Below are 55,117 nucleotides of genomic sequence, written 5' to 3'. Positions count from 1 at the left end.
GCGTCGCGCAGGCACTGGCCGACCTCGGCGCAGTGGGCCGGGCCCTTGGTCTCCAGGTGGACTTCGACCTCCACCTCGCTGAGGCCGAGCCGGGGGTCGGTGCGGACATGGCTGACGTCGAGGACGTTGGCGTCCGCCCCCGACAGCACCCCGAGCAGGGTGGCAAGGGCGCCGGGGCGGTCGGTGAGCCGCACGCGTACGGCCAGATAACGGCCCTGCGCGGACATGCCGTGCCGCAGCACCCGCTGGAGCAGCACCGGATCGACATTGCCACCGGACAGTACGCAGACGACCGGGCCCTCGAAGGTGTCCGGGGACGCGAGCAGGGCCGCGACCGGGCTCGCGCCGGCCGGTTCCACGACCAGCTTGGCGCGCTCCAGGCACAGCAGCAGCGCGGCGGAGAGCTGGTCCTCGGTGACCGTGCGCATCTCGTCCACCAGCTCGCGGACGATCGTGAACGGCACCACGCCCGGCTTGCCCACCTTGATGCCGTCGGCCATCGTGGCCGGGCTCGCCACCGCCACCGGGTGCCCGACGGCCAGCGAGGGCGGGTAGGCCGCGGCGCCCTCGGCCTGGACGCCGATGATCCGCACGTCCGGCCGGATCGCCTTCACCGCGACCGCGATCCCGGCCGCCAGCCCCCCGCCGCCGACCCCGACGAGGATGGTGCGCACCTCCGGGCACTGCTCCAGGATCTCCAGGCCGACCGTGCCCTGGCCGGCGATGATGTCCGGGTGGTCGAAGGGGTGGATGAACACGGCGCCGGTGCGGGCCGCGTAGTCCTGGGCGGCGGCCAGCGTCTCGTCCACCACCTGGCCGGTCAGGCGCACCTCGGCGCCGTACTCCCTGGTCGCGGCGACCTTGGGCAGCGGGGCGCCGTGCGGCATGAACACGGTGGCGTGCACGCCCAGCAGCGCGGAGGCCAGGGCGACGCCCTGCGCGTGGTTGCCGGCGCTGGCGGCCACCACTCCGGCGGCCCGTTCCTCCGGCAGCAGCCCGGCGATGCGCACATAGGCGCCGCGCAGCTTGAAGGAGCCGGTGCGCTGGAGGTTCTCGCACTTCAGCTGCACCGGCGCGCCGACGAGCTGGGACAGGTGCCGGCTGCCCTCCATCGCGGTCGCCCGTGCCACGCCCGAGAGCATCTTCTGGGCTCCGCGTACGTCGTCCAGGGTGACGGAACGCAAGGGGTGGGCGGTGCGGTAGTTCATGACTCCAGCATCGCAGCTCGCGGTGGGGCGCGACGGGGGTGACCAAGCTCCAAGACGGGTTTGCGCAGCGCCGGTACGGCCCGGCGCCGGGCCGCGTACCCTGTCCCCCAACCTTGCAGCCCTTCATGAAGCGAGCCTCCGGCCATGCCCACAACACCTGAAATGTCGATGGACATGACGACCGTCGGTGATCCCGGTCTTCTCGACTCCCTCCAGCACGAGGTGGCGGTGTTCGCCCGTCGCGCCGAACAGACGCGGCTCGGCGGTGTCGGGCAGGCGCGCAACTCCATGGACCGCGCCGCCTATCTGCTGCTCAACCGCCTCGACAAGGAAGGCCCGATGGGCGTCAAGGCGCTCGCCGCGGGCATGGGCATCGATTCCTCCACGGTCACCCGGCAGGTGGCGCCGCTGGTCGACGCCGGCCTGGTCAAGCGCACCTCGCACCCGGAGGACGGCCGTGCGGTGGTGCTCCAGCTGTCCCCGCGCGGCGCGGCCCGGCTCGCGGAGGTGCGCTCCTCGCGGCGCCGGCTGATGGCGGAGCTGACCGAGGACTGGTCCCCGCAGGAGCGCGAGCAGTTCTGTGCCCTGCTGACCCGCTTCAACCACGGCCTGTCGGCCCGCACCCAGGGGAAGAACCCCGAGTCTTGACCCGCGACCCCGGCGGGCCTCATATGAGACCCCAGGGTCCTGCGTCGTACGCGGCTCCCCTGTCCCGTACCGGACAGGGCCCCCGAGGGGAGGCGTCTTGCGTGATCGGCGGGTGTCACGGGTAGCGGACCCGGCCGCGGAGTTCGAGGCGTTCGTCGCGGGCGCGGCCGGGCGGCTGCTGCAGGCCGCCACGCTGCTCACCGCGGAGGCACCGGACGCCAACCCCCGTGCGCGGCGCCTGCTGACGCTGGCCCTCGGGCACACCTACGCCCGCTGGCACCGGCTGCGCGGCGGGGATCCGTACGACTGCGCGCGCCGGTATCTCGCCGTCCGCTTCGCGCACTCGGTCCGGGAGCGGCACCGCCTCCCCGGCCGCGCGCGGCCGGGGCCGTGCGGACCGCTCGGCGGGCTGGGTCCGCAGGAGCGGCTGGTCCTGGTGCTGCGGTTGTACGAGGGGCTCGCGGAGGAGCAGGCGGCGGCGCTGCTCGGGCTGACCGTGGAACGCGTGCACACCGTCTGCGACCGGGCGACGTCCCTGCTGCTGCATCCGGTCAAGGCGGCCGGTGCGCGCGGGCTGGACGCGAAGGCGGCACCGTCGTGAGCGGGTGGGCGTGCGGTGCGGGGCGGCCGGGGTGATCCGGGCCGAGCGGGAGGCAGCTGTACGGCGGCTGATGGGCGAACGGCCGGTGCGGGTGCCGCCGGAGCTGTGCCAGGAGGCGGTGCGGCGCGGTGAGCGGCTGCTGCGGCGCGGGCGGCTGGCGCGCCGGGTGATGTGGGTGCTGGTGTGCGTGGCGGCGGTGGTGTTCGGGGTGTGGGCGGCGTACGCCCACCCGTGGGTGGAGCCGCCCTCGCGGACGACTCCACCGGTAAGCGGCTGGTGATCCGGGCCGTGGCCGGCCCGGATCGGCACTACTGGCCCAGGGCCTGGCGCAGGTCCTCCAGCAGGTCGTCGGCGTTCTCGATGCCGACGGACAGGCGGACGAGGTCGGCGGGGACCTCCAGGGCCGAGCCGGCCGCGGAGGCGTGGGTCATCCGGCCGGGGTGCTCGATCAGGGACTCGACGCCGCCGAGCGACTCGCCGAGGGTGAACACCTTGGCGCGGTTGCACACCTCGACGGCCGCCTCCTCGCCGCCCTCGACGCGGAAGGAGATCATGCCGCCGAAGGCCCGCATCTGCTTGGCGGCGACCTCGTGACCGGGGTGCTCGGGCAGGCCCGGATAGAGCACGCTGGTGACGCGGGCGTGCCGGCTGAGCATGTCGGCGACCTTGGTGGCGTTCTCGCTGTGCCGGTCCATGCGCACCGCGAGGGTCTTGGTGCCGCGCAGCACCAGCCAGGAGTCGAAGGGGCCGGCGACGGCGCCCATCGCGTTCTGGTGGTAGGCCAGTTCCTCGCCGAGCGTCTGGTCGGAGACGATCAGGGCACCGCCGACCACGTCGGAGTGGCCGCCCATGTACTTGGTCAGGGAGTGCACGACGACGTCCGCACCGAGCGACAGCGGCTGCTGGAGGTACGGCGTGGCGAAGGTGTTGTCGACGACGAGGCGCGCGCCCGCGTCGTGGGCGACCTGGGCGACGGCGGCGATGTCGGTGATGCCGAGCAGCGGGTTGGAGGGGGTCTCCACCCACACGGCCTTGGTCCGCGGGGTGATCGCGGCCCGTACGGCGGCCGGGTCGCTGGTGTCGGCGACGGACCACTCCACGCCCCAGCGGGTGGCGACCTTGGAGAAGAGGCGGAAGGTGCCGCCGTAGGCGTCGTTGGGGATCACCACGTGGTCACCTGGGGTGAGCAGCGTGCGCAGCAGGGTGTCCTCGGCGGCCAGGCCGGAGGCGAACGCGAGGCCGCGGCTGCCGCCCTCCAGCGCGGCGAGGTTCTCCTCCAGGGCGGTACGGGTCGGGTTGGCGCTGCGGCTGTACTCGTAGCCGCCGCGCAGCCCGCCGACGCCGTCCTGCTTGTAGGTCGAGACCTGGTAGATCGGCGGGACGACCGCGCCGGTGAGGGGATCCGCGGTGTTGCCCGCGTGGATCGCGAGGGTCTCGAAGTGCTGACTGATGTGCCTGTCGCTCATGGGCACCGAGCGTAGTGTGCCCGGCGGGGTTCCGGCGCTTTCGGTGTCATGCCCTGGACGGAAATTGTCCACAGGCTGGACGGCGAGGTTGTCCACAGGCCCGCGGCGGGGTTGGTCATTTGCCGGTGGGGTCTGGAACCCTTGGGGGCATGGTGATTCTCTGGCTGCTCCTGGCACTGCTCATGGTGAGCTTCGTGCTGCTCCCGCTGGTACGGCGCAGGCGCGGGCTGATCGAGCAGGTGCACCCGGACCACCCGGACGCCGCCGACCCCGCGGCCTACGGCTTCCTGCGCCAGGAGGAGCTGGACATACGGCTGCCCGGCCCGGACCAGGATCTGCTGGACGCGCTGGAGCTGGTGCAGCGCACCCGCGACTACACGGCGGCGGCCCAGCTGCTGGCCGGCACCGAGACGTCGGGCGAGCTGCGCTGGCAGCGGGTGCAGGCCCTCGGTGGCGCGGCCGCGCTGGAGCTGGAGCAGCGTCCCGGCGGGGTGCACGAGACGCCGGGCGGCCAGTGGCTGCGGGTGTGGCGGGCGGAGCGGCCCAAGGACGCGGGCGGTGCCGCGGTGCACGCGGAGTTCCTGGTGCAGCGGGCCTGGCGGGCCTCGGCGGCCGGCACGGAGGACTTCCGGCTGCTGCTGGAGGAGGCCCGCGAGGTGTGCGCGCAGGCGGCCGGGCTCGCCCCCGCCGACCCGGTGCCGCACATCATCGAGCTGGCCATCGCCCGTGGACTGGGCGCCTCCCGCGAGGAGTTCGAGCGGCTGTGGCTGAAGGTCCTCGACCGCGCCCCGCACCACATGGGCGCGCATCTGGCCGCGCTCCCCTACTGGTGTGAGAAGTGGCACGGCTCGCGCGAGCAGGCGTACGCCTTCGCCGAGGCGGCCGCGGCCCGCGCCCCGCGGGGCTCACTGCTGGCCGCGCTGCCGCTGTTCGCGGTGTTCGAACACCTCCCCGAGGTGAACCTGGTGCTGAGCCTGTACCGGAGCGAGATCGTCGCCAAGGCGATCCAGGGCGCACAGCACGCGGCGCACGAGGCCGCCGCCACCGACCCGACGCTGCCGCACGTCCGCCATCTGCTGGTCTTCTTCCTGGTCCGCGCCGAGCGCTGGGCGGAGGCCATGCACGAGCTGATACACGTCGACGGCCATGTCGGCGCACTGCCCTGGTCGCTGACGGCCGACCCGGCGGCCGAGTTCGCCGTCTACCGCGCCCTGGCGGTAGGGGGGTTCGAGGCCAACGGCGGCAGTCCGGCGAGCCTGCCCGGCTGAGCGGGCCACCCCTGCCGACCCGTTGCGGGCCAACGGCCGTGACAGGCAGGGCCGTTCGGCGCTCGCCGCCGAGCAGATGGCCGGGACGGCGGCGCGGGCCGGCTGACCAGGGTCGTCCCGAGCGCCGCCGGGGATGCCACCGAGATGTGCCGCGGGGCCCCCGCGGAGACAATGGGAGACCCCCTGGTCCCGCTGGTGGTGAGGTGGTGCCCCGTGCCCGTATGGCATCTGCGCGACTATCACGACGACGATCTCGATCAGGCCATCCAGATCTGGGACCAGTGCCGGCAGGCCGACGAGGACCCGGTGTTCCCGGTCTCGGAGGTGATGGCCGCGGCGAAGGCGGGACAGACGGCGGTGGTCGCGGTGGTCGGGGACGAGCTGGTGGGGATGGCCGTGGCCCAGGCCACCGGCAAGCGGGGCTGGATCCTGCTGATGGCGCTCGCCGCGCGCTGGCGTGAGCGCGGGATCGGCAGCGCGCTCCTCGCCGAGCTGGAGCGGCGGCTGCGGGCGCTCGGCGTGCGGCACATCAGCGCGCTGCTGCCCGCGGGCGCGGCCGGTTCCAAGGCGCTGGCGAACACCGGTTACCGCTCGCGCGCGGACCTCACCTACCACGAGAAGCTCGAACCGCTCGGCGCCGCCAACGCCGATGTCCTCGCCGCGCTCGGCGGGCGCATGCTGCCCGAGGGGCTGTGGGACGCGATGGCCGGGATGGAGCGGGAGAAGCAGGTCGTGGAGCGGCGGGTGGTGCTGCCGCTGACGGAACCGGCGCTGGCCGACCGCTACGGCGTGGTGCCGCCGAAGTCGGTCATCCTGTTCGGGCCGCCCGGCACCGGCAAGACGAGCTTCGCCAAGGCTGTCGCCTCCCGGCTGGGCTGGCCCTTCGTGGAGCTGTTCCCGTCCCGGCTCGCCGCGGACACCAGCGAGGGGCTGGCCACGGCCCTGCGGGACGCCTTCGCGGACCTCGCGGAGCTGGACTCGGTGGTGCTTTTCATCGACGAGGTGGAGGAGATCGCCGCCGCGCGCTCCGGCAAGGCGGTGGATCCCGGACACGGGGTGACCAACGAACTGCTGAAGCTGATCCCGGTCTTCCGCGAGCACGACGCACGGCTGCTGGTGTGCGCCACCAATTCCGTACGGTCCCTCGACGCGGCCTTCCTGCGGCCGGGCCGGTTCGACTACGTCATCCCCATCGGGCCGCCCGACCCGACCGCCCGCGCCGCGATCTGGGCCCGCTATCTCCGGGGCGCGGGCGAGTCGGTGGACCTCGGCCGGCTGGTCGCCGCGAGCGAGCTGTTCACCCCGGCGGACATCGAGTACGCCGCCAGGAAGGGGGCCCAGGCCGCGTTCGAGCGCGAGGTCGCCCACCGCGCGGGCCGCCCGGCGGACACCGAGGACTACATGGCCGCCATCTCCGACACCCGGCCGACCCTGACCACCAAGGCGATCAAGGAGTTCGGCGAGGACATCGACACGTACAGCAGGCTGTGACCCGAGCGCACCGGCCACCCACCGCTCCCCGGCGGCGGGTGGCCGGACGCCGGACGTCAGATCGTCGCGGTGTCGATCACGAAGCGGTAGCGCACATCGCTGGCGAGCACCCGCTCGTACGCCTCGTTGATCTCCGACGCGGTGATCAGCTCGATCTCCGCGCCCAGGCCGTGCTCCGCGCAGAAGTCCAGCATCTCCTGGGTCTCCGGGATGCCGCCGATGCCGGAGCTGCTGAGGCTGCGGCGGTTGCCGAAGAGGGACTGGAGGACGATCTGCACCGGCTCCTCGGGCAGGCCCACGTTGACCATGGCGCCGTCCGTGCGCAGCAGGGAGAGGTAGGCGCCGAAGTCCAGCGGGGCCGAGACCGTGTTGAGGATGAGGTCGAAGGTGCCCTTGAGGTCCTCGAAGGTCTTCGGGTCGCTGGTGGCGTAGTAGTGGTCGGCGCCGAGCTTGAGGCCGTCGTCCTTCTTGCGCAGCGACTGGGAGAGGACGGTGACCTCCGCGCCCAGCGCGTGCGCGATCTTGACGCCCATGTGGCCGAGGCCGCCGAGGCCGACGACGGCGACCTTCTTGCCGGGGCCGGCGTTCCAGTGCTTCAGCGGGGAGTACGTGGTGATGCCGGCGCACAGCAGCGGCGCGGCCACGTCGAGGGACAGGCCCTCGGGGATGCGGACGACGTAGTTCTCGTCCACGACGACCTTCTGGGAGTAGCCGCCGTACGTCGGCGTGCCGTCCCGGCCGGTGTCGTTGTACGTCCAGGTGGGGCCCTGCTCGCAGTACTGCTGGAGGCCGGCCTTGCAGTTGTCGCACTCCCGGCAGGAGTCGACCATGCAGCCGACGCCCACGCGGTCGCCGACGGCGTACTTCGTCACGCCGGAGCCGACCTCCGTGACGATGCCCGCGATCTCGTGGCCCGGCACCATCGGGAAGGACGCCTTGCCCCACCCCTCGCGGACCTGGTGGATGTCGGAGTGGCAGATACCGGCGAACTTGATGTCGATCAGGACGTCGAACTCGCCCACCGCCCGTCGCTCGATCTCGGTCCGCTCCAGGGGGGCCTTGGCGGCGGGTGCGGCGTACGCGGCAACTGTGGTCATGGCGGGGTTCTCCCTCACAAGGTCTGACGCGTGCCCGGCTGCATGTCCACCGGGCACACCTCAAGGGTGCCCCCTGTACCGCGAAGCACCCAGGCCACGCCTTTGCGTACGACTGCCGTTCCTACCACTGGCGGGGTCAGGCTGGCAGACCTACGACCAGCGGGGGCGGCGGATACTTGCGGTATGGAAGAACAGCAGGACACCGCGGTGACCGGCCCGCCCCTGGACCGGCGGGCCGAGCTGAGCGAGTTTCTGCGCAGCCGGCGGGCCCGGCTCAAGCCCGAGGACGTGGGGCTGCCCGACTTCGGCCGGCACCGCCGGGTGCCGGGACTGCGCCGGGAGGAGCTGGCGCAGCTGGCCGGGGTGTCGGTGGCGTACTACACGCGCCTGGAGCAGGGCAACGGCCGCAATGTGTCGGCGGAGGTCCTGGACTCGATCGCCCGCGCCCTGCGCCTCACGGACGCCGAGCACGCGCATCTGACCCACCTGGCCAGGCCGAAGTCGCACAAGAAGAAGCCGGCCGCCCGGCAGCAGCAGGTGCGCACGGCGCTGCGGCAACTGCTGGACACGCTGGAGGGCGTGCCCGCGTACATCGTGGGCCGCCGCTCGGAGATCCTCGCCTGGAACCGGATGGCGGCGGCGGTCTTCGGCGACTGGGCCGAGCTGCCGGTGGCCGAGCGCAACTGGGCGCGTCTGGTGTTCCTCAAGCCCGAGTACCGGGACCTGTTCGTCGACTGGGAGCAGAAGGCGATCGACATCGTCTGCGCGCTGCGCATGGACGCGGGCTGCTATCCGGACGACCCCCGGCTCTCCGCGCTGGTGGGGGAACTCTCCGTCAAGAGCGAGGAGTTCCGCAGGCTGTGGGCCACGCACGACGTCAAGGAGAAGAGTTACGGCGTCAAGCGGCTGCACCATCCGCTGGTGGGCGATCTCGCCCTGAACTACGAGTCGTTCCGCATGTCGGACGGCACCGACCAGTGCCTGCTCGCCTACTACGCGGAGCCCGGCTCGCCGTCCGCCGAGTCCCTGCGGCTGCTGGCCAGTTGGGGAACCGACGCGACCCGCGCGGGGACCTCCGCGTAGCCCCCGCGCGGCCGGGCGTCAGGTGCCCGCGTTCTCCTTCACCGTGATCGTGCCCTTGCGGATGGTGACGAGGCGCGGTGCCTTCCTGGCGAGCGAGGAGTCGTGGGTGACCATGATGAAGGTCAGCCCGTGCTCCCTCCACAGCCGTTCGAGTACGTCCATGATCTCGTCGCGGGTGCTCTCGTCGAGGTTGCCGGTCGGCTCGTCGGCGAGCAGCACCTTGGGCTTCTTCACCAGTGCGCGGGCGATGGCGACGCGCTGCTGCTGGCCGCCGGACATCTCGCCGGGCAGGTGCCCCAGGCGTTCGCCGAGGCCGACGGACTCCAGCGCCTCGGCGGCGAGTTCGCGCCGCTGCTGCGCCTTGATGCCGAGCGGGACGAGGGCGGTCTCCACGTTCTCCCGCGCGGTGAGTGTGGGGATGAGGTTGAAGGACTGGAAGACGAATCCGATGTTCTCGCTGCGCACCCGCGTCAGCCGGGCCTCGCTCAGCCTGGCCAGGTCGGTGCCGTCCAGGACCACCTCGCCGGAGGTGGGCCGGTCGAGGCCGCCGAGCATCTGGAGCAGGGTGGACTTGCCGCCGCCGGTGGGGCCCTGGATGACGAGGCGGTCGCCGTCGCCGATGGTCAGGTCGACACCGTCGAGGGCGTGGATGCTGTCCTTGCCTCGGGTGTAGCGCTTGGTGACGTTCTTGAGTTCATACATGGTGGCTCCTGGGAGGGGTTTCGGGGAGGGCGGTCGCGCGCGGCACGGCTACTCCACCCGCCGCAGCGCGTCCGCCGGGCGCAGCCGGGAGGCACGCCAGCCGCCGAAGGCTCCCGCGACGAGGCCGCCCGCCACCGCGAGGCCGACCGCCAGCAGGATGGTCGTCAGGCTCACCGGGGCCGTCAGGGCCACCTCCAGGGACTTCGCGGCCTGCCGGCCGGGACCGCCGAACCCGGCGCCGCCACCACCCCCGCCGAAGCCGCCACCGAAGCCGCCGCCACCGGCACGCTCCCCGAAACCGCTTCCGTTTGCGCCCAGTTGGGCCTTGAGGGTCGGGCTGACCGCGGTGACGGCGTAGGCGCCCGCGAGCCCCAGGGCGATACCGAGGACACCGCCCACCAGGCCGTTGACGATGGCCTCGCCGACCACCTGCCGGGTGACCCGGCCCGACTTCCAGCCCAGCGCCTTCAGGGTGCCGAACTCGCGCACCCGGCGGGAGACCGCGGCGGAGGTGAGCAGGCCGGCGACCAGGAACGCGGCCACGAGCACCGCGATCGACAGCCACTTGCCGACGTTGGTGGCGAGCGAGGAGGCGGTGGACAGGGAGCCGGAGACCGTCTTGGCGAGGTCGGAGGAGGTGGTGACCGTCGTACCGGAGACGTTCTTCTGGATGGTGCTCTTGACGGCGTCGATCTTCTGGGAGTCGGTCGCCCGCACGTAGACCGTGGTGACCTTGTCCTTCTCGCCCGCGAGGGTCTGCGCCTGCGCCAGCGGGATGTACAGGTCGGCCGCCGGGTCGCCGCTGTCGGCCGTGGCGATGCCGATCACCGTGTACGTGGTGCCCTTGATGGTGACGGTGGAGCCGACCTTGTACTTCTTCTCCTTGGCGTACGCCGAGTCGGCCACGGCCACCTTGGCGTTCGTCTCGGTGGTCTTGAAGCCGCGCCCGCTGGTGATCTTGGAGGAGGTCAGCGGGCCGAGCCCGGTCCGGGTGACGTCGGTGCCGTAGACCGTGTACTCGTTGATGCCGAAGTCGGCGCCGCCTCCCTTGACCTCGCCCTGCTGCCCGCCGCCGCTGCCGCTGCCGCGCCGGAAGCCGTAGCCGCCACCGCCGCCGCTCTGCTGGTACTGGCCGCGGGTGAAGGTGCCGCTGACCTTGACCACGGAGAGGTTGAGGCCGCCGGCGGCCGCCGCCACGCCCGGCTGGCCGGAGACCTCGGAGACGGTGGAGGAGGGGAGGGTGCTGAAGCCCTGTACCCGGACCCGGTCGCTGCTCTGCGTCGTCTTGTCGCCCTCGCCGTGCGCGCCGAACTGGAAGCGGGGCTGCTGGGCGCCCGCGGCGGCGGGCGTGGCCGCCTTGGTGACCGTCATGTCCGTACCGAGGCCGTAGAGCGACTGCAGGACCTTGTCCTGGGCCTTGCCCATGCCGCCGGCCACGGAGTCGACCACGATGACCAGCGCGATGCCCAGCGCGAGGCCGGAGGCGACGACGAGCGCCGCCTTCCGGCGGCGGCGCAGCTCGCGCCTCAGGTAGGTGAAGAACATGCGCCGCACGTTAGGAACGCCCCGTGACGGCGGGCTGAGTCCACTGTGAGAGCTGGATAAGAAACCCCGGAAACAGCGGTGCCGCCCCCGCAGGGGCGGCACTCGAGGGGCTGTCGGGGGCGGCTCAGACGGCCGAACCGGCCTTCCACTGGGCCCAGTCCATGTTCCAGCCGTTGAGGCCGTTGTCCGGGGCGACGGTCTTGTCGCCGGTGTGCTGGACCACCACGACGTCACCGATCAGCGAATGGTCGTAGAACCAGGCGGCCGGGGTGTTCGGGTCGCCCGCGCCCTTGGCGTCCTGCAGGCCGACGCAGCCGTGGCTGGTGTTGACGCTGCCGAACACCGAGGGGGCGCCCCAGTAGTTGCCGTGGATGAAGGTGCCGGAGGTGGTCAGGCGCATGGCGTGGGGCACGTCCTTGATGTCGTACTCGCCCTTGCCGTCGTCGTCGGTGAAGCCGACGGTCGCGCCGTTCATGCGGGTCTGCTTGAACTTCTCGGAGATCACCATCCGGCCCTCGTACGTGGTGTGGTCGGGGGCGCCGGCGGAGATCGGGATGGTCTTGACGACCTTGCCGTCCTGCGTGACCTTCATCTGGTGGGTCTGCGCGTCGACGTAGGAGACCTGGTTGCGGCCGATGTGGAAGGTGACCGTCTTCTGCTGGACGCCGTAGACGCCGTTCGCGCCCTGCACGCCGTCGAGGGCGAGCTTCAGGGTGACGGTGGAGCCTTCCTTCCAGTAGTCCTGGGGGCGGCAGTCCATGCGGTTGGCGTTGAACCAGTGGCAGGCGACCTCCTGGCCGCTGCTGGAGCTGACCGTGATGCCCTTCTGCACGGCCGCCTTGTTGGTGATCGCCTTGTCGAAGTTGATCGAGACCGGCATGCCCACGCCGACGGTCGAGCCGTTGTCGGGGGTGTACGTGCCGATGAAGCTGTTCGCCGGGGAGACGGTGGTGAAGGACGCGTTCTCGTGGGCTATGCGGCCCTGGGAGTCCTTGGCCGTCGCGGCGATCTTGTAGGTCGTGGAGCGCTCCAGCTGGACGGCGGGCTTCCAGCTCAGCTTGTCCGCGGAGAGCCGGCCGGCGACGGTCTTGCCGTCCTCGGTGGTCATGGTGACGCCGGTGAGCGTGCCCTTGCTGACGGTGACGGTGCCGGAGTTGTTGATCGACGCGTTGTCCGAGCCGTCCTTCGGGGTGACCGCGATCTGCGCCTCGGACGACTTCTTGGCGGCCGCCGCGTCGGCCTGGGCCTGCGATGATTCACCGCCGCCGTGGGCCGCGGCCTTGTCTCCTCCGGAGCAGGCCGAGAGCATCAGCACACCGCCGAGCAGCGCGGACGCGGCCACCAGGCCCTTGCGCCGCTTACCGTCCGTCATCACAAGCTTCTCCATCGTCGCCGAGTCGCAGATAACCCCGAGAGTCCCCCGCAAGAACCTTCAACGCTACGGGCGGTACGGCCCGTTCCGGAACCACTGGATCTGTGGGGCACGCCACGTCTCCGGGCGGGGGTGATGAGCCGTCGTCCGTGCGCCCCCGGCACGAGAAACCCCGGACGGCTCTCGCCGTCCGGGGTTCGACCCGCTCCCGGGCGTTCAGCCGACGGCGTCCTCTTCGTCGTCCTCCTCATCGTCGCCGTCGAGGTCCCATTCGGGCGAGTCCGGGTCGTAGTCGATCCGCTCACTCGACCAGGAAGCCTGCTGGAGCTCCACGCCGGGCACCGCGCTGACCAGGTCGAACGGGTCCACGAGATAGGCGAGGGCCTCCGCGGTGTCCTCCGTCACAGCGCCCTCGGCCTGGTCCCGCTCGGATTCGGGCAGTTCCGGGTCGGCGGCGAGCCGGCGCAGCGCGGCCCCGGTCACCTCGTCGTCGTCCAGGACCTCGACCACCAGCTCCACCCGAAGCCGTACATACCGTGATGTCTCTTCATCGCTCATGGCGGGAGCGTACGGCTGAAACCTCCCGTGACTTTCCCGTGACCCGCGACTTTCACTAACATCGGCTCACCCGGCCAATTCGCCAGCGTCACAAGGGGATCGATATTCCGTGTCATCCGCTCGCCGTCCGCTGCTGACCGCCACCGCCGCGGGCACTCTGCTGTGCGCCCTGTGGTTCGTCCCGTCCGCGCACGCGTCCCAGGAGGAACCGGCGCGGGACGTGGCGGCCGGCTCCGTCACGACCTTCTCCCAGCCCGCCACCGAGCAGGCGAGCGCGGTGACGACGGCGGCCACCAGAACCGTTCCGGCGACGGCGGACGGCGCCCGGCTCGCCGACACCGGGAGCCCGGACACCACGCCGTACATCGTCGGCGGGAGCCTCTTCCTCGCCCTGGGCGCCGGATTCGTGGTGTATTCGGTGCGCCGCGAACGCCTTGGTTTTTAATCTCCCTTGACTGAGCTTTCACAGGGATTACATAGTTCGCCCCATGAAGAGATCATCGGGCGCCCGGCTGTGCGTCACCGTCGCCGTGAGCGCACTGTCGTTCGCCCTTGTCACGGGCTGTTCTGACGGAGGATCGAAGGACACCCCGGATCGGAAGCCGGCGCGGAAGGCGCTGAGCGCCGCCGCGTTGCGGAAGCTGATCGTCACTCAGGACGCGCTGCCCGGCTACCAGGTCGGGGCGGTGCCCGAGAGCCGCGCCAAGCGGATCACCACCGGCAAGGCGCCCTGCGACCCGCTGACGCGGGTGATGAGCGGGCTCCCGCCCACCGCCGCGCCCGCGAGCACCGACCGCATGGTCACCGAGAACGCGAAGAAGCGGCCCTCGCCCAAGCCCACGTCCCTGGACGACCTGGACGAGGGCGAGTTCGAGGAGACGATGCAGGAGTCCCTCGACCGGGACGTCACCACGGTGACGCTCGCGTCGTACGACGGGGACGGCGCCGAGCGGGCCCTGGCGTCGCTGTCCGCCGCCCTGAAGGCGTGCGCGGGCGGCTTCACCGGCCGGCAGGCGGGCACCTCGGTGAAGTTCACCGCGGTGGCCGGGGAGAAGCCCGCGGGCGGCGGGGACGCCTCGGTGGCGTTCGCCGCGACCATGGAAGAGGGCGGCGGGGACGGCGGGGGCACGGCGCCCGTGCACGCCGAGGTGGACCGGCACGGCTCCACCCTGTCCGTCTACTTCACGTCGAACCTGGGCGCGATGATGGCCAGGAAGCCGTACACGGTGACGCCGGCGGTCGTGCGGGCGCAGGACGCCAGGCTGACGTGACGGCGAAGGGGCCCTGAGGGTCGACAGGGCCCCTGTGCATGCCGGTTGCCGGCCGTCTGCCGGAGCGGGCCGGCTACCGAAACGGTCCGGCCTACCGGAGCGGGCCGGTGACCTTCTCCACGGCCTCGACCAGGTGGCCGCCGCGCACGAAGGCGTCGGCCGCGGCCAGGTCGGGAGCCAGGAAGCGGTCCGGGCCGGGGCCCTGGACACCGGCGGCGCGGACGGCCTCGATCACGGCGCGGGAGGCGGGCGCCGGGCTCAGGCCCTCGCGCAGTTCGAGGGCGCGGGTGGCCGTGTACAGCTCGACGGCGATGATGCGGGTGAGGTTGTCCACGGCGGTGCGCAGCTTGCGCGCGGCCGACCAGCCCATGGAGACGTGGTCCTCCTGCATCGCGGAGGACGGGATGGAGTCGGCGGAGGCCGGTACGGCGAGCCGCTTCATCTCGCTGACCAGGGCGGCCTGCGTGTACTGGGCGATCATCAGACCGGAGTCCACGCCGGCGTCGTCGGCGAGGAACGGCGGCAGGCCGTGGCTGCGGTTCTTGTCGAGCAGCCGGTCGGTGCGGCGCTCGGTGATGGAGCCGAGGTCGGCGGCGGCGACGGCGAGGAAGTCCAACACGTAGGCCACGGGTGCGCCGTGGAAATTGCCGTTGGACTCCACGCGCCCTTCCCCAGAGGTGTCGCCGGGCAGCACCACCGGGTTGTCCACGGCGGCGGCCAGCTCGCGCTCGGCGACCAGGCGGGCGTGCGCCATGGTGTCCCGGCCGGCGCCCGCGACCTGCGGGGCGCAGCGCACCGAGTAGGCGTCCTGGACGCGCGGGGCGTCGTCCTGGTGGTGCCCGGTGAGCTGGGAACCCTCCAGCACGGCCAGCATGTTGGCGGCCGCGGCGGCCTGACCGGGGTGCGGGCGGATGGCGTGCAGTTCGGGCGCGAGCACCTTGTCGGTGCCGAGCAGCGCCTCCAGGCTGAGGGCGGCCGTGATGTCGGCGGACTTGTAGAGGGTGTCGAGGTCGGCGAGGGCCATGATCAGCATGCCGAGCATGCCGTCGGTGCCGTTGAGCAGGGCCAGGCCCTCCTTCTCGCGCAGCTCGACGGGCTGGATGCCGTGCTCGGCGAGCAGTTCGCCGGCGGGCCGTACGACGCCGTCGGGACCCTCGGCGTCGCCCTCGCCCATCAGGGTCAGGGCGCAGTGGGACAGCGGGGCGAGGTCGCCGGAGCAGCCGAGGGAACCGTACTCGTGCACGACCGGCGTGATTCCGGCGTTGAGCACGTCGGCCATGGTCTGCGCGACCTCGGGGCGCACGCCGGTGTGTCCCGAGCAGACGGTCTTCAGGCGCAGGAACATCAGGGCCCGTACGACTTCCCGCTCCACCCGCGGACCCATGCCGGCGGCGTGCGAGCGGACGATGTTGCGCTGCAGCTGGGCGCGGAGTTCCGGGCTGATGTGCCGGGTCGCCAGCGCGCCGAAACCGGTGGAGACGCCGTAGACCGGATCCGGCTTGGCCGCCAGCGCGTCGACGATCTCGCGGGCCGCGGCCAGCGCGGCCACGGCCTCCTCCGACAGCTCGATGCGGGCAGCGCCGCGCGCCACGGCGAGAACGTCGGACGCCGAGACACCGGACGTCCCCACCACCACAGTGTGCATATCCATATTCAGGAGCGTACGCATTGAATGCGGCGCTGTCACTAGTGGAGGCGGGGTGCGCCCCTTACCCGGTGATGTGGGCTTCGTCGCAGCCCTCAGGGGTTGCGGCCGCGGAAGCGGCGCCGCTCGGCGCGCGGCGGGGGCGGCGCGTCGGCGAGGCGGACGACGGGGTCGTCGGGGCCCTCGCGCCCGGCGACCACGGGGCGGTCGGCGCGCATCGCCTTGGCACGGTACTGCGCGGCGTCCGCGAGGCGGAACAGCCGCCGGCCGTCGGCCACCGGGCCGATCGGGTCCTCGGTCGAGGCGACCCCGCAGGCCACCCCCTCCCCCAGCTCCAACTCGCCCGCTCGACGGCACAGTTCGTCCGCCGCCTTGACCACGGCGTCGGCGGGCGGCCCGACCGCGAGGAGGCAGAACTCGTCCCCACCCAGCCGCGCGGCCAGCGCGCCCGGCACCATCGCGCCGCACAGGGACAGCACCGAGCCGAAGCGTTCGAGGAGCCGGTCGCCGACGGAGTGACCCTGCGTGTCGTTGACCCGCTTGAGCCCGTTGAGGTCGCAGACCACGAGGCTGACGACGACGCCGTCCGCGCGGTGCCGTTCGAGCGCCTCGTCGAGGTGGACATCGACGGCGCGGCGGTTGGCGAGGCCGGTCAGGGCGTCGGTGTAGGCGAGCCGGCGGGCCTCCTCCAGGCGCTCGGTCTGTGCGAGCCCCGCGGCGACGACGGCGGCGAGCACGGTCGCGAAGTCGGCGTCCGGACGGCCGAACACCGGGGCTCCGACGGCGCGGGCGACGTACACCTCGCCCCACGCCCGGCCGTGCAGCACGACGGGGGCGACGACACAGCAGCCGCGACCGCGGCGGCGCAGGGCGGCGACGCGCCGGTGGAAGTAGCCGGGGACGCCGGCCGCGGTGCCCTCGGCGGTCTCCACCCAGGCGTTGGGGCCGCCGCCACCGGCCCAGCGCTCGTGCAGGAACTCGGTGATCTCCGGGAACTGGTGCACCGGGTACGACTCGGCCTCGGGGAACTCCTCCTCGTCCGGGCACCGGTCCCCCACGTTCACCAGGACCCGCAGCCGGCCCAGCTCGCGCTCCCACACCGACAGCGCGGCGAAGCTGCCGTCCAGCGCGTGGCAGGCGCCGAGCGCGGCGGCGTGCCAGGAGTCCTCGGGTGTGCGCGCCGCGGCCATCCCCTGCGCCAACGCCACCACTGCGGCCAGCCGCTCGTCGTCGCCCATTACTCCAGGCTAGGGAGGATTTTGTCAGATAGGTATACGAGTGCGGCGAATAGGGGGTTTGTTCAGGAGTGGACCAGCAGACCCCGCGAGCTTCCGTGCCCGTCCGGCCTACCCGGCTCGGCCGGGGCTCCCTGCGCAGGTCAGCCGGTCCGGCGCGTGTAGACCGGAATGGACGCCTGCGTCTACTCCCCCGGCCACTGCGGCTTCCGCTTCTCGTTGAAGGCGGCGACACCCTCCGCGCGGTCTCCGGAGAAGGCCACCGACCGCCATGCCGCGTCCTCGACCTCCAGCCCGGCCCGCAGGTCGAGGCCCTGCCCCAGCCGCAGCGCCCGCTTCGCCGCGCGCAGGCCCACCGGGGAGTTCGCGGCGATGCGCGCCGCCAGCTCCAGCGCCTCCTCCCGGTCCCGGCCCTCCTCGACCACGTGGTCCACCAGGCCCATCCCGCCGGCTTCCGCCGCCTCCAGGCGCCGCGCCGAGAAGATCAGCTCGGCCGCCCGCGCGGCGCCGACCCGCCGGGGCAGCAGCTGCGTGCCGCCGCCGCCCGGAATCACGCCCACGGACACCTCGGGCAGCCCCACCACGGCCGTACGGTCGGCCACGATCAGGTCGCAGGACAGCGCCAGCTCGAACCCGCCGCCCAGCGCGAACCCGTGCACCGCCGCGATCGTCGGCATCGGCAGCTCCAGCACGCCGGTGTACGCGCCCCGCGCCACCGGCCGCTGCCGCACCAGGTCCGCGTCGCTGAAGGAGTTGCGCTCCTTGAGGTCCGCGCCGACGCAGAACGCCCGCTCGTGCGACGAGGTGAGGACGACCACCCGTGCGTCCCGGTCCGACCCCAGCGCCGTACAGGCGTCCGCGATCGAACGGGCCATCCCGGTGGAGACGGCGTTCATCGCCTTGGGCCGGTCCAGGACCAGCTCCGCGACGTACCCGTGCCGCCGTACCAGCACGAACTCCCCGAACCGCGCCTCGCTCATCGCTTCCTCCGGTACACGTGTTAACGCGGGTTAACCCCTGTCGGCCCGATCATCGCAGCCGCACCCGATCACAGGAAACCCCGTACCGCTACGCCCGTTCGAGTGACATCCCGGCCGTCTCGCCCCACATCACCCACACGAGCGCATAGCGTGCGCTGCGCGGTGGGGGCGCGAAGGGAGCGCGGGGGGCCGCGCGCACCGGTGGGGAGCTGTGGGGGGAGAACGGGCATGGCGGAGACACGTACGCGGACGGACCGGGCAAGGGCGGTGGAGCCGGGCCGCTGGCTCGCCGGCCTTCGTCGCGGACGGCACCGTAAACCCCGGCCCCGCAGGGCCCTGCTCGCCGCGGGCGGACTCGTCCTCGCGGCCGGGGTGCTCAGCCTGGTCCGCATGACCCCGGAGTCCGGCGTCGGCGCTCCCGGCACCGCGGCGGCCGAACCCCGGCCCGGCCCCGGCGGCGCCGGGGGCGGTGGCGCGGCGACCGGCGTCTTCCGGAGCGGCGGCCCTACGGCTGCGACCGCCACCGGCGCCCTGACCGCCGGCCCTCAGACGCTGCCCCCGGCGGCCACCGGCCCGGACGGACGGACGTCCGCGCCACCCACCGGGGCCGGGGCGAAAGACTCCACGGGCCCCGACGGCTCAGGGGGCTCGGGCGGTCCGGGCGGTTCGGGCGGTTCGGGTCACGGGACGCCACCGGCGCCCGGAACGAGCACCGCGCCGAGGACCCCGCCCCGGCCCACGGCCACCGCACCGGCGCCTCCCGCGCCGACCTCGCACCCGGCCCCGCCGACGACACCGGCGCCCGCGCCGACCCACGTCACCCCCGCGCCCGCTCCGGGCGGCCTGTGCCTGCCGATCATCGCCCTCTGCGTGGACGTGAACGTCCTCGGCGGCCGGGGAGACTGACGGCCTATTGCTGCTGCTCGTCCCTGCGGGTGAGCAGCCACGGCTCGACCACGCCGAGGCCGCGCACCGGACGCTGCCACATCGGCCGGAGCGCGAAGCGGTACGACGGCGGCTCCTCGCCCTCCTTCTCGGCGGCCGCCGCGGCCTCGGCCGCCGCCGCCTCCGAGGCGGGCGCCTCGCCGGTGCGGATCAGTTCCTGCGCGAACGCGCTGTCCATCAGGACGGCGTCGCGCGGGGCTATGGAGGTCAGCCGGGAGGCCAGGTTCACCGTGGTCCCGAACACATCGCCCATCCGGGTGGTCACGGTGCCGAACGCCATGCCGACGCGCAGTTCGGGCATCGTCTCGTCGTTCGCCAGCGTCTCCACCAGGCGCAGCGCGATGTCCGCGGCCGTGCCCGCGTCGTCCGCGGCGAACAGGACCTCGTCGCCGAGGGTCTTGATGAGCCGACCGCCGCGCGCGGCCACCAGATCGGCCGCGGTGGTCTCGAATGCCTCGACGAGTTCGCCGAGTTCCTCCTCCTCCATGCGGCGGGTCAGGCGGGTGAACCCGACGAGGTCGGCGAAGCCGACGGCGAGCCGCCGGTCCACCATCTCCTCGTCGTCCGCGGCCTGGACGACGCGCCCGGTCGCGGCGGCGAGCTGCCGCCGCCAGACGTAGACCAGGAACTCCTCCAGCTCCGGGAGCAGCAGCTCGACCAGGGGGTACGTCACCTCGGTGCGGGTCATACCGGGCTCGGGGGGCTCGGTCAGGCCCTCCAGGAAGGAATCGATCTGCCACTCGGCCAGCCGGGCGGTGGTCTGCCCGGTGGAGCGGGCCACCTGCACGGCCATGGCCTCGCTGAGCAGCCCCGCCTCGACGAGACCGGCGAGGCGGCGCAGGGCGAGGACGTCGGCTTCGGTGAGGGCCTTGGCCTGGCCTATGTCCGCGAAGCCCATCGCCCGCCAGAAGCGGGACGCCAGTTCCATGGAGACGCCGGCGCTGCGGGCGGCCTGGAAAGGGGTGTAGCGGCGCTCGGCGCCCAGGATGAGCTGTTCGAGACGGAGCGCGAGCGGGTCCTCGCCGGAGTCGGCGGCGCTGGGGTCCGTCCGGTCCTGCTCGCCGGGGCCCGTGTCGTCGACGGTCACGCCTGCTGCCCTTCCGATCTGCCGCGGTCAGGTACGACCGGCCCCAACTCTACGGCAGGTGTGCGCCAGCTCACTCCGTCGGGTTCGGCCGAGGTCTGCCGGTCCGGTGCCGGGCCGTGTGCGGGGTCGGTGCCGACGCCCTTGCCGGGGCCTGCGGCCACGGGCCCCCGCCATCAGCTTGGGGGGTGAAGTCGCTGTGCGCACCTGCGGGACCGGCGCGGGCGGTGCGGGCACCCGGAGAACAAGCGGATAGGTAATCCGCTTATGTGCTAGCGTCCGGTGCCGTCAAGCGGATTATCTATCCGCTTTCTGGTCTCGTTTCAGGGTGGAGGCGCTCATGTCGGAGACGGCTGTGGTGACGGGTGGGACGGGAGGGATCGGGCTGGAGACGGCCCTCGGGCTGGCGGCGGCCGGGTTCGCGGTGACCGTGGTCGGGCGCGACCGGGTGCGGGGCGCCAGGGCGGTCGAGCGGATCGGCGCGGTGAACCCGGCGCGGTCCGGGCGGTTCCTGTGCGCCGACCTCTCCTCGCTCGACCAGGTGCGCTCGCTCGCGGCGCAGATCGCCGACGAGCACGCCGCCTCGGGGGAGCCGCTGGCGCTGCTGGTCAACAACGTCGGAGCGATGTTCCCCGAGCGGCGGATCGTGGAGGGCGTCGAGGCGTCGTTCGCCGTCAACCACCTCTCGCCCTACCTGCTGACGGAGCTGCTGCTGCCCACGCTGAGGGCCGGCGCGCCGAGCAGGATCGTGAACGTCACCTCGGGCGCGGTCGGCGTCGCCAAGCGGCACTTCGACGCGGTCGAACCGCCCGGCGGCTATTACGGCTTCCACCACTACGGACGCGCCAAGCTCGCCAACCTCGCGTACACCCTGGAGCTGGCCGCCCGGCTGGATGGCACGGGCGTCTCGGTCTTCGCGGCCGATCCCGGAGGCGCGGCGACCGGCATGACCGACGGCACCCTGACCGATCCCCGGATCGTCTCCCCCGCCCTGCGGCTGCTGTGGCCGCTGGTACGGCGCAGGTTCGCCCGCGCCACCTCCGGCCCGGCGTCCACGGCGGCCAGACCCTCGATCACCGCCGCCACCGACGGCGCCCTCACCGGCAGGACCGGCGTCGTCATCGGGCCCGAGGCGCTCCCGGTCGCCCCGTTCCGCCACGCGGCCGACCCCCGTCTCGCCGAGGCCGTACGACGGCTCAGCGAGGCCCACGCGCCGGTGGGCCCACGTCCATGACCGGCCCCACGACCGATCCCGGCCTCCTGGCCGGCGCGCCCGCCGCCGCACCGACCGACAAGGACATCACCGTGACCGACACCGCCCCGACCGCCTATGCCCGCACCGTCCGCGGCTCCGGGACCGGCCTCCTCCTCGCGCACGGCGCGGGCGGCGGCGTCGAGGCCAACTACGGACCGCTCATGGAAGGACTCGCCGCCCGGCACACCGTCGTCGGCGTCGACTACCCCGGCTCGGGGCACACGCCCGCCGCGCCCACGCCCCTCGGACTCGACGAGCTGGCCGACCAGCTCGTCGCGGCGGCGGACGCGGAGGGGCTCGACACGTTCGCGCTCTGCGGTTACTCGCTCGGCGGGCCGGTCGCGATCAGGGCGGCGGTCCGGCACCCCGGCCGGGTCACCGCGCTCGTGCTGAGCGCGGCCTTCGCCCGGCTGGACACCCGCACCGAACTGGCCGCCGCGATCTGGCAGCAGCTGTACGAGTCCGGGCAGCACGTCCTGCTCGCCCAGTACCTGACCCACCTGGCCCTGAGCACTCCGGTGCTGAACACCCTCACCCCGGCCCAGGTGCGCGAGGCCGCCGCGCGGACCGCGGCGGCGCTGCCGGCCGGTACCGGCGCCCAGGTCGACCTGGTCCGCCGCGCCGACGTCCGGGCCGACCTCGGTTCGCTCGACGTCCCCACGCTGGTCGTGGTCACCACCGCCGACCCCCTGATACCGGCCGCCCTCCAGCACGAGCTGGCCGCGGCCGTCCCCGGCGCGCGCACCGCCGAGCTGGCCACCGGGCACCTGCCCTTCCTGGAGCGGCCCCAGCGGTGGCTGGAGCTGATCACGGGCTTCCTCGGCGCGCAGGGGTGCCGGAGCTGACGGCCTCGGCGGCCCGAACGCTCCGCGTACGATCGAACGCCGAACCGACACCGCGAGACGAGCGATCTGGACTGCCCCCATGACGAGCACGCAGCTGCGCAAGGACGCCGCCCGGAACTGGGACCGGATCGTCGCCATAGCCCGCGAACTGGTGGACGAGGGCGCCGCGCTCCAGCTCAACGATGTCGCGCGGCGGGCGGGGCTCGGGGTCGGTACCGTCTACCGGCACTTCGCCACGCCCGAGGCGCTGCTGGAGACCGTGGCGGCGCCCTGCCTGGAAGGTCTCGCGGAGCACGGTGGCAGGGCGCTGGCCGACACCGATCCGCTGCGCGCGCTGGAGGGGTTCCTGGCGCGTGTCGTGGAGGCGCAGGTCACGGATGCGGCGCTGGCGCCGGTCGCGGCGGCGACGGTGGACGCGTTGCCGCGTACGGCCGAGCTCAAGCGGGCGCTCACGACGGCCGGCACGGAACTCCTCGACCGGGCGCACGCGGCGGGCGCGGTCCGCGCCGACCTCACCGCGGCGGATCTCGTGCCGCTGATGTGCGGTATCGCGCACGCCGTGAACCTCCACGGCGGCGACACGGCGTCCCGCCTCCGCACGGCCCACCGCTACCTGACCACCTTCTTCAACGGCGCCCGCACCACGCCCCGTCCCTAGGACCCGTCCGGCGATTCCCGAACCTCACGCCGGGCGCAAGTGCACGATGTCGCCCGCTCCGACCGGTTCCTGGACGCCCTCCGAGGTCGCGATGACCAGGCGGCCGTCGCCGTCCACGGCCACCGCCTCGCCGACCAGGTCGCGATCGCCCGGCAGCTGCGCCCGCACCGTGCGCCCGAGCGTCGCGCAGCCGGCCGCGTATGCCTCCTGGAGGCCGGACACCGAGGGGTCGCCGCCCGCCGCGCGCCAGCGGCCGTACCAGTCCTCCAGGGAGCGCAGCACCGCCCGCAGCAGCGTGTCGCGGTCCGTGCTCACCGCGCCGGCCAGCAGCAGCGACCCCGCCCGCGCCACCGGCAGTTCCTCGGCGCGCAGCGACACATTGAGGCCGAAGCCGATGACGACACCGTCCTCGCCGGCCCGCTCCAGCAGGATGCCGCCCGCCTTGCGCTCCTCCCCGCCGACCGTCACCAGCAGGTCGTTCGGCCACTTCAGCGCCGTGTCCACGCCCGCCGCCCGCGCCAGCCCGGTCGCCACCGCGACGCCGGTGAGCAACGGCAGCCACCCCCAGCGGTCCACCGGCACCTCCGAGGGCCGCAGCAGCACCGAGACGAAGAGTCCGGAGCGCGGCGGCGCCGTCCAGCGGCGGTCCAGGCGGCCCTTCCCGGCGATCTGCTCCTCCGCGACCAGCACCGTGCCCTCGGCCACCGGGCCGGCCTCGGCGCGGGCCACGAGGTCGTTGTTGGTGGAGCCGGTGCGCTGCACCACCTCCAGGCCGGACCACAGCCCGCCCTCGCGCACCAACGCGCGGCGCAGGGCAGTCTCGTTCAGCGGCGGGCGGTCCAGATCGGACCAGCGGCCGGGGGTGTCGTCTGCTGCATCTCGGGGCGTCATGCAAGCCACCCTAGGTGTGGCAAACGACGCAGTGCTGATCGGTAGCCCCGGCACTACTCTACGAACGAGTAACCGTCCCCCCTTTTGAGCAGGCAGGGAGCCGCATCCCGATGTCCGAGCCGGAAGAGCGTCAAGAGATCCAAGGGATCGACATTCACACGACCGCGGGCAAGCTCGCGGATCTCCAGCGGCGCATCCACGAGGCGACGCACGCCGGCTCGGAGCGCGCCGTCGAGAAGCAGCACGCCAAGGGCAAGCTGACCGCCCGTGAGCGGATCGAACTGCTTCTGGACGAGGGGTCGTTCGTCGAGCTGGACGAGTTCGCCCAGCACCGCTCCACCAACTTCGGCCTGGAGCGGAACCGGCCCTACGGCGACGGTGTCGTCACCGGCTACGGAACGGTCGACGGCCGGCCGGTCGCCGTGTTCTCCCAGGACTTCACCGTCTTCGGCGGCGCCCTCGGCGAGGTGTACGGCCAGAAGATCGTCAAAGTCATGGACTTCGCCCTGAAGACCGGCTGCCCGGTCATCGGGATCAACGACTCGGGCGGCGCCCGCATCCAGGAGGGCGTCGCCTCGCTCGGCGCCTATGGCGAGATCTTCCGCCGAAACACCCACGCCTCCGGTGTGATCCCGCAGATCTCCCTGGTCGTCGGTCCCTGCGCGGGCGGCGCGGTGTACTCCCCGGCCATCACCGACTTCACGGTCATGGTCGACCAGACCTCGCACATGTTCATCACCGGCCCCGACGTGATCAAGACCGTCACCGGCGAGGACGTGGGCTTCGAGGAGCTGGGCGGCGCCCGTACCCACAACGCCGTCTCCGGTGTGGCCCACCACATGGCCGGGGACGAGAAGGACGCCATCGAGTACATCAAGCAGCTGCTGTCGTACCTGCCGTCCAACAACCTCTCCGAGCCCCCGGTCTTCCCGGAGGAGGCGGACCTCGCCGTCAGCGACGAGGACCGCGAGCTGGACACCCTGGTCCCGGACAGCGCCAACCAGCCGTACGACATCCGCACGGTGGTCGAACACGTCGTGGACGACGGCGAGTTCTTCGAGACGCAGGCCCTGTTCGCGCCGAACATCGTCACCGGGTTCGGCCGGGTCGAGGGGCACCCGGTGGGCGTCGTCGCCAACCAGCCGATGCAGTTCGCGGGCTGCCTGGACATCGACGCCTCCGAGAAGGCCGCCCGCTTCGTGCGCACCTGCGACGCGTTCAACCTGCCGGTGCTCACCTTCGTGGACGTGCCCGGCTTCCTGCCGGGCGTCGGCCAGGAGCACGAGGGCATCATCCGGCGCGGCGCCAAGCTGATCTACGCCTACGCCGAGGCCACCGTCCCGCTGATCACCGTGATCACCCGCAAGGCCTTCGGCGGCGCCTACGACGTGATGGGCTCCAAGCACCTGGGCGCCGACCTCAACCTCGCCTGGCCGACCGCCCAGATCGCCGTCATGGGCGCCCAGGGCGCGGTCAACATCCTGCACCGGCGCACCCTCGCCGAGGCGGCCGCGAGCGGCGAGGACGTGGAGGCCGTACGGGCCCGGCTGATCCAGGAGTACGAGGACACCCTCCTCAACCCCTACGTGGCGGCCGAACGCGGCTACGTCGACGCGGTGATCATGCCGTCCGACACCCGCGCCCACATCGTCCGGGGCCTGCGTCAGCTGCGCACCAAGCGGGAATCACTGCCCCCGAAGAAGCACGGCAACATCCCCCTCTAGGCCCGGCCGACCGACAGGAGCCGACATGACGATCAAGGTCGTACGAGGCAACCCGACCCCCGAGGAGCTGGCCGCCGCCCTGGCGGTGGTCCGCGCCCGCGCCGCCGCGGCGGCGACCGCGTCGCCCGGCGCGCAGGGCCCGAAGGACGCGTGGTCCGACCCGGCCCGCATCGCCGCCGCCCGCCTCCCCCGTGCGGGCGCGGCGGCCTGGAGCCGCACCTACTGGCCGGGCTAGAACGCTCAGGGGCGCGGGAAACCGCGCCCGCTGGCGGAGACCGGGCGCCTATCTGAGTACGGCTACTCAGGCGCCCGGCGACCCGTCACCCGCACGCTGGACGAGTGCTGTGGTCAGATCCGGAAGACGAACCGCCGAAGGAACTGCGCGACGCGCAGGACATGCTGCGGCGGCTCGGTGTCCTCATGGCCGTGGCCATGACCGCGGCCATGGTCGTCGCCGCGCTCATGGGCCTGCGCTGAGCCGCCGCCGGCCGAGCCCGTTCACGGGCGACACGCGCTGATCGGCAACCGGGTGACTAACCTGACCGCATGACCGCAACACACCGCAGGCGACTCGTGCTCGCCTCCCAGTCCCCCGCCCGCCTCGGCCTGCTCCGGCAGGCGGGCCTCACGCCCGAGGTCATCGTGAGCGGGGTCGACGAGGACGCCGTCACCGCCCCCACCCCGGCCGAACTGGCGCTCGCCCTCGCCGAGGCCAAGGCGTCCGTCGTGGCGGCGCTGCCGGACGTGCAGGGCGCCCTGGTGATCGGCTGCGACTCGGTGCTGGAGCTGGACGGGCAGGCGCTCGGCAAGCCCGCGGACGCCGACGAGGCCACCGCCCGCTGGAAGTCCATGCGCGGCCGGGCCGGTGTCCTCCAGACGGGGCATTGCGTCTGGGACACGGCGGCCAAGCGCTATGTCTCGGCGACCGCCTCCACCGTCGTACGCTTCGGCGAGCCCAGTGACGAGGAGGTCGCCGCCTACGTGGCCTCCGGCGAGCCCCTCCATGTCGCCGGGGCGTTCACCCTGGACGGCCGTTCCGCGCCGTTCATCGAGGGCATCGACGGCGACCACGGCAATGTGATCGGCATCAGCCTGCCCCTGGTGCGCAAGCTGCTCGCCGAACTGGGCGTCGGCATCACGGACTTGTGGGCACCGGCCGGCTGAGCCGCTCGGGGACGGCGTCCTGCGGCTCGTCGTCCCCGTCCCGCGGTCGCGCCGGGTGCCCGGCGGCCGGCTCGCCCGGCGCGGCGGCGGGCGCGTCCACCGGCTCGTCCGCGGCCCTCGGGTCGCCGCCCGCCCCGCCGTCCCCGCCGGGCGCGGTCCCGGCCGGGCCGCCGTCGCGGTCGTACGACACCAGGAGCAGCACCAGGAGCGCCAGCACCACGACCATCACCAGGAAGGCCGTCGCGTTCACCAGGCCCCAGGCGAAGGCGCCCAGCAGGCCGTGTACGACCGCCGCGCTGATCAGCACGACGCGCCCGAAGCCGGCCGGGGCGCGGTCGCGGACCGCCACCAGCAGGGCGACCAGGGCGCACAGCAGGAAGTAGAGGCCGAAGACGACGCCGCCGATCTTCGAGGACGTGGACATCAGATGCGGGTCCAGACCGGCCATCGACATCTTCTGCCGCTCCACGACGACGCCGAGGAACCAGTTCAGCGCCCCGATGCCGAGCGCCTCCACGAGGAGGACGACGGCCACCACCCACGCCACGATTCTGCGCACCACCCGCCCCACCGACCCCTCGGTTACCCGCAGTACGTCCGGACAGAGCGAACGCTACTAACGGGTAAACCAGGGGACAAGGGTTCGTGCGCCAGCAAAGAATCATTGGGCCATTCGTAGGGACTCGACAAAGAAACAGAGTGGGCCGCAGCACGCCCTTACAGAGACCTTGGCCACATGGCAGGGCTAGGGTTTTCCGGAGGAGTCCTGCGTAGCAAGGTGCCACGGGGACTTTCGCGGGTCGGGCGAGCCCCGCATCACGCTCCGTGTGGGCAAGCTCACCATTGGGGACGGGTCGAAGAGGCGTGTCGGCAGTCCCTAAACTCGGCTTGTTTCAAGGAGGGAGCCTCAATCGTGCGCAAGGTGCTCATCGCCAACCGTGGCGAAATCGCTGTCCGGGTGGCTCGGGCCTGCCGGGACGCGGGGATCGCGAGCGTTGCCGTCTACGCGGACCCGGACCGGGACGCTCTGCATGTCCGCGCTGCGGATGAGGCGTTCGCCCTGGGCGGTGACACACCGGCAACCAGCTACCTGGACATCGAGAAGGTCCTGAACGCGGCCCGTGAGTCCGGCGCGGACGCCATCCATCCGGGCTACGGCTTCCTCTCGGAGAACGCCGAGTTCGCGCAGGCCGTCATCGACGCCGGTCTGAACTGGATCGGCCCGCCGCCGCAGGCCATCCGCGACCTGGGCGACAAGGTGGCCGCCCGGCACATCGCCCAGCGCGCCGGCGCGCCCCTGGTGGCCGGCACGTCCGACCCGGTCTCGGGCGCCGACGAGGTCGTCGCCTTCGCCGAGGAGCATGGTCTGCCGATCGCCATCAAGGCGGCGTTCGGCGGCGGCGGCCGCGGCCTGAAGGTCGCCCGCACCCTCGAAGAGGTGCCGGAGCTGTACGACTCGGCGGTGCGCGAGGCGGTCGCCGCCTTCGGGCGCGGCGAGTGCTTCGTGGAGCGCTACCTGGACCGTCCGCGGCACGTGGAGACCCAGTGCCTGGCGGACAAGCACGGCAATGTGGTCGTCGTGTCCACCCGTGACTGCTCGCTCCAGCGCCGCCACCAGAAGCTCGTGGAGGAGGCACCGGCGCCGTTCCTCTCCGAGGAGCAGGTCGCCGAGCTGTACCGCGCCTCCAAGGCCATCCTCAAGGAGGCCCGCTACGAGGGCGCGGGCACCTGTGAGTTCCTGGTCGGCCAGGACGGCACGATCTCCTTCCTGGAGGTCAACACCCGCCTCCAGGTCGAGCACCCGGTGACCGAGGAGGTCGCCGGCATCGACCTGGTCCGCGAGATGTTCCGCATCGCCGACGGCGAGGAGCTCGGGTACGGCGACCCGGAGCTGCGTGGTCACTCCTTCGAGTTCCGCATCAACGGCGAGGATCCGGGCCGCAACTTCCTGCCCGCGCCCGGTACGGTCACCACGTTCGACCCGCCGTCCGGTCCCGGTGTCCGGCTGGACGCCGGTGTGGAGTCGGGCTCGGTCATCGGCCCGGCGTGGGACTCGCTCCTCGCCAAGCTGGTCGTGACCGGCCGTACCCGCAAGGAGGCCCTGGAGCGGGCCGCGCGGGCGCTGGACGAGTTCCAGGTCGAGGGCATGGCCACGGCGATCCCGTTCCACCGCGTGGTGGTCCGGGACCCCGCCTTCGCCCCCGAACTCACCGGTTCCACGGACCCCTTCAAGGTCCACACCCGCTGGATCGAGACGGAATTCGTCAACGAGATCAAGCCGTTCGCGGCGCCGGCCGACGCCGAGGCGGAGGAGGACGCGGGCCGCGAGACCGTGGTGGTCGAGGTCGGCGGCAAGCGCCTGGAGGTCTCTCTGCCGTCCTCGCTGGGCATGTCGCTGGCCCGTACCGGCCTCGCGGCGGGCGCCAAGCCCAAGCGCCGCGCCGCCAAGAAGTCCGGCCCCGTGGCCTCCGGCGACACCCTCGCCTCCCCGATGCAGGGCACCATCGTCAAGGTGGCCGTCGAGGAGGGCCAGGAGGTCAAGGAGGGCGACCTGGTCGTCGTCCTGGAGGCCATGAAGATGGAGCAGCCCCTGAACGCCCACAAGGCCGGCACGGTCAAGGGCCTGGTCGCGGAGATCGGCGCGTCCATCACTTCGGGCGCCGCGATCTGCGAGATCAAGGACTGACGCCCGCTCGTACGTCCGTGAACCGGCCCCTGGCGCTGTGCGCTGGGGGCCGGTTCGTTGTCGCGAGGGCTGTCGCCGCGGTTCCTCTGTTCAGCTCGCCGGGTCCTCGCCCGTGAGCCCGTCGACGGATTCGCGGATGAGATCGGCGTGACCGGCGTGGCGGGCGTACTCCTCGACGAGGTCGAGGAGGATGCGGCGGAGGTTGGGGCGTTCGCCGCTTCGGGTGGTGTAGGCGCCGAGTTGGTCCAGCCCGCCCGTGCTGAGCGCCTCGTCGACGAGGGCACGGGAGCGGGCGACCGACTCCTGCCAGAGCGCGAGCAGGTGCTCGGGGGTGTCCTGTGCGGCCGAGCGGTAGTCCCAGTCGGGAGTGCTCTCCCAGTCGACGGTGTCCCAGGGCGCACCGACGGGGGAGTCGAGCCACAGCCGGGCGAAGTGGCTGTCCTCCACATGCGCCAGATGCTTGAGGAGGCCGCCCAGAGTGATCGCGGACGTGCCGAGTGTGGCACGAAGGCCGGAGGCGTCCAGGCCGGAGCACTTCCAGGCCAGGGTGGCCCGCTGCCGTTCGAGGGCGCCGAGGATGGCCGCCGCCTCGCTGCCGGCGAGCGGAGGTTCCGGCCAGGTTTCGGTTCTGCTCTCAGTCATGGCCGCAGACCTTAGCGAACGGGACTGACAGCGACGGGTGAGGTTCGAAGCGGTGGGCTGCGGGTGGGCACGTCGGCTCAGGGCGCCCGTTCGACCCACCGCCCCGCCCCCTCGTCCAAGCGAGCACCGCTCACCTGCGGCGCAGGTCGGCGACGCGGGAGCGCTCCGGGGGTGGGGGCTGGTCGGAGAGGACCGAGGTGGAGCGCAGGGGGTTGCCCCGGCGTGGTCCCGGCAGCTGGGGGCGGCGGGCCGGCGGGACCTGGTCACCCCCCGAGCTTCCGTTCGCCCCGGTCACGGCGATCTGCACCCCCTGGTCGGCGAGGGCCTGCAACTCGGTGGCGGCCCGGTCGTCGTGCGCGGGCGGCTCGTCGGTGACGAGACGGGTGATGAGGTCCGTCGGCACGGTCTGGAACATCGTGTCCGTGCCCAGCTTGGTGTGGTCGGCGAGGATCACCACCTCGGCGGCGGCCTGCACGAGCGCTCGGTCCACGGATGCCGAGAGCATGTTGGAGGTGGACAGCCCGCGTTCGGCCGTGAGACCGCTTCCGGACAGGAACGCCTTCGACACCCGCAGCCCCTGGAGGGACTGCTCGGCGCCGGAGCCCACCAGCGCGTAGTTGGAGCCGCGCAGGGTGCCACCGGTCATCACGACCTCCACCCGGTTCGCATGGGCCAACGCCTGGGCGACCAGAAGGGAGTTGGTGACCACCGTGAGACCCGGCACGCGGGCGAGCCGGCGGGCCAGCTCCTGCGTGGTCGTACCCGCGCCGACCACGATCGCCTCGCCCTCTTCGACGAGGCCGGCCGCGAGATCGGCGATCGCCGTCTTCTCGGCGGTCGCCAGATGCGACTTCTGCGGGAAACCGGACTCACGGGTGAACCCGCCCGGCAGTACGGCACCGCCGTGCCGGCGGTCGAGGAGTCCTTCCGCCTCCAGTGCCCGCACGTCCCGCCGTACGGTCACTTCGGAGGTCTGGACGACGCGGGCGAGCTCACGGAGCGACACGGCACCGTTCGCTCGCACCATTTCGAGGATCAATTGGCGACGTTCAGCAGCGAACACGAAACTGACAGTAACCCCAGCGACCGTCTGGTTTCAGCAGTTTGCGCCGATTAACAGAAGTTGTTCGCATGGCAGAACGGGAAGTGGTATAGGACCTTCCCGCGACCTACCCATCCCGACTATGCCGGCCGCATGTCCCGCAACCCCCCGCGGTCGGCGGGGAGTTGCCGCAGGTCATCAGCCCTCGGCGCTCGCCTTGCGGGTGTGCAGCTGCCGCGCGACCTCCGCGATCGACCCCGAAAGAGACGGGTACACCGTGAACGCGTTCGCGATCTGTTCGACTGTCAGATTGTTGTCGACGGCGATCGAGATGGGGTGGATGAGTTCCGAGGCGCGCGGCGCGACGACCACACCGCCGACGACGATGCCCGTGCCCGGCCGGCAGAAGATCTTCACGAAGCCGTCCCGGATGCCCTGCATCTTGGCGCGCGGGTTGCGCAGCAGCGGCAGCTTGACGACCTTCGCGTCGATCTTGCCCGCGTCCACGTCCGCCTGCGTGTAGCCGACGGTGGCGATCTCGGGGTCGGTGAAGACGTTGGAGGAGACCGTCTTCAGGTTCAGCGGGGCCACCGCGTCGCCCAGGAAGTGGTAGACCGCGATCCGGCCCTGCATGGCGGCGACGGACGCGAGCGCGAAGACACCGGTCACGTCACCGGCCGCGTAGACGCCGGGGGCGGTGGTGCGGGAGACCTTGTCGGTCCAGATGTGACCGGAGTCGCGCAGCTTGACGCCGGCCTCCTCCAGGCCGAGGCCCGCACTGTTCGGGATGGCGCCGACGGCCATGAGGCAGTGGGTGCCGGTGATGACGCGGCCGTCGGCGAGCGTGACCTCGACCCGGTCGCCGACGCGCTTGGCGGACTGCGCGCGGGAACGGGCCATGACGTTCATGCCGCGGCGGCGGAAGACGTCCTCCAGGACGGCGGCGGCGTCCGGGTCCTCGCCGGGCAGCACCCGGTCGCGGGAGGACACGAGGGTGACCCTGGATCCGAGGGCCTGGTAGGCGCCGGCGAACTCGGCGCCGGTCACGCCGGAGCCGACCACGATCAGTTCTTCCGGCAGCTCGTCGAGGTCGTAGACCTGGGTCCAGTTGAGGATGCGCTCGCCGTCGGGCTGGGCGTCGGCCAGCTCGCGCGGGTGGCCGCCGGTCGCGATCAGGACGGCGTCCGCGGTGAGGGTCTCCTCGGTCCCGTCGGCGGCGGTGACGACGACCTTCCTCGACCCGTCGAGGGACTGCATGCCCTCCAGGCGTCCGCGCCCGCGCATGACCCGCGCGCCGGCGCGCGTCACCGAGGCGGTGATGTCGTGCGACTGCGCCAGCGCGAGCCGCTTGACCCGCCGGTTGACCTTGCCCAGGTCCACGCCGACGACGCGCGCGGCCCGCTCCAGCGGCGGGGTGTCGTCGGCGACGATGATGCCGAGTTCCTCGTACGACGAGTCGAAGGTCGTCATGACCTCGGCCGTCGCGATGAGGGTCTTGGACGGCACGCAGTCGGTGAGCACCGACGCGCCGCCCAGGCCGTCGCAGTCGACGACGGTCACCTCCGCGCCGAGCTGTGCGGCCACCAGCGCCGCTTCATATCCGCCAGGTCCGCCACCGATGATCACGATCCGAGTCACGTACCCCATTGTCCCGCACGCTTCAAGATGCCACTGCCCAGGGGGGCGCGGGGCCCCGCCCGGCACCGCACCGGCATGCGCCGGCACCCGCCGACGTGCGGCGACGCGCCGTCCCGGCGCGTTTTCCCGAGATGCCGTGCCTCAGGGGCGCCCCAGGGCTCGCTTCCGGGGCGCGCGAGCCGGGCGGGGGCGCTGCCGTACCCTCTCCCCCATGTCGCTCTATGCCGCGTACGCCGGCAACCTCGACGCCCGGCTGATGTCCCGCCGCGCCCCGCACTCCCCGTTGCGCGCCACGGGCTGGCTGAACGACTGGCGGCTGACCTTCGGCGGGGAGCAGCTCGGCTGGGAGGGCGCGCTGGCGACGCTGGTCGAGGAGCCGCTGGCCCAGGTGTTCGTCGGCCTGTACGACATCGCGCCCATGGACGAGGAGTCGCTGGACCGCTGGGAGGGCGTGGACCTCGGCACGTACCGCCGCATGCGCGTCCGCGTGCACACCCTGGACGGCGAGAAACCGGCCTGGACGTACGTCCTCGACGACTACGAGGGCGGCCTCCCCTCGGCCCGCTACCTGGGCGAGATCGCCGACGCCGCGGAGTCCGCCGGCGCGCCCCACGACTACGTGATGGAGCTGCGCAAGCGCCCCTGCTGAGCGGGGTGCGCGCGGCCCCAGCGGCCTGCCCGCGGCAGACCATCGTCGGAAACGACAAGACAACGATCGCAATCCCGTGAGGTCTGTCATCTACGCGCGTAGGCGAGAAGCGGCTACCCTCGTCCCCGTGAACGCATCTCTTCTTCCGGACGACATCCAGGGCGACCCCTACACCGCCGCCGACGCCGCCGCCGCGCGCCTGCGCGAACTGACCGGCGCCGAGACCCACGACGTTGCCCTCGTGATGGGCTCCGGCTGGGCTCCGGCCGTCGACGCCCTCGGTGCCCCCGACGCGGAGTTCCAGGTCACGGAGCTGCCCGGCTTCCCGCCGCCGGCCGTCGAGGGACACGGCGGCAAGGTCCGCTCGTACTCCTTCGGCGACAAGCGCGCGCTCGTCTTCCTGGGCCGCACCCACTACTACGAGGGCCGTGGCGTCGCCGCCGTCTCGCACGGCGTCCGCACGGCCGTCGCCGCCGGCTGCAAGACCATCGTGCTCACCAACGGGTGCGGCGGTCTGCGCGAGGGCATGCGGCCGGGCCAGCCGGTGCTGATCAGCGACCACATCAACCTCACGGCCACCTCGCCGATCGTGGGCGCGAACTTCGTGGACCTGACCGACCTGTACTCGCCGCGGCTGCGCGCCCTGTGCAAGGAGGTCGACCCCACCCTCGAGGAGGGTGTCTACGCGCAGTTCCCCGGCCCGCACTACGAGACCCCGGCCGAGATCCGCATGGCCCGCGTCATCGGCGCGGACCTCGTCGGCATGTCCACGGTCCTGGAGGCCATCGCCGCGCGCGAGGCCGGTGCCGAGGTCCTGGGCATCTCGCTGGTGACCAACCTCGCCGCGGGCATGACCGGCGAGCCCCTCAACCACGAGGAAGTCCTCCAGGCCGGCCGCGACTCGGCCGCCCGCATGGGGACCCTGCTGGCGCAGGTGCTGCGGAAGCTGTAGCCCTTCGCGGCGGCCGGGGCGCCGGGCGACGGCCCGAGCGGCGGCGACCTGGATGCCGGGGGATCCGGTCGAGCACCGGGGGCGCGGGGGGCCTCCGGGGCCGCGACGGGAGGCGGAGCGCGGGTTCCCGACGGTGGAGGCGTGCGTGTCTCCGGCGGTCGGGGAGGTGCGTCCCGGCGGTGCCGGGTCCCGCAGGGGTCCTGGCCGGTGCCGGGTCACGTGTACGCCGCCGCCGATGGGATGCGGGGTGCGGGCGGACGCCGGGTCGCGGTCCGGGCGCCGGACGACGTACGCGTGGACCGGCCGGGTGGCGTGAGCGGTCCGGTCCGGTGCCGGGTGGCGAGGACCGTCCGGCGGGCCGCACCGCGACGACCGACCGGACCACCGGGGCCGGCCCTCGGCTGCCACGCCCCGGCGTGCGACCGGGGCAACCGGCGGCGCCCGACTTCCCGAGCCGGTACGAGCAGGCCGGGCGAGCCGTCCGCCACGCGCGGGGTACGCGGGTACGCCGACCCGCTACCGCGTCCGCGAGGGAACCGGCGGCACCCCTCCCGCCGACGGCCGAGCCTCTACAGCGCCCGTCCCGCACCGCCACGAGAAGCAAGCGCGGCCCGAGCCGCCCCCAGCCGAACAGAGCCACCCCCACCCGCCCCGCCCGTTCCTCTCCCGGCCGACCGAGCCGGGAGGCTGGAGGCAGGGCATCGGCCAATACAGGAGAGGTTGATCCCAAGGTGCACGATCTGATCGCGCGGGCCAGCGCCTGGCTCGCCGAGGACCCCGACCCGGACACCCGTGCCGAACTCGCCGAGCTGATCGAGGCCGGTGACGAGAAGGAGCTGGCGGCACGTTTCGCCGGCACCCTCCAGTTCGGCACCGCCGGCCTGCGCGGCGAACTCGGTGCCGGCCCGATGCGCATGAACCGCAGCGTCGTCATCCGCGCCGCCGCCGGTCTCGCCGCGTACCTGAAGAAGAACGGCACCCCCCACGGGGGTCCCGGCGCCGGCCTCGTCGTCATCGGCTACGACGCCCGCCACAAGTCCGCCGACTTCGCCCGCGACACCGCCGCCGTGATGACCGGCGCCGGGCTGCGTGCCGCCGTACTCCCCCGTCCGCTGCCCACCCCCGTGCTCGCCTTCGCGATCCGGCACCTGGGCGCGGTCGCCGGCGTGGAGGTCACCGCCAGCCACAACCCGCCCCGCGACAACGGCTACAAGGTGTACCTGGGCGACGGCTCCCAGATCGTGCCCCCGGCCGACGCGGGCATCGCCGCCGAGATCGACGCGATCGCCTCGCTGGCCGACGTGCCCCGCCCGGAGTCCGGCTGGGAGACCCTGGACGACGCGGTCCTGGACGCCTATCTGGCCCGTACCGACGCCGTGCTGGCCGCCGGCTCCCCGCGCACCGCCCGCACCGTCTACACCGCCATGCACGGCGTCGGCAAGGACGTCCTCCTCGCCGCCTTCGCCCGCGCCGGCTTCCCGGAACCGGTGCTGGTCGCCGAACAGGCCGAGCCCGACCCGGACTTCCCCACCGTCGCCTTCCCCAACCCGGAGGAGCCGGGCGCGATGGACCTGGCGTTCGGCCGGGCCCGCGCGACCGACCCGGACCTGGTGATCGCCAACGACCCGGACGCCGACCGCTGCGCCGTGGCCGTCAAGGACGGCGCCGACTGGCGGATGCTGCGCGGTGACGAGGTCGGCGCGCTGCTCGCCGCCCACCTGGTACGCCGCGGCGCTCGGGGCACCTTCGCGGAGTCGATCGTCTCCTCCTCCCTGCTCGGCCGGATCGCCGGAAAGGCGGGGCTGCCGTACGAGGAGACGCTGACCGGCTTCAAGTGGATCGCCCGCGTCGACGGCCTGCGCTACGGCTACGAGGAGGCCCTCGGCTACTGCGTGGACCCCGAGGGCGTGCGCGACAAGGACGGCATCACCGCGGCCCTCCTGATCACCGAGCTGGCGTCCGGGCTGAAGGAGGAGGGCCGTACCCTTCTCGACCTGCTGGACGACCTCGCCGTCGAGCACGGTCTGCACGCCACCGACCAGCTGTCCGTGCGCGTCCAGGACCTCTCCCTGATCGCCGACGCGATGCGCCGCCTGCGCGAGCAGCCCCCGACGCGGCTCGCGGGCCTGGCCATCACCCGCGCGGAGGACCTGACGCAGGGCACGGAGACGCTGCCGCCGACGGACGGCCTGCGCTACACCCTCGACGGCGCCCGCGTCATCGTCCGGCCCAGCGGCACCGAGCCGAAGCTGAAGTGCTACCTGGAGGTCGTCGTGCCGGTTGCGGCACGCGACGGCCTGCCGGCCGCCCACGCCCGCGCGAAGGAACTCCTGGCGGCCGTCAAGCGCGACCTCTCCGCGGCCGCCGGCATCTGAAACCGCGGCAGCCGCCGGAGAACACCGGAAAAAAACCAGGGGCACCCCGGATCCCGACCCCGGAGGTGCCCCTCGTCCGTCCCGGCGCGGTGGGGGCCGTACGGCTGCGTGGCGGCGCGGTCCACCGCCGCGTGCCGCGCCTCCGGCGGCCGGGAACCGCCGCGCGCCCCGGCCCGCCGCGGCTCAGCCGCCGGTGGCCAGCAGGATCACCAGGAGGACGGCCCCGGCCAGCGCCGGCGCCACCACCTCGTAGGCCCAGCGGATCGTCGTAGCGCCCTGGGCGGACTCTTCCTTGCCGGACCGGTCGAGGAGGTCGCGCAGGTCGTCCATGGCCTTGTCGCCCTCCGCCCGCGTCGGCCCGGTGTCGGCGCTGCGCGCGGTGACCCCGCCGTAGCCGAGGCCCCTGGCGCCGAGCCCGGAGCCGAGCCCGCCGCCCGCCGCCCGCCGGGCCGCGCTCGCCGTCCGCCGCTCGGCCTTCTTGCGGGCGCGCAGCGACACGGGCATCGCCCACAGCTGGTAGGTGGCGCCCGACGCGGTGCGCACCTCGTTGGTGAGGCTGGAGCGCAGGGCCTCGACCTCGCCCCACGGCACGGTGATCACCCGGAACGGATTGCGGATCCGCAGCCGTTCCTCGTTGGCGAACACCGCCGGGCGCAGCGTGAAGGCGATCACCAGCGGAACGGCCAGGATCATCGTGGCCAGCGCGAGCCACGGGGTGCGGCCGTGGCCGTTGATCAGCGCGTCGAAGCCCAGCCAGGCGACGACCGCGAGCAGCAGCACGCCGCCCACGAGCCCCATGGGCGAGCGGTAGATCCGGTCCTTCACGGCGGGCACCGGAGGCTGCGACGCGGGGGGCTTGTTGTCCGGGGTCGTCATGGCCCGATTGTGCACGACGCCGGATCGGGCGCCGCCAGGTGCCCCGAGACCCGTATCCATCCGTGATCCGCGGCGGCCCGCGCGCGGCGGGAGGACCCGTAATCCGCACCGGGGGTGTACAGCCGCTACGCGCGTAGATATGCTCGTCTGGTGACCATGCCCACCACTGCACCCCCAGCACACGCGCTCGCCGACGTCACCGCGTCCGACAGCACACTGCGCCGATTCCTGCACGGGCTGCCCGGCGTCGACGCGGTCGGCCTGGAGGCGCGCGCCGCGTCGCTCGGCACCCGTTCCATCAAGAACACCGCGAAGGCGTACGCCATCGACCTCGCCATCTCGATGGTCGACCTGACGACGCTGGAAGGCGCGGACACGCCGGGCAAAGTCCGGGCGCTCGGCGCCAAGGCGGTCCACCCGGACCCGACCGACCGCACCGCCCCGACCACGGCCGCGGTCTGCGTGTACCCGGACATGGTGGCCGTCGCCAAGGAGGCCGTCGCCGGTTCCGGCGTCAAGGTCGCCTCGGTCGCCACCGCCTTCCCGGCCGGCCGTGCCGCGCTCGACGTGAAGCTGGCCGATGTGCGCGACGCCGTCGCCGCGGGTGCCGACGAGATCGACATGGTCATCGACCGCGGCGCGTTCCTCGCGGGCAAGTACCTGAAGGTGTACGACGAGATCGTCGCCGTCAGGGAGGCCTGCGGGACGAGCGCCCGGCTGAAGGTCATCTTCGAGACCGGCGAGCTGTCGACGTACGACAACATCCGCCGCGCGTCCTGGCTCGGCATGCTCGCGGGTGCCGACTTCATCAAGACCTCGACGGGCAAGGTCGCCGTCAACGCGACGCCCGCCAACACCCTGCTGATGCTGGAGGCGGTGCGCGACTTCCGCGCCCAGACCGGCGTCCAGGTCGGCGTGAAGCCGGCCGGCGGCATCCGCACCAGCAAGGACGCCGTCAAGTTCCTCGTCCTGGTCAACGAGACGGCGGGCCAGGACTGGCTGGACAACCACTGGTTCCGCTTCGGCGCCTCCTCGCTCCTCAACGACCTGCTGATGCAGCGTCAGAAGCTGGCCACCGGCCGTTACTCCGGCCCCGACTACGTGACGGTGGACTGATCACCATGGCATCCGCATCCGCATTCGAGTACGCACCGGCGCCCGAGTCCCGCTCCGTCGTCGACATCGCGCCGTCCTACGGCCTGTTCATCGACGGCGAGTTCACCGACGCGACCGGCGGCAAGGTCTTCAAGACCGTCTCGCCGTCCACCGAAGAGGTGCTGTCGGAGGTCGCCGAGGCCTCCGAGGAGGACGTCGACCGCGCGGTGAAGGCCGCCCGCAAGGCCTTCGAGAAGTGGTCCGCGCTGCCCGGCGCCGAGCGCGCCAAGTACCTGTTCCGCATCGCCCGGATCATCCAGGAGCGCAGCCGGGAACTGGCCGTCCTGGAGACGCTGGACAACGGCAAGCCGATCAAGGAGACCCGCGACGCGGACCTCCCCCTGGTCGCCGCCCACTTCTTCTACTACGCGGGCTGGGCCGACAAGCTCGACCACGCCGGCTTCGGGGCGAACCCGCGGCCGCTGGGCGTGGCCGGCCAGGTCATCCCGTGGAACTTCCCGCTGCTGATGCTGGCCTGGAAGATCGCCCCGGCGCTCGCGACCGGCAACACGGTCGTCCTCAAGCCCGCCGAGACCACCCCGCTGTCCGCCCTGTTCTTCGCGGACATCTGCCGCCAGGCCGGCCTGCCCAGGGGCGTCGTCAACATCGTGACCGGTGACGGCCGTACCGGTGCCGCGCTGGTCGCGCACCCGGATGTGAACAAGGTCGCGTTCACCGGCTCGACGGCGGTCGGCAAGGCGATCGCGCGGACCGTGGCCGGCACGCGCAAGAAGCTCACCCTCGAACTCGGCGGCAAGGGCGCGAACATCGTCTTCGACGACGCCCCGATCGACCAGGCCGTCGAGGGCATCGTGAACGGCATCTTCTTCAACCAGGGCCAGGTCTGCTGCGCCGGTTCGCGGCTGCTGGTCCAGGAGTCGATCCAGGACGAGCTGCTGGACGCGCTCAAGCGCCGCCTGTCCACGCTGCGCCTGGGCGACCCGCTGGACAAGAACACCGACATCGGCGCGATCAACTCCGCGGAGCAGCTGGCCCGGATCACCGCGCTGGCCGAGGCGGGCGAGGCGGAGGGCGCCGAGCGCTGGTCCCCCGCCTGCGAACTGCCGGGCGCCGGCTACTGGTTCGCGCCAACGCTGTTCACCAACGTCACCCAGGCCCACACCATCGCCCGCGAGGAGATCTTCGGCCCGGTGCTGTCGGTCCTCTCCTTCCGCACCCCGGACGAGGCGGTCGCCAAGGCGAACAACACGCAGTACGGCCTGTCGGCGGGCATCTGGTCCGAGAAGGGCTCCCGCATCCTGGCCGTCGCGGGCAAGCTGCGCGCCGGTGTCGTCTGGTCCAACACGTTCAACAAGTTCGACCCCACCTCGCCGTTCGGCGGTTACAAGGAGTCGGGCTTCGGCCGCGAGGGCGGCCGCCACGGCCTGGAGGCGTACCTCGATGTCTGACGCACGACTTTCCGTCTTCAAGACCTACAAGCTGTACGTGGGCGGCAAGTTCCCGCGTTCCGAGAGCGGCCGGGTGTACGAGGTGACGGACCCGAAGAACAACTGGCTGGCCAACGCTCCGCTGTCCTCCCGCAAGGACGCGCGGGACGCGGTGGTCGCGGCCCGCAAGGCGTTCGGCGGCTGGTCCGGCGCGACCGCCTACAACCGCGGTCAGGTCCTGTACCGGGTCGCGGAGATGCTGGAGGGGCGCCGCGAGCAGTTCGTGCGCGAGGTGGCCGAGGCGGAGGGTCTGTCGAAGTCGAAGGCCGCGGCCGTCGTGGACGCGGCGATCGACCGCTGGGTCTGGTACGCCGGGTGGACCGACAAGATCGCCCAGGTGGTGGGCGGCGCGAACCCGGTCGCGGGTCCGTTCTTCAACCTGTCGTCGCCGGAGCCGACGGGCGTGGTCGCCGTACTGGCCCCTCGGGACTCCTCCTTCCTGGGCCTGGTCTCGGTCCTCGCCCCGGTGATCGCCACCGGCAACACGGCGGTCGTCATCGCCTCCGAGAAGGCCCCGCTCCCGGCGCTGTCCCTCGCCGAGGTGCTGGCCACGTCGGACGTGCCGGGCGGCGTGGTGAACATCCTCTCCGGCTGCGCGGCCGAGATCGCCCCGTCACTGGCCGCGCACCAGGACGTCAACGCGATCGACCTCGCGGGCGCGGACGAGGAGTTGGCGAAGGAGCTGGAGATCGCCGCCGCCGACAACCTGAAGCGCGTCCTGCGCCCCCGGGACGTCGATTTCACGGCGACGCCCGGCACCGAGCGCCTGACGGCCTTCCTGGAGACGAAGACCGTGTGGCACACGACGGGCGCCCTGGGCGCGACGGGTTCGTCCTACTGACCTGCCCGCCCCCACTCCCCGAGAGCAACCGAGAGCCGCGCTCCCCTCCATGGGGGGCGCGGCTCTCTGCATGGAACAGGGTCGCCGACGTAGCTCCGGAACTGGTAGAGGTATTCCGGTATGTGATGTGAGCGGTGGGTGCCTTGGGGGTGATCGCGCAGTTGGAGTCGGTGATCGCAGCGCGGGACAAGCAGGTGAAGAAGGCGATGGCGGACTTCACGGCCGATGGTGTGGCGGATGAGTACCACGGCAAGGAGCAGCGCTGGAACAGTGCGTCGCAGGAGGTTCGGAACATCATCCATCTGCTGAAGACGACGATGGAGAAGAACGACTCGACGGCGCATGCGACCCTGGCGAGGGCGAAGTCGGCGGTCGACAACATCGGTTGACGGTGGGCGGTTCACGGGGGTTGGGCTATGACGGGCTGGGATCTGCGTCCGCAGGGCATCAGTCGTGTGCTGTCGGTGACGGGGAAGACGGCGTCGGATCTGGAGACGCAGGCGAAGGATTTCGGGGCGCATCTGCAGTCGGCGGCGTCGAGTGCGGGCACGGTCTCCGCCGGCGGCTCGGGTGGTTCGGGTGGTGGGGCGCCGGGTGGTCTGGTGGCGCTGGCGTCGTCGCAGTATGCGGAGCATGCGACGAGGGATCTGCAGTTCATCGCGGCGCGGGCGGGTAAGTCGTTGCGGGGTGCGGTGGATGCGACGACGGCTTATCTGGACGGGGACGAGGTGATGGCGGCGCGGGCGCAGCGGGAGGCGTCGGCGCCGGGTGTGCGGATGCCGGGGGTGGGCGGGGCGTGATCAGGCCGGAGGAGATTCCGGAGTTCACCGGTGATCTGGAGCAGTTGGAGAAGGACTACGGCTCCCTGAAGAAGGACGCGGGGCAGATCCGTTCCACGGGCGCGGATGTGCATACGCAGTTCCAGGGCCTGTCGGCGTACTACAAGGCCCCCGAGGCGGATCAGCTGTTCGCCTCGACGAAGCCGGTGTCGGACCGCGCGGATTCGTTCGGGACGGATCTGGAGACGGTGTCCGCGGCGCTGTCGGGGTATGCGGCCGAGGTCCGGCCGCTGGTGGAGAAGCTGAAGCGGCTCAAGCACGACGCGCAGGCGTTCGTCGACTCGGTCGAGGGCGACGACGACTGGCAGTACGACGAGGACAAGGTCAAGAAGAACAACCAGCTCCGCGACGATGTCACGGCGACGGTCGCGGCGTTCTGGGCGGCGGAGCGCACCTGTCACAACAAGATCACGGCGTTGTGGCACGGCACGCAGATGATCGCCGGTGACGGCACCGACAAGAAGAACATGTACGGCTACAGCGCGTCCGACCTGAAGGGCGCGAAGGGGCTGCCGTGGGGCGATCCGGTGGAGCAGAAGCACCACTGGTACGACGTCGGGCACTGGGTGAAGTCGTTCGTCTGGGACGGCATCGTGGTGGACGGCATCTGGGGCACGGTCAAGGGTCTGGGCACCCTGGTCGGTGTCGACGGCTGGGATGCGATGAAGACGGCCTGGAAGGGCCTGGCGCAGCTGGCCACAGGTCTCGCGTTCATGAGCAACCCCGTACTGGCGGTGGCGTTCTGGGCTACACCGGACAAGTACATGCCGTCGTGGCTGCGTGAGTCGCGCAATACGATGAAGCAGACCGGCAAGGCGTTGCTGGCGTGGGACGAGTGGGGCAAGAACCCCGCCCGCGCGGCCGGCGGGGTCACCTTCAACGTTCTCACCGCGGTCTTCACCGACGGCGCGGGCGCCGCGGCCGAGGGCGCGGGCAAGGCGGGCGCGGTCGCGAAGGCGATCTCGTTCGCGGGCAAGGCCGGCCGGGTCATCGACCCGATGACGTATGTCATGAAGGGCGCGGGCGCCGGCCTGTCGAAGATCGGCGATATCGGCAAGGCCCTCAAGGGCGCCGGGAAGATCGACATTCCCAAGCTCCCCGACAACGCGATCACCCTGCCCCGCGGAACCGTCCACCTCCCCGACGGCACGGTCCGCCTCCCCGAGGGAGCCCCGCTCCCCAAAGACGCCGTCCGCCTCCCCGCCGGCAACGTCCGCTTGCCGCACGACGCACCCCTGCACCCGGCGGGCACGGACCCCCTGCACACCCCCGAAGGCACGCCCCCGCTGTTCGCCGACGAACGCGGCAACATCGTGGACCACAAGGGCGACGTCCTGCTCGACACGAGAGGAACCGGCCCGACGGACACCGTCGACTCGGACCACCCCGGCACCCCTGCCCACCCGACCACGGACGCGGACACCCCGCACACCACGTCCCCCACCAGGGAACCCGCCCTGGTCGGCGCAGGCACCCACACCGTCGACACCGCGGCACACGCCGGCGAACACATCAAACTCGACGACAGCACCGGCCACGACCTCGGCGACACCGACCGAGCGGGTGACCATCGCGCGGGCAACCACGCAGGTGACCGTCTGCCGGGTGGCGGCGTCCCCGAACACCGGGCGGATGCCTCTGCAAGCCAAGAGCCGCGGTCCGGACACTCGGCCGACCATCAAGTTATCCGGGCGGACAGCCACGACGGTCATGCGGCAGATCATCTCGAACCGCACGGAGGGGACCATCCTTACGGGCCTGCCCCCGACGGTGGTGCCGACATCCCGACCGCATCCCACGACATCGGACCCGGTGGCCCGGTTTCGGGTATCCCCGACGAACCTCGGGGCAACCTACCGGACGGGTCATGGACAGGAGAGAACGGCCTTCACCTGGACTCCGAGACGAATAGAGCCGTCGACGAGTTCATGGACCGTTCGAGGGCGGTGGAGCCGGGCATCACCGAGTCGGTGAAATCTGTCGTCGGCCGGATCAACGACGGCAAGCTCATAGGGCTCGAGTACCGGCTGAAGGGCGAGGAGTCGCTCAAGCGCAAGATCGCCACAGACCTGCTCGAAAACATCGGGCGACGTCATGGTGATGTGCTGGGCGGCATCAAGGACTCGATCCGCTACACCATGGAAGTGCCGACCGAGCACTACACGGCTGGCGTCCAGCGCGCCATCAGTGAGCTGCAAGCCAAGGGTTTCGAGAACGTCACGTTCAAGAACACCTGGGATTCCGCCGGCTACAAGGGCGTCAACTCGACCTGGCGTGACCCCATCAGCGGCCAGGTCTTCGAGCTGCAGTTTCACACCGCGGACAGTTTCACGGCCAAGATGGACGGCCATGCCCTCTACGAGAAGGAGCGCTTGCCCGGAGTCACCCCCGAGGAACTCGCCGCGATCAAGACCGAGCAGACGGACCTGTTCGGCGGGGTATCCGTGCCCCATGGCGCGGAGGACATCCGGATCGGAGCTCATGAGGTCGCCGATGCGGGGCCGCTCCCGGGCAAGGACGGGAATCCGGCTGTCAGCCATGTCAACCACTCGGCCTACGATCCTCATGGGCCGCCACACGATGCACCGAGGGAGCATGAACTTCCCGCTTCCATGGACGAGTACGAGGCCGCGCAGCACGGCGCGGCCCCGCACGAGCATGGGCACCTGTCCGATGACGGCCCTTACACCGAGGGTTCGCACGGTGGTTGGAGCGGCGCTGGGTGGGTGGAAAAGCCGGATTCCATTCACGATCCGGACTCCGTGGTCGCGGCCGAGATGTACGAGGACATCAGGGCGACGGACAACAAGGCGGAGCTCCCCGCCATCGCGAAGCACACCGGTGTCGACGAATCGGTGCTCCGTCAGGTGAAGAGTCACCTGTTCCGCGCCCAGCATGAGGTCGCTATCGGGCCCGGCTCGTTCAAGAAGGGGTTGTTCACTCCCCGCAGGGATGTCGGCGAACTGTGGTTCGCCGCTCGCGAGGGAAAGCTCAGCGAGGAGGGGGTGCAGCAGTTCAAGCACCTCATGGCGCACGAGTATGTGGAAAGCCGGCTGATGAAGTCGGGTCTCCCCTACATCCGCGAGTACGACCATCTGTGGGAGCTGGACCCGGCCGACGGAAAGTACTATCGGCCGCAGTTCCCTCAGGACATACATGACGCGGGCGCTCATGATCTGGCACCCAATGACAAGATCGGCGGATTCCGGCACTGGCGGTCCTTGGGCATGGAACAGCCCGACGTCGAGCTGGTCGACGATTTGTCCAACCTCGATGAGGTGGTGAAGGCTATCCATCAGCAGCTGCGTTTGAAGGGGTTGTATCTGTGAGTGCCGAATCGCCGCGGGCCGTGTTGGATAGGTTGCGAAGCGTTTCGTGGTACGGCGACTGGGAAGTCTCGACCGCCCACACCCGCTCGCGGGCGCTGTTGATGCGCGAGTACCTGCGCCGGGCCGCCCTCTGGGCGCAGGCCTACGGCGCGCAGGCCGAGTGGCCGTTTTTCGATGTGACGGAGTTCGTCGACCCCGCGTTCTCCCTCGATCCGGACATCGGCGAGGAACTGGAAGAGTTCCTGACGCACTCGGTCCCGACACCGTCGACCGCGCGGACCTGTCGCGGTGCCGTGCGCTGGGCTGCCCTCACGGCGGCGAAGAGGGACGGCTTGGCCGATCTTCCGGATCCGTACGAGCCCTTGCTGCTCATGTACGAACGCGGCGGCGGTTATTCGATCGAGGAGTTCATCGACCTCTACGGAGTCATGATCCCGTACGGAGACTTCGAATCCAACCTCCACGCCGAACCGTTCCTCACCCTGCGGCCCGGCACGCTCGATGCTCTCGACCAGGGAGCGGAAGGGCGCATCACGTACTACGCCAAGATCGACGGCGAATACTCCCGAAACAGCCCGCTCGGAATCGTGCGGCGTCGCGTCGTGGGAAGGGAGGGGGCGACATACGATGAGGCTTTCACGCGGAATCTGCGCTGGGAGCCTACGCAATACCTGCGGCGCTACGAGCTGGGGGACAACGAAGTCGACCACGTGCAGATCTCGGAGCGGGAAGCGGCGGCGTTCATCGAGTCCGTTTCGATTGCGAAGTCCCAGCACTGAACGCACAACGAGCCGGGCCCCCGAGCTGACGGTCGGTCGAGGTATATGACGTCTCGCCCGCGTTGCTCGGGGGCCTCGTCGGCGGACGTGCCGCCCAGGGATGGGGCTCGTCAGTGCGTCAGGGCCGTCAGTACCTGGCCCAGCACCGGGACCGCGCCCAGGGACTGGGCCTCCGCGATCGGGGTGGTCAGCATTTGGGAGCCCACCGGCTTGAAGTCGGCGACCTGGGTGCCCACTCCGTTGTCGAGGGGGTCGACGCCGGTGCCGGCCAGGGGGTTGGGCTTGAGGCCGGCGAGCGGGCCGGTCACGTAGCCGACCGTGCCGGTGAGGACCGTGAGCCCGGCCTGGGGGTCGATCTTGCCCAGGGACGTCGGCCGCCACGGCACGTCCACGAGCGGGGCGTCCGTGTCCGCGTGCGCCGTCGCCGCCCCCGCGCCCAGCGCCGCACCGGCGGTCACGAGGGCGAACAGGGCACGGCGCGCGGTGAGGGGCTGGGGCTTGCTGTGTCGGGCCATCGCTGGTGCCACCTTCTGGTGCGCAGGGTAATGGTGTCGACACACAGGGTAGTTGAGAGGCGGCCCACGCTTCAAAAGCGAACCGCGGGGTCGGCAGGCGCCACGTCATGCGTCAAACTGGTGTTCCGTGAGCATTCATCCCCCGTCCCCCGCCCGAGTCGTGCTGCTGTGCGGCCCCTCGGGTTCGGGCAAGTCCCTGGTCGCCGCCCGTTCCGGGCTGCCCGTCCTGCGCCTGGACGACTTCTACAAGGAGGCCGACGACCCGACTCTGCCCCTGGTGGAGGGGAGTTCGGACATCGACTGGGACCACCCGGACTCCTGGGACGCCCGGATCGCGCTCGACGCCATCACCCGGTTGTGTGCCACGGGTTCGACTCCGGTTCCGGTGTACGACATCGCGCTGAGCGCCCGTACCGGCGAGGAGACGCTGCGGCTGGACCGTACGCCCGTGTTCATCGCGGAGGGCATCTTCGCCGCGGAGATCGTCGAGCGCTGCCGGGAACTCGGTGTCCTCGCCGACGCGCTCTGCCTGAACCGCGGGGCGGTCACCACCTTCCGGCGGCGCTTCGTGCGCGATCTGAAGGAGGGCCGCAAGTCCGTGCCGTTCCTGCTGCGCCGCGGCTGGCGGCTGATGCGCGCGGAGCGCACGATCGTCGCCCGCCAGGTGGCCCTGGGCGCACACCCGTGCGACCGGGACGAAGCCCTGCGCCGGCTCGCGGTGGCGCAGCGAGCCGACAGGTACACCGCGGCGTAGGGGAGAGCGCCGGAGCGGGGGACGGGACAGCGGAGAGGGGCCGGCCGGACCCCCCGATCCGACCGGCCCCTCTCCGGTACCTCCCCCGTGATCCCCCCCGTATCCCCCGTTGCTCCTCCCCCACGGGCCACCACCCCCACAGCGGTTATCCCGTGCCCCCGTCGTCCCCCGTGCTCACCGGACCGCCCCCCAGCGGCCCGGCCCCCGTCCCCCCGTACCTCAGGCGACCAGTTCGCCGAAGGCGTTCTCCTCGTCACGGCCGAAGCTGAGGACCTCGTCCTCGCGCAGCCGGCGCAGCGAGCGCCAGATGCTGGACTTCACCGTGCCGACACTGATGTTGAGTATGTCCGCGATCTCCGGGTCGGTACGGCCCTCGTAGTAGCGCAGGACCAGCATGGTGCGCTGCAGTTCGGGCAGCCTGGCCAGCGCCTGCCACAGGACCGCGCGCAGCTCGGTGCCGCGCATCGCGTCCGTCTCGCCGGGCGTCTCGGGCAGTTCCTCGGTCGGGTACTCGTTGAGCTTGCGGCGCCGCCAGGCGCTGATGTGCAGGTTCGTCATCGTGCGGCGGAGGTAGCCGCCGACGGCCGCCTTGTCGCTGATCCGGTCCCACGCCCGGTAGGTCGAGAACAGCGCGCTCTGGAGCAGGTCCTCGGCCTCGAAGCGGTCGCCGGTCAGGTGGTAGGCGGTGGCGTACAGGGAGGCGCGGCGCTCCTGGACGTACGCGGTGAACTCCGCCTCCGTCAGCGAACGACGCTCCCCCGTGTCCTCCTTGTACGCGCTTCCCCCGTGCGTGTCCCCCGTACGCGCGTCCACCACCGACATGTAGGGCTGCTGCCCGTGCACACCGTGCTGACGCCCGGCACCGCGAGCGCACCCCCGGCCGCCCCCACGCTCGAACACGCTCGCGCGGGACGTGCCCCCGTCGCCGCCGGACTTCTCGGGACCCCGGTGCACGTCGTGCAGACGCGTGACCACTGCGCTGGTGCTGATGCTGTGCAGCGTGTTCATCTCGCGCTCCCCGTCGTGGACTTCCGGTGCTTCCGTCCTGCTCCGGGCCCGGCCCGGTCGAACTCCGGGCGCTTCCGGCCACTTCGGCCGGATCCGGCTGCTCGCCGTGCCCGTGACCAAAAGCCTGCCGGGATCACTTCATCGCCGTGTCCGCCGACTGTCACAGACCTGTCACAGGGCCCCCGGCCACCGGCGCCGTCACAGCGAGTACACGGCCGGTGGCGCTAGCGCGGGGCGGCTCGTGGGGATACTGCGGGGCTCTGCCCGACCGGTCGTACGACACCCCGTCCATGGGCCAGAATGAGCGGGTGCCTTCCCTGTTGCTGATCGAGGACGACGACGCCATCCGTACGGCCCTGGAGCTCTCACTGACGCGCCAGGGGCACCGTGTGGCCACCGCTGCCAGCGGCGAGGACGGTCTGAAGCTGCTGCGCGAGCAGCGGCCGGACCTGATCGTGCTGGACGTGATGCTGCCCGGTATCGACGGGTTCGAGGTGTGCCGGCGCATCCGGCGCACGGACCAGTTGCCGATCATCCTGCTGACCGCGCGCAGCGACGACATCGACGTGGTGGTCGGCCTGGAGTCCGGCGCCGACGACTATGTGGTCAAGCCGGTCCAGGGCCGGGTCCTGGACGCCCGGATCCGGGCCGTGCTGCGCCGCGGCGAGCGCGAGTCCAGCGACTCGGCGACCTTCGGCAGCCTGGTGATCGACCGCTCGGCGATGACCGTGACGAAGAACGGCGAGGACCTCCAGCTCACCCCGACCGAGCTGCGGCTGCTCCTGGAGCTGAGCCGGCGGCCCGGCCAGGCGCTGTCCCGCCAGCAGTTGCTGCGGCTGGTGTGGGAACACGACTACCTGGGCGACTCCCGCCTGGTCGACGCGTGTGTGCAGCGGCTGCGCGCGAAGGTGGAGGACGTCCCCTCGTCCCCGACCCTGATCCGTACCGTCCGCGGTGTCGGCTACCGCCTGGACACTCCTCAGTGAGCGATACGCGAGGGGGGCTGCGCGGCTGGTCCGCGGGCCGCAGGGGAGGTCTGTCCCGGCTCAGGTTCACCAGCCTCAGGCTGCGGCTCGTGGTCGTCTTCGGGCTGGTCGCCCTCACCGCCGCGGTGTCGGCGTCGGGCATCGCCTACTGGCTCAACCGCGAGGCGGTGCTCACCCGCGCCCAGGACGCGGTGCTGCGCGACTTCCGCCAGGAGATGCAGAACCGCGCGGGCGCGCTGCCGGCCCATCCCACCCAGGACGAACTCCAGCGCACCGCCGGGCAGATGGCGGCCAGCAGCGAGAGCTTCAGCGTGCTCCTGGTCGGCCAGGACGCGGGCGGCAAGACGGTGTACGGCAACTCGGGCGGCATCAACGGGTTCTCCCTGGAGGACGTGCCCGCGCCGCTGCGGACGGCGGTGGGCCGGAAGCAGGAGATCAGCGACACCAACAAGCAGCCGTACCACCTGTACTGGCAGCGGGTGGTGGAGCACGGCACGCCGTATCTGGTCGCCGGTACGCGGGTGATCGGCGGCGGTCCGACCGGCTACATGGAGAAGTCCCTCGAGCCGGAGGCGAAGGATCTCGACTCGCTGGCCTGGTCGTTGGGCATCGCCACCGGTCTCGCACTGATCGGCGCCGCGCTGCTGGCGCAGGCCGCCGCCACGACCGTGCTGAAGCCGGTGCACCGCCTCGGCGTCGCCGCCCGGCGGCTCGGCGAGGGCAGGCTGGACACCCGGCTGCGCGTGTCGGGGACGGACGAACTCGCCGATCTCTCCCGGACGTTCAACAACGCGGCGGAGGCGCTGGAGAAGCGCGTCGCGGAGATGGCCGCGCGGGACGACGCCTCCCGGCGCTTCGTCGCGGACATGAGCCATGAGCTGCGTACGCCGCTGACCGCCATCACCGCCGTCACGGAGGTGCTGGAGGAGGAGCTGGACTCGGACGCGGGCAGCATGGACCCGATGATCGAGCCCGCGGTCCGGCTGGTCGTCAGCGAGACGCGCCGGCTGAACAACCTGGTGGAGAACCTCATGGAGGTCACCCGCTTCGACGCGGGCACCGCCCGGCTGGTCCTGGACGACGTCGACGTCGCCGACCAGATCACCGCCTGCATCGACGCCCGCGCCTGGCTGGACGCGGTGGAGCTGGACGCCGAGCGCGGCATCCACGCCCGCCTCGATCCGCGCCGCCTCGACGTGATCCTCGCCAACCTGATCGGCAACGCCCTCAAGCACGGCGGCTCGCCGGTACGGGTCTCGGTGCGCGAGGCATCCGACTCGGTGGTCATCCGGGTCCGCGACCACGGGCCCGGCATCCCCGAGGACGTCCTCCCGCACGTCTTCGACCGCTTCTACAAGGCCAGCGCCTCCCGCCCCCGCTCGGAGGGCAGCGGTCTGGGCCTGTCCATCGCGATGGAGAACGCGCACATCCACGGCGGCGAGATCACCGCAGCCAACTCCCCTGAAGGCGGCGCGGTGTTCACCCTCCGATTGCCACGGGACGCGTCGGAACTGACGGAGGAACCGGACGGGAACGGCGGGAACGGCGAGAAGAAGGCGAACGGCGGCACGGCGCAGGGGAAGGAGGGGTGATGACGACGACGGTACGACGGCCACGGCACGGGCACCGCTGGCTGGCCCTGCCCCTCCTGGGCGTCCTGCTCACCGGCTGCGGGATCCGCGCCACGCAGGTGCCGACCGACTTCGGGCCGGCGCCTTCGCGGGTGCCCTGCTCGCTGACGGGCCCGGACCGGGCGGCGCAGCAGGGCGTGCCCGTGCAGGTCTTCCTGCTGTGCGGTGCGTCGCTGGTGACCGTGGACCGCACGGTACGGGTCCCCGAGGGCACGCCCGACGCCCGCCGCCGGGTGATGGTGGCCCAGGGCCTGCTGGACCAGTTGGCCGCGGCCCCCTCGTCGGCGGAGCGGTCCGCGGGCTACACCACGTACGTGCCGGGCGGCCTGACCGTCTCCGGTCCCGCCCCGCACGACCCCGAGGACACGCTCCGGCTGAGCACCGCCCCCTCCCGCCTCCCCGCCGCCGGGCTGGCCCAGGTGGTCTGCACCCTCTCCGACTCCGCCGCGACGCAGGGCGACGGCTCGGTCATCCTGGGCGGCCCCGCCCCCTCGCACCTGCGCCGCTACGGCTGCACGGACGACGTCCGCAACCACCCGGTCACGACGGCACCACCGGCGAGCGAGGTACCGGAGGAGACGGAATAGCGATCCGCCGGGGCCCCGAGGAGCCGTACGCCCCTGCTGTACGCCTCTCCCGCGGGCCTCTGCCGCGGTCCCCTGCCGTCGGCCCGGTGGTCGCGCCGGTGAACGTCCGGGCGATCGCTGTGCCGGTGTTCGATCAGGACGTGCCCGCCCGGTGAACGGCGGCGCCGCCCGCTTCTCCGGACCGGTCGTCCGGACGTTCGAGGGCCGCCTCCTGCCCGATCCGGAACCGATCGCGCGCGCCCGCGCGTCTTGGGGGGCGTGCAGGGTCAAGGGGACTTCGGCGGCATCGCCGCCATCCGCGTCCGGACGGCAGGGGGCATCCTCCTCCTCGCCCACCTCATCTTCGTCGGCTGGCTGATGCTGCGGCCGCTGGACGTCCCCTGGGTGACGCCACCGAACCTGCACCCCCTGGCCGGTATCCGCGCCGACCTGGCGCTGGGGTGGCCGGGCGCGGTGAAGCCGCTCGGCGAGGGGCTCGCGCTGCTCGCGCCGCTCGGAGTGCTGCTGCCGATGGCCCACGGGCGGCTGACCGTCTCCCCGCTGGCCTCGCTGCTGCGCACCGCCGCCGCGGCCAGCCTGGTCTCGCTCGGTATCGCCCTGCTCCAGACCGGGGTGCCCGGCCGGGTGGTGGACGTCGACTCGCTGTTGCTGAACACGGCCGGGGCGATCCTGGCCCATCTGCTCGTCGTGCCCGCGGCCCGTGCGCGTCTGCGCAGGTGGGAGCGGCTGCGCGAGCGGCTGGAGGCGGAACCGCCCCTCTTCCAGGAGGGGCTTTCTCAGGGGCGTACCCCGACGATTCCCAGGGTCGGAATCGCTCCCTAGAGTGACGCTTCGTCCCCTTCGTGTCCGTATCGTCGTAGACAGCTGATCGCGTCGACCGACGACCGCGACGACCGCGACGACCACGGAGGATGCGTCATGACCGCCCTTGCCCGACCCACCCACGGCCGCATGATCGGCGGAGTGTGCGCGGGGCTGGCCCGCCGCTTCGGCACCTCCGCGACGACGATGCGCGTGATCTTCGTGCTGTCCTGCCTGCTGCCGGGCCCCCAGTTCCTGCTCTACATAGCCCTGTGGATCCTGCTGCCGTCCGAGGACAAGGCCCGCGCCACCGGCTGGTGACACTGGCCGATGACTCCGGCGGCCCCGGCGACGCACCACGCCGCCGGGGCGCCCCGGTCGGATCCGGAACGCCCCGGCGGAGGACGTGTCGGAGGACGGCGTCGGCCGAAGGGCCGGGTCAGCCGAGCGGGACCCCGTTGACGCCCATGCCGTGCGTGGGCAGGCCCGTGCTGCCGAGCGGCAGTCCGCCGAGCAGCCCGGTCGGCCCCTGCGCGAGCACCCGCTGTACGGCGGGCTTCGCGGCGCTCACTCCGGAGGCGACGGCGCCCTGCCCCTGGGTGAGCGACCCGACGGCCCCCGGCAGCGCCTTGGTGACCTGCGTGGCGTCGGGCGCGGCGGGAGCCGCGTTGGCGGCGCCGGCACCGACGGCGGCGAAGGCGGCGCCGAGGGCGGCGACACCGAGGGTCTTGACGGCAGACTGCTTCATGGTGAATGCGTCCTTGAATGCGGAGACGGAAAACTTCAGGAGCGGTCCACGACCGTAAACGCGCCGCACCCGGACCCGCAAACACCGAAATGCGGACGCCTCGTGAAACCGCGTCCGCATTCCGCACCGAGAGTGACGGCGGCTTACCTCTCGGCCTCCGCAGAAGGGCTGGTGGGGGCGGTGGACCCAAACAACCATTCGGATTTCAGCTCGGCATATCCGGGCTTGATGACGTCATTGATCATCGCAAGGCGTTCATCGAAAGGAATGAACGCTGATTTCATCCCATTGACAGAGAACCATTGGAGGTCGTCGAGCGTGTACCCGAACGCGTCGACAAGATGCTCGAACTCCTGGCTCATGCTGGTGTGCGACATAAGCCGATTGTCGGTATTAACCGTGGCCCGGAACAGAAGCGTGCGCAGCAGGCCGATCGGATGCTCGGCGTAGGAGGGCGCGGCCCCCGTCTGGAGGTTGGAGCTGGGGCACAGCTCCAGCGGGATCCGCTTGTCCCGGACGTACGACGCGAGCCGCCCGAGCCGCACCGATCCATCGGGGCGCACCTCGATGTCGTCGATGATCCGCACCCCGTGCCCGAGCCGGTCGGCGCCGCACCATTGCAACGCCTGCCAGATGGAGGGCAGTCCGAAGGCTTCTCCGGCGTGGATGGTGAAGTGGTTGTTCTCGCGCTTGAGGTACTCGAAGGCGTCCAGGTGCCGGGTGGGCGGGTGCCCGGCCTCGGCGCCGGCGATGTCGAAGCCGACGACGCCGGAGTCCCGGTAGTGGTTGGCGAGTTCGGCGATCTCCAGGGAGCGGGCCGCGTGCCGCATCGCGGTGAGCAGGGCGCCGACCCGGATCCGGTGGCCGTTCTCCCGAGCGAGCCGCTCACCCTGCCGGAAGCCCTCGTTGACGGCCTCGACGACCTCCTCCAGGGCCAGCCCCTGCTCCAGGTGCTGCTCGGGGGCGTACCGCACCTCGGCGTAGACCACCCCGTCCTCGGCGAGGTCCTCGGCGCACTCGCGGGCGACCCGGACCAGCGCCTCGCGGGTCTGCATCACGCCGACGGTGTGCCGGAAGGTCTCCAGATAGCGTTCCAGCGACCCGGAGTCGGCGGCTTCGCGGAACCAGATCCCGAGCTTGGCGGGGTCGGTCTCGGGGAGCTCCGCGTACCCGGACGCACGGGCGAGTTCGACGACGGTGGCGGGCCGGAGCCCGCCGTCGAGATGATCGTGCAGCAGAACCTTGGGCGCCCGGCGGATCTGGTCCGGCGTCGGCACGCGCCCCGGCACGTTCGCCGGGACGGTCCCCTTCGGTGCAGTCTGGCTCGTCATTTCCGCACTGTAACGCCTACGCGCGTAGAAATCGCTGGGTCCGTACCCGGACATGGCGGGACGATTTCCGTCCGCTTCTCCGTCTCCTTTGCGCCGAGACCCAACGGTGACCGCCGGTACGGGTTTCGTATACCGCGGCTTCTGACACTGTTCTGTCATGGGACAGCAATCGACGCCGGTCCGGACGGCCGGGCTGGGCAGGGTGGTCGGGCCGGGACCGGAATCGGTGTGCGGGGCGGTGCTGTTGCTGCCCGGCGGGGAGGAGGTCTCCGCACGCAGGCCGTTCCCGGTGGGGCCGGCGGTGTTCGTGCGCTCGCTGGGCCGGCGGTTCGCCCGCGCGGCGAAGGGCGAGGGGCTGGCCGTACACACCGTCCGCTACCGCTACCGCGGTTGGAACGGCAGCGAGGCGCATCTGGCGGCCGACGCCGAGTGGGCGGCCGACGAGATCGTGCGGCGGTACGGAGATGTGCCGGTGTGCCTGGTCGGCGTCGGGATGGGCGGCCGGGCGGCGCTGCGGGCGGGCGGGCACGAGGCCGTCAACTCGGTGGTGGCGCTGGCGCCTTGGCTGCCCGAGGAGGATGTGGCCGCGCCCGCCGAGCCGGTGAAGCAGCTGGTGGGGCGGCGGGTGCTGATCGTGCACGGCACGAACGACGAGCGCAGTGATCCGGAGCTGTCGTTCCGGCTCGCGGCGCGGGCGAAGAAGGTGAACCGGGAGGTGTGCCGGTTCGAGGTGCACTCGGACGGGCACCGGCTGGGCGGCCACCGGGAC

General features: G+C 72.0%; 55 protein-coding genes (2 of these 55 cut by a window edge). 34 read left to right on the top strand and 21 right to left on the bottom strand.

What is annotated here, in order from left to right; translation table 11 throughout:
- Window positions 1-1,208, bottom strand: partial view of a threonine ammonia-lyase gene (ilvA, locus tag ACZ7EC_RS18085; RefSeq protein ID WP_471063561.1) — the 5' portion only. The gene continues 22 nt to the left of window position 1, outside the view; the window shows 1,208 of its 1,230 coding nt (coding positions 1-1,208); it begins with the start codon at window positions 1,206-1,208; its stop codon lies beyond the left edge, outside the window.
- A gap of 162 nt (window positions 1,209-1,370) precedes the next feature.
- Between ilvA and ACZ7EC_RS18080 the strand changes: the two genes are divergently transcribed.
- From ACZ7EC_RS18080 to ACZ7EC_RS18070, 3 genes are all read left to right on the top strand, one after another.
- Window positions 1,371-1,856, top strand: coding sequence for a MarR family winged helix-turn-helix transcriptional regulator (locus tag ACZ7EC_RS18080; RefSeq protein ID WP_471063646.1), 486 nt, complete (start codon window positions 1,371-1,373; stop codon window positions 1,854-1,856).
- Between the two features lie 97 nt (window positions 1,857-1,953).
- Complete coding sequence (locus tag ACZ7EC_RS18075) at window positions 1,954-2,457, top strand: sigma factor-like helix-turn-helix DNA-binding protein (protein ID WP_471063560.1); 504 nt, start codon at window positions 1,954-1,956, stop codon at window positions 2,455-2,457.
- 70 nt (window positions 2,458-2,527) lie between these two features.
- Complete coding sequence (locus ACZ7EC_RS18070) at window positions 2,528-2,737, top strand: hypothetical protein (protein ID WP_471063645.1); 210 nt, start codon at window positions 2,528-2,530, stop codon at window positions 2,735-2,737.
- 28 nt (window positions 2,738-2,765) lie between these two features.
- Here ACZ7EC_RS18070 and ACZ7EC_RS18065 read toward each other — a convergent pair whose 3' ends face one another.
- Window positions 2,766-3,923, bottom strand: a complete 1,158-nt coding sequence (locus ACZ7EC_RS18065) for a cystathionine gamma-synthase (RefSeq protein ID WP_471063559.1) — start codon at window positions 3,921-3,923, stop codon at window positions 2,766-2,768.
- A gap of 149 nt (window positions 3,924-4,072) precedes the next feature.
- Between ACZ7EC_RS18065 and ACZ7EC_RS18060 the strand changes: the two genes are divergently transcribed.
- Entirely contained in the window at window positions 4,073-5,191 is a 1,119-nt protein-coding gene (locus ACZ7EC_RS18060) for a hypothetical protein (protein ID WP_471063557.1), read from the top strand.
- Window positions 5,192-5,404: 213 nt separating this feature from the next.
- Window positions 5,405-6,682: an ATP-binding protein gene (locus ACZ7EC_RS18055; protein WP_471063555.1), complete on the top strand. Its 1,278-nt coding sequence runs from the start codon at window positions 5,405-5,407 to the stop codon at window positions 6,680-6,682.
- A 56-nt stretch (window positions 6,683-6,738) separates the two neighbouring features.
- On the opposite strand, the gene ACZ7EC_RS18050 is transcribed toward ACZ7EC_RS18055, so the two are convergent.
- Window positions 6,739-7,779, bottom strand: a complete 1,041-nt coding sequence (locus ACZ7EC_RS18050; RefSeq protein WP_471063553.1) for an NAD(P)-dependent alcohol dehydrogenase — start codon at window positions 7,777-7,779, stop codon at window positions 6,739-6,741.
- Window positions 7,780-7,962: 183 nt separating this feature from the next.
- Between ACZ7EC_RS18050 and ACZ7EC_RS18045 the strand changes: the two genes are divergently transcribed.
- Complete coding sequence (locus ACZ7EC_RS18045; protein WP_471063551.1) at window positions 7,963-8,862, top strand: MmyB family transcriptional regulator; 900 nt, start codon at window positions 7,963-7,965, stop codon at window positions 8,860-8,862.
- Window positions 8,863-8,880: 18 nt separating this feature from the next.
- On the opposite strand, the gene ACZ7EC_RS18040 is transcribed toward ACZ7EC_RS18045, so the two are convergent.
- The 4 genes from ACZ7EC_RS18040 to ACZ7EC_RS18025 form a co-directional block, all read right to left on the bottom strand.
- Window positions 8,881-9,564 (bottom strand): ABC transporter ATP-binding protein, encoded by a 684-nt coding sequence (locus ACZ7EC_RS18040; RefSeq protein ID WP_471063550.1) that lies wholly within the window; start codon window positions 9,562-9,564, stop codon window positions 8,881-8,883.
- Window positions 9,565-9,612: 48 nt separating this feature from the next.
- Window positions 9,613-11,109: an ABC transporter permease gene (locus ACZ7EC_RS18035; RefSeq protein WP_471063548.1), complete on the bottom strand. Its 1,497-nt coding sequence runs from the start codon at window positions 11,107-11,109 to the stop codon at window positions 9,613-9,615.
- 124 nt (window positions 11,110-11,233) lie between these two features.
- Window positions 11,234-12,481: a L,D-transpeptidase gene (locus tag ACZ7EC_RS18030; RefSeq protein WP_471063546.1), complete on the bottom strand. Its 1,248-nt coding sequence runs from the start codon at window positions 12,479-12,481 to the stop codon at window positions 11,234-11,236.
- Window positions 12,482-12,697: 216 nt separating this feature from the next.
- A complete protein-coding gene (locus tag ACZ7EC_RS18025; protein ID WP_471063544.1) occupies window positions 12,698-13,039 on the bottom strand; it encodes a hypothetical protein in 342 nt (113 codons plus the stop codon).
- Between the two features lie 109 nt (window positions 13,040-13,148).
- On the opposite strand from ACZ7EC_RS18025, the gene ACZ7EC_RS18020 reads away from it, so the two are divergent.
- Together ACZ7EC_RS18020 and ACZ7EC_RS18015 are read left to right on the top strand one after the other, a co-directional pair.
- Window positions 13,149-13,484, top strand: a complete 336-nt coding sequence (locus ACZ7EC_RS18020) for an LAETG motif-containing sortase-dependent surface protein (RefSeq protein WP_471063542.1) — start codon at window positions 13,149-13,151, stop codon at window positions 13,482-13,484.
- A gap of 43 nt (window positions 13,485-13,527) precedes the next feature.
- On the top strand, window positions 13,528-14,310 hold the full coding sequence (locus ACZ7EC_RS18015; RefSeq protein WP_471063540.1) for a hypothetical protein: 783 nt from the start codon (window positions 13,528-13,530) through the stop codon (window positions 14,308-14,310).
- A 91-nt stretch (window positions 14,311-14,401) separates the two neighbouring features.
- Here ACZ7EC_RS18015 and hutH read toward each other — a convergent pair whose 3' ends face one another.
- From hutH to ACZ7EC_RS18000, 3 genes are all read right to left on the bottom strand, one after another.
- On the bottom strand, window positions 14,402-15,955 hold the full coding sequence (gene hutH, locus ACZ7EC_RS18010) for a histidine ammonia-lyase (protein WP_471063643.1): 1,554 nt from the start codon (window positions 15,953-15,955) through the stop codon (window positions 14,402-14,404).
- A gap of 95 nt (window positions 15,956-16,050) precedes the next feature.
- Entirely contained in the window at window positions 16,051-17,193 is a 1,143-nt protein-coding gene (locus ACZ7EC_RS18005) for a GGDEF domain-containing protein (protein WP_471063538.1), read from the bottom strand.
- Between the two features lie 182 nt (window positions 17,194-17,375).
- Window positions 17,376-18,170, bottom strand: coding sequence for an enoyl-CoA hydratase/isomerase family protein (locus ACZ7EC_RS18000; protein WP_471063536.1), 795 nt, complete (start codon window positions 18,168-18,170; stop codon window positions 17,376-17,378).
- A 228-nt stretch (window positions 18,171-18,398) separates the two neighbouring features.
- On the opposite strand from ACZ7EC_RS18000, the gene ACZ7EC_RS17995 reads away from it, so the two are divergent.
- Window positions 18,399-19,076, top strand: a complete 678-nt coding sequence (locus ACZ7EC_RS17995; protein ID WP_471063534.1) for a hypothetical protein — start codon at window positions 18,399-18,401, stop codon at window positions 19,074-19,076.
- A 4-nt stretch (window positions 19,077-19,080) separates the two neighbouring features.
- On the opposite strand, the gene ACZ7EC_RS17990 is transcribed toward ACZ7EC_RS17995, so the two are convergent.
- Window positions 19,081-20,202, bottom strand: a complete 1,122-nt coding sequence (locus tag ACZ7EC_RS17990) for an adenylate/guanylate cyclase domain-containing protein (protein ID WP_471063532.1) — start codon at window positions 20,200-20,202, stop codon at window positions 19,081-19,083.
- Between the two features lie 337 nt (window positions 20,203-20,539).
- Between ACZ7EC_RS17990 and ACZ7EC_RS17985 the strand changes: the two genes are divergently transcribed.
- The 3 genes from ACZ7EC_RS17985 to ACZ7EC_RS17975 all read left to right on the top strand — a co-directional run bounded on the left by ACZ7EC_RS17985 (window position 20,540) and on the right by ACZ7EC_RS17975 (window position 22,957).
- Window positions 20,540-21,433: an SDR family NAD(P)-dependent oxidoreductase gene (locus tag ACZ7EC_RS17985; protein WP_471063530.1), complete on the top strand. Its 894-nt coding sequence runs from the start codon at window positions 20,540-20,542 to the stop codon at window positions 21,431-21,433.
- Window positions 21,430-22,299 (top strand): alpha/beta fold hydrolase, encoded by an 870-nt coding sequence (locus ACZ7EC_RS17980; protein WP_471063528.1) that lies wholly within the window; start codon window positions 21,430-21,432, stop codon window positions 22,297-22,299. Before ACZ7EC_RS17985 ends, ACZ7EC_RS17980 begins: the two co-directional genes overlap by 4 nt.
- A gap of 79 nt (window positions 22,300-22,378) precedes the next feature.
- Window positions 22,379-22,957, top strand: coding sequence for a TetR/AcrR family transcriptional regulator (locus tag ACZ7EC_RS17975; RefSeq protein WP_471063526.1), 579 nt, complete (start codon window positions 22,379-22,381; stop codon window positions 22,955-22,957).
- Window positions 22,958-22,981: 24 nt separating this feature from the next.
- On the opposite strand, the gene ACZ7EC_RS17970 is transcribed toward ACZ7EC_RS17975, so the two are convergent.
- A complete protein-coding gene (locus ACZ7EC_RS17970; RefSeq protein WP_471063524.1) occupies window positions 22,982-23,848 on the bottom strand; it encodes a biotin--[acetyl-CoA-carboxylase] ligase in 867 nt (288 codons plus the stop codon).
- A 110-nt stretch (window positions 23,849-23,958) separates the two neighbouring features.
- Here ACZ7EC_RS17970 and ACZ7EC_RS17965 point away from each other — a divergent pair, with 110 nt between their 5' ends.
- The 4 genes from ACZ7EC_RS17965 to ACZ7EC_RS17950 all read left to right on the top strand — a co-directional run bounded on the left by ACZ7EC_RS17965 (window position 23,959) and on the right by ACZ7EC_RS17950 (window position 26,736).
- Window positions 23,959-25,572 (top strand): acyl-CoA carboxylase subunit beta, encoded by a 1,614-nt coding sequence (locus ACZ7EC_RS17965; protein ID WP_471063523.1) that lies wholly within the window; start codon window positions 23,959-23,961, stop codon window positions 25,570-25,572.
- A gap of 25 nt (window positions 25,573-25,597) precedes the next feature.
- Complete coding sequence (locus ACZ7EC_RS17960; protein ID WP_471063521.1) at window positions 25,598-25,807, top strand: acyl-CoA carboxylase epsilon subunit; 210 nt, start codon at window positions 25,598-25,600, stop codon at window positions 25,805-25,807.
- A 104-nt stretch (window positions 25,808-25,911) separates the two neighbouring features.
- Window positions 25,912-26,049, top strand: a complete 138-nt coding sequence (mmpB, locus tag ACZ7EC_RS17955; RefSeq protein ID WP_471063519.1) for a morphogenic membrane protein MmpB — start codon at window positions 25,912-25,914, stop codon at window positions 26,047-26,049.
- 69 nt (window positions 26,050-26,118) lie between these two features.
- Window positions 26,119-26,736 carry a Maf family protein gene (locus ACZ7EC_RS17950; protein WP_471063517.1) on the top strand — a complete coding sequence of 206 codons (618 nt, stop codon included), beginning with the start codon at window positions 26,119-26,121 and terminating at the stop codon, window positions 26,734-26,736.
- Here ACZ7EC_RS17950 and ACZ7EC_RS17945 read toward each other — a convergent pair.
- The gene (locus ACZ7EC_RS17945) at window positions 26,708-27,307 is read right to left on the bottom strand and encodes a hypothetical protein (protein WP_471063515.1); all 600 of its coding nucleotides are present in this window, start codon (window positions 27,305-27,307) and stop codon (window positions 26,708-26,710) included. The genes ACZ7EC_RS17950 and ACZ7EC_RS17945 overlap by 29 nt on opposite strands.
- 342 nt (window positions 27,308-27,649) lie before the next feature.
- Between ACZ7EC_RS17945 and ACZ7EC_RS17940 the strand changes: the two genes are divergently transcribed.
- Window positions 27,650-29,422, top strand: a complete 1,773-nt coding sequence (locus tag ACZ7EC_RS17940) for an acetyl/propionyl/methylcrotonyl-CoA carboxylase subunit alpha (protein ID WP_471063513.1) — start codon at window positions 27,650-27,652, stop codon at window positions 29,420-29,422.
- Between the two features lie 90 nt (window positions 29,423-29,512).
- On the opposite strand, the gene ACZ7EC_RS17935 is transcribed toward ACZ7EC_RS17940, so the two are convergent.
- The 3 genes from ACZ7EC_RS17935 to ACZ7EC_RS17925 form a co-directional block, all read right to left on the bottom strand.
- Complete coding sequence (locus ACZ7EC_RS17935) at window positions 29,513-30,064, bottom strand: DinB family protein (RefSeq protein ID WP_471063512.1); 552 nt, start codon at window positions 30,062-30,064, stop codon at window positions 29,513-29,515.
- Between the two features lie 130 nt (window positions 30,065-30,194).
- Window positions 30,195-31,127, bottom strand: a complete 933-nt coding sequence (locus ACZ7EC_RS17930) for a DeoR/GlpR family DNA-binding transcription regulator (protein ID WP_471063510.1) — start codon at window positions 31,125-31,127, stop codon at window positions 30,195-30,197.
- Between the two features lie 177 nt (window positions 31,128-31,304).
- Window positions 31,305-32,753, bottom strand: a complete 1,449-nt coding sequence (locus ACZ7EC_RS17925) for an NAD(P)H-quinone dehydrogenase (RefSeq protein WP_471063508.1) — start codon at window positions 32,751-32,753, stop codon at window positions 31,305-31,307.
- Between the two features lie 202 nt (window positions 32,754-32,955).
- On the opposite strand from ACZ7EC_RS17925, the gene ACZ7EC_RS17920 reads away from it, so the two are divergent.
- The 3 genes from ACZ7EC_RS17920 (at window position 32,956) to ACZ7EC_RS17910 (ending at window position 36,720) form a co-directional block, all read left to right on the top strand.
- Window positions 32,956-33,393, top strand: a complete 438-nt coding sequence (locus ACZ7EC_RS17920) for a gamma-glutamylcyclotransferase family protein (protein WP_471063506.1) — start codon at window positions 32,956-32,958, stop codon at window positions 33,391-33,393.
- Between the two features lie 127 nt (window positions 33,394-33,520).
- Window positions 33,521-34,345: a purine-nucleoside phosphorylase gene (locus tag ACZ7EC_RS17915; protein ID WP_471063504.1), complete on the top strand. Its 825-nt coding sequence runs from the start codon at window positions 33,521-33,523 to the stop codon at window positions 34,343-34,345.
- 731 nt (window positions 34,346-35,076) lie between these two features.
- Window positions 35,077-36,720, top strand: a complete 1,644-nt coding sequence (locus tag ACZ7EC_RS17910) for a phospho-sugar mutase (RefSeq protein WP_471063502.1) — start codon at window positions 35,077-35,079, stop codon at window positions 36,718-36,720.
- Between the two features lie 183 nt (window positions 36,721-36,903).
- Here ACZ7EC_RS17910 and ACZ7EC_RS17905 read toward each other — a convergent pair whose 3' ends face one another.
- Window positions 36,904-37,596 carry a PH domain-containing protein gene (locus tag ACZ7EC_RS17905; protein ID WP_471063500.1) on the bottom strand — a complete coding sequence of 231 codons (693 nt, stop codon included), beginning with the start codon at window positions 37,594-37,596 and terminating at the stop codon, window positions 36,904-36,906.
- Between the two features lie 156 nt (window positions 37,597-37,752).
- Here ACZ7EC_RS17905 and deoC point away from each other — a divergent pair, with 156 nt between their 5' ends.
- The 7 genes from deoC to ACZ7EC_RS17870 all read left to right on the top strand — a co-directional run bounded on the left by deoC (window position 37,753) and on the right by ACZ7EC_RS17870 (window position 45,987).
- On the top strand, window positions 37,753-38,712 hold the full coding sequence (gene deoC, locus ACZ7EC_RS17900; protein ID WP_471063642.1) for a deoxyribose-phosphate aldolase: 960 nt from the start codon (window positions 37,753-37,755) through the stop codon (window positions 38,710-38,712).
- 5 nt (window positions 38,713-38,717) lie between these two features.
- Window positions 38,718-40,160 carry an aldehyde dehydrogenase family protein gene (locus tag ACZ7EC_RS17895; protein WP_471063498.1) on the top strand — a complete coding sequence of 481 codons (1,443 nt, stop codon included), beginning with the start codon at window positions 38,718-38,720 and terminating at the stop codon, window positions 40,158-40,160.
- Window positions 40,153-41,040, top strand: a complete 888-nt coding sequence (locus ACZ7EC_RS17890; protein ID WP_471063496.1) for an aldehyde dehydrogenase family protein — start codon at window positions 40,153-40,155, stop codon at window positions 41,038-41,040. The genes ACZ7EC_RS17895 and ACZ7EC_RS17890 overlap by 8 nt, the downstream gene beginning before the upstream one ends.
- Window positions 41,041-41,174: 134 nt before the next feature.
- On the top strand, window positions 41,175-41,429 hold the full coding sequence (locus tag ACZ7EC_RS17885) for a pore-forming ESAT-6 family protein (protein ID WP_471063493.1): 255 nt from the start codon (window positions 41,175-41,177) through the stop codon (window positions 41,427-41,429).
- A 27-nt stretch (window positions 41,430-41,456) separates the two neighbouring features.
- Entirely contained in the window at window positions 41,457-41,840 is a 384-nt protein-coding gene (locus ACZ7EC_RS17880) for a DUF6507 family protein (RefSeq protein ID WP_471063491.1), read from the top strand.
- Window positions 41,837-45,208, top strand: coding sequence for a hypothetical protein (locus ACZ7EC_RS17875; protein ID WP_471063489.1), 3,372 nt, complete (start codon window positions 41,837-41,839; stop codon window positions 45,206-45,208). The genes ACZ7EC_RS17880 and ACZ7EC_RS17875 overlap by 4 nt, the downstream gene beginning before the upstream one ends.
- Complete coding sequence (locus tag ACZ7EC_RS17870) at window positions 45,205-45,987, top strand: hypothetical protein (protein ID WP_471063488.1); 783 nt, start codon at window positions 45,205-45,207, stop codon at window positions 45,985-45,987. Before ACZ7EC_RS17875 ends, ACZ7EC_RS17870 begins: the two co-directional genes overlap by 4 nt.
- A 110-nt stretch (window positions 45,988-46,097) precedes the next feature.
- On the opposite strand, the gene ACZ7EC_RS17865 is transcribed toward ACZ7EC_RS17870, so the two are convergent.
- The gene (locus ACZ7EC_RS17865) at window positions 46,098-46,502 is read right to left on the bottom strand and encodes a hypothetical protein (RefSeq protein WP_471063486.1); all 405 of its coding nucleotides are present in this window, start codon (window positions 46,500-46,502) and stop codon (window positions 46,098-46,100) included.
- 160 nt (window positions 46,503-46,662) lie between these two features.
- On the opposite strand from ACZ7EC_RS17865, the gene ACZ7EC_RS17860 reads away from it, so the two are divergent.
- On the top strand, window positions 46,663-47,256 hold the full coding sequence (locus ACZ7EC_RS17860; protein ID WP_471063640.1) for a uridine kinase family protein: 594 nt from the start codon (window positions 46,663-46,665) through the stop codon (window positions 47,254-47,256).
- A 219-nt stretch (window positions 47,257-47,475) separates the two neighbouring features.
- Here ACZ7EC_RS17860 and ACZ7EC_RS17855 read toward each other — a convergent pair whose 3' ends face one another.
- On the bottom strand, window positions 47,476-48,264 hold the full coding sequence (locus ACZ7EC_RS17855; protein ID WP_471063484.1) for a SigE family RNA polymerase sigma factor: 789 nt from the start codon (window positions 48,262-48,264) through the stop codon (window positions 47,476-47,478).
- Window positions 48,265-48,572: 308 nt separating this feature from the next.
- Here ACZ7EC_RS17855 and afsQ1 point away from each other — a divergent pair, with 308 nt between their 5' ends.
- The 5 genes from afsQ1 (at window position 48,573) to ACZ7EC_RS17830 (ending at window position 52,590) form a co-directional block, all read left to right on the top strand.
- Entirely contained in the window at window positions 48,573-49,250 is a 678-nt protein-coding gene (gene afsQ1, locus ACZ7EC_RS17850; RefSeq protein WP_190012869.1) for a two-component system response regulator AfsQ1, read from the top strand.
- On the top strand, window positions 49,247-50,842 hold the full coding sequence (locus ACZ7EC_RS17845) for a sensor histidine kinase (RefSeq protein ID WP_471063481.1): 1,596 nt from the start codon (window positions 49,247-49,249) through the stop codon (window positions 50,840-50,842). Before afsQ1 ends, ACZ7EC_RS17845 begins: the two co-directional genes overlap by 4 nt.
- A complete protein-coding gene (locus tag ACZ7EC_RS17840; RefSeq protein WP_471063479.1) occupies window positions 50,842-51,468 on the top strand; it encodes a hypothetical protein in 627 nt (208 codons plus the stop codon). The genes ACZ7EC_RS17845 and ACZ7EC_RS17840 overlap by 1 nt, the downstream gene beginning before the upstream one ends.
- A gap of 258 nt (window positions 51,469-51,726) precedes the next feature.
- On the top strand, window positions 51,727-52,290 hold the full coding sequence (locus ACZ7EC_RS17835; protein ID WP_471063477.1) for a VanZ family protein: 564 nt from the start codon (window positions 51,727-51,729) through the stop codon (window positions 52,288-52,290).
- A gap of 96 nt (window positions 52,291-52,386) precedes the next feature.
- Window positions 52,387-52,590: a PspC domain-containing protein gene (locus ACZ7EC_RS17830; RefSeq protein WP_397984350.1), complete on the top strand. Its 204-nt coding sequence runs from the start codon at window positions 52,387-52,389 to the stop codon at window positions 52,588-52,590.
- A gap of 118 nt (window positions 52,591-52,708) precedes the next feature.
- Here ACZ7EC_RS17830 and ACZ7EC_RS17825 read toward each other — a convergent pair whose 3' ends face one another.
- Complete coding sequence (locus tag ACZ7EC_RS17825) at window positions 52,709-53,017, bottom strand: ATP-binding protein (protein WP_471063474.1); 309 nt, start codon at window positions 53,015-53,017, stop codon at window positions 52,709-52,711.
- 143 nt (window positions 53,018-53,160) lie between these two features.
- On the bottom strand, window positions 53,161-54,348 hold the full coding sequence (locus tag ACZ7EC_RS17820) for an adenosine deaminase (RefSeq protein WP_471063472.1): 1,188 nt from the start codon (window positions 54,346-54,348) through the stop codon (window positions 53,161-53,163).
- A gap of 157 nt (window positions 54,349-54,505) precedes the next feature.
- Between ACZ7EC_RS17820 and ACZ7EC_RS17815 the strand changes: the two genes are divergently transcribed.
- Window positions 54,506-55,117, top strand: the 5' portion of a protein-coding gene (locus ACZ7EC_RS17815; protein WP_471063470.1) for an alpha/beta hydrolase. It continues 153 nt past the right edge of the window; only the first 612 of its 765 coding nucleotides appear in the window; the start codon lies at window positions 54,506-54,508; its stop codon lies beyond the right edge, outside the window.

It is taken from the genome of Streptomyces sp. NPDC037203 (genome assembly GCF_055605065.1).
The sequence above is the reverse complement of the archived record's forward strand: the minus strand, read 5'-3'. Positions and strand labels throughout refer to the sequence as shown.

What these genes read in the sequence shown, in the direction of transcription:
- ACZ7EC_RS17995 (WP_471063534.1), top strand. Translation starts at nt 18,399, where the DNA reads ATGGCGGAGACACGTACGCGGACGGACCGGGCAAGGGCGGTGGAGCCG.
- deoC (WP_471063642.1), top strand. Translation starts at nt 37,753, where the DNA reads ATGCCCACCACTGCACCCCCAGCACACGCGCTCGCCGACGTCACCGCG.
- ACZ7EC_RS17965 (WP_471063523.1), top strand. Translation starts at nt 23,959, where the DNA reads ATGTCCGAGCCGGAAGAGCGTCAAGAGATCCAAGGGATCGACATTCAC.
- ACZ7EC_RS18000 (WP_471063536.1), bottom strand. Translation starts at nt 18,170, where the DNA reads ATGAGCGAGGCGCGGTTCGGGGAGTTCGTGCTGGTACGGCGGCACGGG.
- ACZ7EC_RS18050 (WP_471063553.1), bottom strand. Translation starts at nt 7,779, where the DNA reads ATGACCACAGTTGCCGCGTACGCCGCACCCGCCGCCAAGGCCCCCCTG.
- ACZ7EC_RS17960 (WP_471063521.1), top strand. Translation starts at nt 25,598, where the DNA reads ATGACGATCAAGGTCGTACGAGGCAACCCGACCCCCGAGGAGCTGGCC.
- ACZ7EC_RS17935 (WP_471063512.1), bottom strand. Translation starts at nt 30,064, where the DNA reads ATGACTGAGAGCAGAACCGAAACCTGGCCGGAACCTCCGCTCGCCGGC.
- ACZ7EC_RS18060 (WP_471063557.1), top strand. Translation starts at nt 4,073, where the DNA reads ATGGTGATTCTCTGGCTGCTCCTGGCACTGCTCATGGTGAGCTTCGTG.
- ACZ7EC_RS17820 (WP_471063472.1), bottom strand. Translation starts at nt 54,348, where the DNA reads ATGACGAGCCAGACTGCACCGAAGGGGACCGTCCCGGCGAACGTGCCG.
- ACZ7EC_RS17865 (WP_471063486.1), bottom strand. Translation starts at nt 46,502, where the DNA reads ATGGCCCGACACAGCAAGCCCCAGCCCCTCACCGCGCGCCGTGCCCTG.
- ACZ7EC_RS17890 (WP_471063496.1), top strand. Translation starts at nt 40,153, where the DNA reads ATGTCTGACGCACGACTTTCCGTCTTCAAGACCTACAAGCTGTACGTG.
- ACZ7EC_RS17840 (WP_471063479.1), top strand. Translation starts at nt 50,842, where the DNA reads ATGACGACGACGGTACGACGGCCACGGCACGGGCACCGCTGGCTGGCC.
- ACZ7EC_RS18080 (WP_471063646.1), top strand. Translation starts at nt 1,371, where the DNA reads ATGTCGATGGACATGACGACCGTCGGTGATCCCGGTCTTCTCGACTCC.
- ACZ7EC_RS17895 (WP_471063498.1), top strand. Translation starts at nt 38,718, where the DNA reads ATGGCATCCGCATCCGCATTCGAGTACGCACCGGCGCCCGAGTCCCGC.
- ACZ7EC_RS17905 (WP_471063500.1), bottom strand. Translation starts at nt 37,596, where the DNA reads ATGACGACCCCGGACAACAAGCCCCCCGCGTCGCAGCCTCCGGTGCCC.
- ACZ7EC_RS17950 (WP_471063517.1), top strand. Translation starts at nt 26,119, where the DNA reads ATGACCGCAACACACCGCAGGCGACTCGTGCTCGCCTCCCAGTCCCCC.
- hutH (WP_471063643.1), bottom strand. Translation starts at nt 15,955, where the DNA reads ATGCACACTGTGGTGGTGGGGACGTCCGGTGTCTCGGCGTCCGACGTT.
- ACZ7EC_RS17855 (WP_471063484.1), bottom strand. Translation starts at nt 48,264, where the DNA reads ATGAACACGCTGCACAGCATCAGCACCAGCGCAGTGGTCACGCGTCTG.
- ACZ7EC_RS17920 (WP_471063506.1), top strand. Translation starts at nt 32,956, where the DNA reads ATGTCGCTCTATGCCGCGTACGCCGGCAACCTCGACGCCCGGCTGATG.
- ACZ7EC_RS18040 (WP_471063550.1), bottom strand. Translation starts at nt 9,564, where the DNA reads ATGTATGAACTCAAGAACGTCACCAAGCGCTACACCCGAGGCAAGGAC.
- ACZ7EC_RS18025 (WP_471063544.1), bottom strand. Translation starts at nt 13,039, where the DNA reads ATGAGCGATGAAGAGACATCACGGTATGTACGGCTTCGGGTGGAGCTG.
- ACZ7EC_RS17825 (WP_471063474.1), bottom strand. Translation starts at nt 53,017, where the DNA reads ATGAAGCAGTCTGCCGTCAAGACCCTCGGTGTCGCCGCCCTCGGCGCC.
- ACZ7EC_RS18030 (WP_471063546.1), bottom strand. Translation starts at nt 12,481, where the DNA reads ATGACGGACGGTAAGCGGCGCAAGGGCCTGGTGGCCGCGTCCGCGCTG.
- ACZ7EC_RS17985 (WP_471063530.1), top strand. Translation starts at nt 20,540, where the DNA reads ATGTCGGAGACGGCTGTGGTGACGGGTGGGACGGGAGGGATCGGGCTG.
- ACZ7EC_RS18015 (WP_471063540.1), top strand. Translation starts at nt 13,528, where the DNA reads ATGAAGAGATCATCGGGCGCCCGGCTGTGCGTCACCGTCGCCGTGAGC.
- ACZ7EC_RS17975 (WP_471063526.1), top strand. Translation starts at nt 22,379, where the DNA reads ATGACGAGCACGCAGCTGCGCAAGGACGCCGCCCGGAACTGGGACCGG.
- ACZ7EC_RS18070 (WP_471063645.1), top strand. Translation starts at nt 2,528, where the DNA reads ATGGGCGAACGGCCGGTGCGGGTGCCGCCGGAGCTGTGCCAGGAGGCG.
- ACZ7EC_RS17980 (WP_471063528.1), top strand. Translation starts at nt 21,430, where the DNA reads ATGACCGGCCCCACGACCGATCCCGGCCTCCTGGCCGGCGCGCCCGCC.
- ACZ7EC_RS17830 (WP_397984350.1), top strand. Translation starts at nt 52,387, where the DNA reads ATGACCGCCCTTGCCCGACCCACCCACGGCCGCATGATCGGCGGAGTG.
- ACZ7EC_RS17880 (WP_471063491.1), top strand. Translation starts at nt 41,457, where the DNA reads ATGACGGGCTGGGATCTGCGTCCGCAGGGCATCAGTCGTGTGCTGTCG.
- ACZ7EC_RS18035 (WP_471063548.1), bottom strand. Translation starts at nt 11,109, where the DNA reads ATGTTCTTCACCTACCTGAGGCGCGAGCTGCGCCGCCGCCGGAAGGCG.
- ACZ7EC_RS18045 (WP_471063551.1), top strand. Translation starts at nt 7,963, where the DNA reads ATGGAAGAACAGCAGGACACCGCGGTGACCGGCCCGCCCCTGGACCGG.
- ACZ7EC_RS18065 (WP_471063559.1), bottom strand. Translation starts at nt 3,923, where the DNA reads ATGAGCGACAGGCACATCAGTCAGCACTTCGAGACCCTCGCGATCCAC.
- ACZ7EC_RS17970 (WP_471063524.1), bottom strand. Translation starts at nt 23,848, where the DNA reads ATGACGCCCCGAGATGCAGCAGACGACACCCCCGGCCGCTGGTCCGAT.
- ACZ7EC_RS18005 (WP_471063538.1), bottom strand. Translation starts at nt 17,193, where the DNA reads ATGGGCGACGACGAGCGGCTGGCCGCAGTGGTGGCGTTGGCGCAGGGG.
- ACZ7EC_RS17925 (WP_471063508.1), bottom strand. Translation starts at nt 32,753, where the DNA reads ATGGGGTACGTGACTCGGATCGTGATCATCGGTGGCGGACCTGGCGGA.